This window comes from Solibacillus sp. FSL W7-1436 (assembly GCF_038007305.1).
In the GTDB taxonomy this organism is placed as follows: Bacteria; Bacillota; Bacilli; order Bacillales_A; family Planococcaceae; genus Solibacillus.
Genome location: NZ_JBBOWV010000001.1, coordinates 377,501 through 435,171, shown reverse-complemented (window position 1 = coordinate 435,171; position 57,671 = coordinate 377,501). Strand labels below are relative to the sequence as shown.

Below are 57,671 nucleotides of genomic sequence, written 5' to 3'. Positions count from 1 at the left end.
GAAGCAGAAAAATATGTAGTTTAATAATTTGATTGTAATCGGGTGCATGGCCGTGCACCCGGTTTTTCTATGAATTTTCTAATAAAACAGGAAATGTTCTAATAAGATCTTAAAAGTTCTAATATATCGGGAAACTTCTAATATAAATACACTATCTTCTAATATGTCACCGGAATTTTCAAATAAGTGAAGCCATTCTTCTAATATCAGTTCACTATGTTCTAATATCTTCACACATCTTCTAATAAAAACCATATCCATTAAATGTCCGGTCATGCGAACACATTTTTGATTTGTCCTTCTATTTCCGTTACAATATAGGGAAATCCAGGGCAAAAAGGAGTACTTACATGACAGTAAAATTCATCCAATATCCGAAATGTACAACTTGTAAAAAAGCGCAAAAATGGCTAGACGAGCAAGGTGTGGACTATGAAAATATTCATATTGTTGAGCAGACACCATCTAAAGAGGAACTTAAAGCAATTTACGAAGCAAGCGGAGTGCCTTTGAAGAAATTCTTTAATACTTCGGGCATGAAATATCGTGAATTAGGCCTGAAAGATAAACTGCCGACAATGTCCGAAGATGAGCAATTGGAGCTATTAGCATCGGATGGTATGTTAATTAAGCGACCGCTCGTTACAGATGGAAAAAAATTAACTTTAGGATTTAAGGAGTCTGACTTCTTAGAAACTTGGAAATAAACAGTTATTCACATTGTATTTCCGAACGAAATATGGCAAAATGAACTTGATTGTACTACATATATTATGGAGGTTTTCGAATGAGCACACCAAAAGAGTTACGTTATTCAAAAGAGCATGAATGGGTTAAAATTGAAGACGGTAAAGCGACAATCGGTATTACGGATTTCGCACAATCTGAACTGGGCGATATCGTATTCGTAGAATTACCTGAAGTAGGCGATGAAATTTCAAAGGATCAGCCTTTCGGTAGTGTAGAATCTGTTAAAACAGTTTCTGAACTATATGCACCACTTTCTGGTAAAGTTGTAGCAATCAACGAAGAATTATTGGACAATCCAGAATACGTAAACGAATCTCCATACGGCAATGCATGGATGGTTACTGTTGAGTTAACTAGTGAAGCTGAAGTTGAAGAATTATTAGACGCAGATGCTTACACTGCATTAATCGAACAATAATATGAAACACTAAAGCCTTCTAATTAAAGGTTTTAGTGTTTTTTTGTTATTCTATATATAAAGGTGACGGATGAAAGGAAGCGTGTATGGATGGGAAAATGCATCGTTGTTGAAGGTCGTGCCGATAAAATGAGATTACTTCCGATATTAGCTGAGGACGTGACGATCATATGTACAAATGGCACAATAAGCGAAGTCAATTTGATTGATTTATTGGAAGACTATGAGCAAGATGAAATTATCACGATGTTTGATGCAGATAAAAACGGTGAAAAGTTACGTAAACTGATGAACCGTGCATATCCCGAAGCGACACAGCTAATCATACCTCATGAATATGTGGAAGTAGAAAAAACACCTACTAAAATCTTAAGGGATATTTTACTACAGGCAAAATTTTTAGTAAAAGAAGGATGACAGTATAATGGAACAATGGACGAAACAGCAGTGGGAACAGAACGTACAACAGCATGATCAGACAGCTTTTTTCTTATATACGCCTATGTGCGGCACATGTGAAGTGTCGGAAAAAATGTTGGATGTAATTGAGAAATTACTCCCAGATTTACCACTTGGTATGGCAAATATCAATTATTTAGGGGATTTGCCATATGAGTTGAAAATTGAAAGTGTACCTTGTTTAATCGTTTCAGACAACGGGGAACTAACGGATAAAATTTATGCGTTTAAATCCGTACCGTTTTTGTATGAAATATTAAAAAAGTAATTGACGTATTCACTTTGTCGTGATAAAGTAACATTCATAATAATAAAACTTAATAACGTTACTCTTATAAAGAGAGGTGGAGGGAAGTGCCCTATGAAGCCCGGCAACCAGCGTTTACGCAAAGGTGCCAATTCACACAAAGTTTAAACTTTGAAAGATGAGAGAACGGTTTACCGTATAAATGTATGTGAAACCTTTCTACTTGTCATGGTAGAAAGGTTTTTTTCATTCAACGGAGGTTTTGGATGAAAAAGAACATGATTTTGAAATAGCAAGCAGGTTATTTCGATTTAGAAGGAGTACAACCGATGATTGATATACAAAATATTACTAAAGTGTATAACACGAAAAACGGTAAACTTACGGCAGTTGATAATGTAAGCTTATCGATTAACAAAGGAGAAATATACGGTATTATCGGCTACAGTGGTGCCGGTAAAAGTACAATGATCCGCCTGCTGAACGGTTTGGAAAAGCCAACAACAGGGTCTGTCATTGTAGGCGGCCAGGATATTGCAAAAGCTTCCGGGGCAAAATTACGAGAAGCGCGTCAAAAAATAAGTATGATTTTCCAGCATTTCAATCTGCTCTGGTCCCGTACAGTCGAAGAAAATATCGCATTCCCACTTGAAATTGCAGGTGTTTCAAAAGCTGACCGTGAAAAGCGAGTAGAAGAGCTGATTGAGCTCGTTGGTTTAAAAGGAAGAGGGAAAGCATATCCTTCACAGCTGTCCGGCGGTCAAAAGCAGCGTGTGGGCATTGCAAGAGCGTTGGCAAACAACCCGGAAGTGCTTTTATGTGATGAAGCGACTTCAGCGCTTGATCCGGAAACAACGGATTCCATTTTGGAATTACTGCTCGATATTAATAAAAACATCGGTCTTACAATTGTACTCATTACACATGAAATGCATGTTATCCGCAAAATCTGTAACAGAGTAGCGGTAATGGAAGCCGGAAAAGTTGTGGAGCAAGGTGATGTATTGCAAGTGTTCCAGCATCCTCAAGCACCAATTACGAAAAACTTCGTATCACAGGCTTCTGGTGAAACGCAGGAAACACAAGCATCACTAGAACAAATTTTTGCCAACTATCCAGGAGGCAAAATCGCCAAATTAATATTTGCCGGGGCAACGACAGAACAGCCTGTCATCTCGCAAATGATCAAGCAATTTGACGTAGTTGTAAATATTGTCCATGGTAAAATCTCGAATACAACGGGCGGTTCATTCGGTACATTGTTTATTCATATCAATGGCGAACCGAAAGCAGTCGCGGAAGCATTAAGCTTTTTAGCGAAACAGGAAATTCAAACGGAGGTGATTGAGCATGTTTAATCAATTATTTCCGAACGTCGACTGGGGTAAAATGCTCGAAGCAACATATGAAACAATTTATATGACGGCTGTTGCGACAGTCATCACATTTATACTCGGACTTCTGATTGGGATTGTCTTATTTTTAACGAGCGACAATCAATTATGGGCAAATAAAATTGTCCACTTTTTAACAGGATCATTCGTAAATATTTTCCGGTCGATTCCATTTATCGTCCTGATCATTTTATTGATTCCGTTCACAAAGTTTTTACTTGGAACAATCCGTGGCGCAAATGCAGCATTGCCTGCGCTAATAATCGGTGCAGCACCGTTTTATGCGCGCATGGTATTAATAGCATTGAGAGAAATTGATAAAGGTGTCATTGAAGCGGCCCGATCAATGGGAGCGAAAACTTCTACTATTATTTGGAAAGTGCTGATTCCGGAAAGCTTACCAGCATTAATTTCAGGTATTACGGTTACAGCTGTCGCTTTAGTAGGATATACAGCAATGGCCGGCATTATCGGTGCGGGCGGCTTAGGTAACCTGGCATTCCTTGACGGTTTCCAGCGTAACAGGACAGATGTGACATTGATGGCAACGGTTTTAATTTTAGTTGTCGTATTCATCATCCAGTATATTGGGGATTTCATTACAGCAAGAGTGGACAAACGATAGTTAGTGGCTTCTAAGGCCGTAATTATAAATATTGGTGCATCGAAACAATATGGACGCAAACTTTAAAAAAGTGCGCGTCTATAAGATGAATAATCAGAATATAAAAAAGGTTTCGATAAACTGAACAAACTAAAAAAAGGGTAGGTAAAACAAATGAAGAAATTATTATCAAGCGTTATTTTAGGAGCTTCTGTGCTTGCTTTAGCGGCATGTGGAGGAGAAGATGAAAAATTAGTAGTCGGTGCTTCAAATACACCACACGCAGTTATCCTTGAAAAAGTTAAACCAATTTTAGAGGAACAGGGCATTGAGCTGGAAATCAAAACTTATACAGATTACGTACTTCCAAACCAGGATTTAGATAACGGTGATTTGGATGCAAACTACTTCCAGCACATTCCATACTTCGAAGCACAAAAAGCTGATTTCGATTATGACTTTGCGAATGCTGGCGGTATTCACATCGAGCCAATCGGTGTTTACTCTAAAAAATATTCATCTTTAGAAGAGCTTCCTGAAGGTGCAACAATTTTACTTTCTAACTCAGTAGCAGACCATGGTCGTATGCTTTCATTACTTGAAGCACAAGGTTTAATTAAGTTAGCTGAAGGTATCGATAAAACAAAAGCGGAAACAAAAGATATTGTAGAAAATCCGAAAAACTTCGTATTCGATGCAAACACTGCAGCTGAATTATTAGTGCAAATGTATGAAAATGAAGAAGGTGATGCTGTATTAATCAACTCTAACTTCGCGATCGATAACGGCATTAACCCATTGGAAGATTCAATTGCAATCGAATCTAGCGAATCACCATATGTAAACATTATCGCAGTAAAATCAGGTGAAGAAGATTCAAAAGAAATTAAAGCATTAGTAGATGCATTACGTTCAAAAGAAGTTCAAGACTTTATCGTTGAAGAGTGGGGCGGCTCTGTAGTACCTGTTTCAGGCGAATAAAATAAACAAAAAACCATTTTCTCTCTTCGCGGAGAGGAAATGGTTTTTTTCTGGATAAATACGTAGGTTGCACTTTATCTGATGGAATCTCTACTTCTATGCAAATCTTTTATTGGAATCTTGATAATCGTGAATAAAAATTGGATATAAATTTGACGAATACTTCTTCTGATGGGGCGAGATCTCTTGTCGTTGGCGCAATGATGCCGACTGTGCGTCTTATATTAGGAATGGCGATCGGCACTTTGACCGTCATACGCGGAGTCGAATCATAGAGTGAACTTTCCGGTAAAAGTGTCACACCGATTCCTGCTGCCACAAGCCCTTTTAAAGCATCCATATCTTCTCCCTCGGAAGTAATATTCGGAATGAAGCCTACAGAGCGGCATGCATCAACAGCCACTTTGTTTAAAATATAACCTTCCGGAAAAAGTACAAACTGGTCATTACGCAAATCCACAAGGTTAATCGAGTCTTTTTTTGCCAGTGGATGTGTTGCGGGCAGCAAAGCATGAATGTTTTCGCTGAACAGCACGGTCGTATTGATTGCTTCGTCTTTTGGCGGTAATGGTCCGAGCAAAGCTAAATTAAGCTCGCGGTTTTTAACAGCATCGATCAAAAATTTATAGGATCCCTGGCGCAACTGGAAGGAAATTTCCGGGTATTCTTTTTTAAAAGCCGAAATGACGGTCGGCAATACATAGCTTGCCAAACTGGTAGGAAAACCAATTTTAATTGTCCCTTTTGCCGGGTCCAAATATTCTTCTACCTGCTTTGCAGCAAAATCAATTCCCTTGAGTGCGGTAATACAATGTTCCAAAAAAATCTTCCCGACCGGCGTCAACTTTACGTTACGCCCAATTCGCTCAAAAAGCGGTGTGCCGAGCTCTTCTTCCAAGTTGGCGATTTGCCTGCTGATTGCAGACTGGGCAACGTGTAAATGCTCAGCTGCTTCAGAAATATGCTCCCGTTCTGCCACCTCTACAAAGTAACGTAACTGTCTTAATTCCACAATTTCCACCCCATTCATCTAAAAAGTAGATTGTTTATATCCAAACTATATATTGTTTATATTATTTCGAAAACTTTAAAATGTAAATACAGGATTGAAAGAATGAGGGGGAATGAATATGAGTTTTCATCAGTTACCAGAAGCACAAGGGTTATATAATCCTGAATTTGAACATGACGCATGCGGTATCGGCATGTATGCAAATATAAAAGGAATACCTTCACATCAGATTGTAAAAAAAGGATTGGAAATGTTATGTCGCTTAGAACACCGTGCAGGACGTGGCGGGGACGGCAAGACAGGTGATGGGGCGGGGCTGCTAGTTCAAATCCCACATGCTTTCTTTCAACAAAACTGTACGGAACTTAATTTACCTGAAATGGGTGAATATGGTGTTGGACAAATTTTTTTCACAGAAAATGAAGGAGAACGCCTGAAAATTGAACAAAAGATGAACGAATTAATTGAACAGGAAAATCAGCAACTGATCGGTTGGAGAACTGCACCGACTAATAAGGAAAATTTAAGTGAGATTGCTAAATCGACTGCACCGGTTGTTCGCCAAGTATTTATTCGTTCAAACGAAAACGACAATAAGGTTTTCGAACGAAAACTGTATGTGATCCGCAAGCAGCTTGAACATTGGGCAGCGGAGCAGCAATTTGAATTGTATATTCCCAGTCTCTCAAGTCAGACGATTGTTTTTAAAGGTTTGCTTTCACCGGAAGAAGTAAGTGAATTTTATGTGGACCTGCAGGACGAAAGCTTTGTGTCCGCATTGGCACTTGTGCATTCACGTTACTCGACGAACACATTCCCATCTTGGAAACGGGCCCATCCGAACCGCTACATCATCCATAATGGGGAGATTAATACATTACGGGGCAATATTAACTGGATGCGTGCACGTGAGCAGCAGTTCGTATCTGAGGCGTTTGGAGATGACCTTGAAAAACTGTTACCGATTATTGATACAACGGGTTCGGATTCTTCGATGCTTGATAACGCATTTGAATTTTTTGTATTGGCTGGACGTTCACCTGCTGAGACAGCGATGATGATGATTCCGGAGCCATGGACAGAAAATCCGCGCATTGATGAAGACCGCAAAGCGTTTTATCAATATCATGCCAGCTTAATGGAGCCATGGGATGGACCGACTGCTATTTGCTTCACGGACGGCAAACAGATCGGGGCAATTTTAGACCGTAACGGTTTGCGCCCGGGAAGATTGTATGTGACAAAAGACGATCATGTTATTTTCTCATCCGAAACAGGGGTTGTCGATTACGCTGAAGAAGACATTCTTTACAAAGACCGGTTAAGCCCAAGTCGCATGCTATTAATCGATTTGGAAAAAGGGAAGATCATTTCGGATGACGAGCTGAAATCCGAAGCTGCAGCAAAAAAACCTTATGCAGCATGGCTGGAAGAAAATATGATCAAACTTGAAGAAAAGGATGAGCAGTTACCGGAAATAAATGATCTGACATTACGCCAGAAAATTCATGGTTACACATTTGAGGACGTACAAAAATATATTGTACCTCTAGCAAATGAAGGAAAAGATCCTCTTGGTTCGATGGGGAATGATACACCATTAGCTGTTCTGTCAGATAGACCGCAATCATTATTTAATTACTTTAAGCAGCTGTTTGCACAAGTGACAAACCCGCCGATTGATTCCATTCGTGAACATGTCGTGACTTCGACAATGACATTGCTTGGAGCGGAAGGAGATTTATTACAGCCGAATGCGGAAAATGCACGTCGTCTCCTGCTGAAAACGCCGGTATTGACGACTGCAGAATATGAGCAGGTCGTAAATAATAGTGAAGAACATTTTGAAGTAGCGGAAATCTCGCTGAAATTCACGGAAAATTTGGAAAGTGAACTTAACCGAATTAAAACAGAAGCAGAAGCGGCTATCTTCGGCGGCAAGACAATCATTGTACTTTCTGACTATATGGATGACGCTAAGCAGCTTACGATGCCTGTTTTACTGGCAGCGAGTACAATCCATCAATATTTAGTACGAATCGGTTTACGTACGAAGGCAAGCATTATCGTCAATAGTGCGGAAGTTCGGGAGGTTCATCATTTTGTTGCATTAATCGGTTTCGGTGTTGATGCGATTCATCCGTACTTAGCATATGCAACGATTGATGAAGCAATTGAAAAAGGTCATTTATCTGTACCATTTGAAAAAGCGGTTCAAAAATTCCGGAAAGGTGCAGCAGACGGCGTTGTAAAAGTAATGTCGAAGATGGGGATTTCAACAGTCCAGTCATATCGCGGTGCCCAAGTGTTCGAGGCAGTAGGGATTTCAAAAGAAGTGATCGACGAATACTTCACAGGTACGGCTTCACAAATTGACGGGATAGATTTACAAACAATCGGTGAAGAAGCAAGACGCCGCCATGAGGAAGCAATGCAATCGATGTCAGCGCAATTGCAATCAGGTTCAGATTTCCAATGGCGTGCAGACGGAGAGCATCATGCCTTCAATCCGAAAACAATTCATACGCTACAGTGGGCTACACGTAAAAATGATTTTGGTTTATACCGGATGTATGCAGAAATGGCGAATGAGGAGCGAATCGGATTTTTACGTAATTTATTCGACTTTAAAAAGAATGAACGCCGAATCCCGATGGAAGAAATCGAGTCAGTGGATTCCATCGTGAAACGTTTCAAATCAGGGGCTATGTCATTTGGTTCGTTATCGAAAGAAGCGCACGAAACTTTAGCGGTAGCGATGAACCGTCTAGGCGCACGTTCAAACTCTGGTGAGGGCGGGGAAGATCCGGCCCGTTTTACAATCGAACCGAATGGCGACAACAAGCGCAGTGCCATTAAACAAATTGCATCAGGACGTTTTGGGGTAAAATCGCATTATTTAGTAAATGCCGAAGAGCTTCAAATTAAAATGGCACAAGGAGCGAAACCTGGGGAAGGTGGTCAGCTGCCGGGCAATAAAGTATATCCGTGGGTAGCGGATGTACGGGGTTCTACACCTGGTGTAGGGTTGATTTCACCGCCGCCGCATCACGATATTTATTCAATCGAGGATATGGCACAGTTAATTCACGATTTAAAAAATGCAAACCGACATGCAAGAATTTCTGTAAAGCTCGTAGCTAAAGCGGGTGTTGGTACAATTGCTGCTGGTGTTGCTAAAGGGGCAGCAGATGTCATCGTCATTTCGGGCTATGATGGCGGTACAGGTGCATCGCCGAAAACATCGATTAAGCATACAGGCTTACCGTGGGAGCTTGGGTTAGCTGAAGCGCACCAAACATTGATGCTCAACGGGCTGCGTGACCGGGTGACACTGGAAACGGACGGCAAGCTCATGACGGGGAAAGATGTCGTAATGGCAGCACTTTTAGGAGCAGAAGAATTTGGTTTTGCAACTGCACCGTTAATCGTTTTAGGGTGTGTCATGATGCGTGCCTGTCATTTAGATACTTGTCCTGTAGGTGTAGCAACACAAAATCCTGAACTTCGTGCTAAATTTATGGGCTCGGCTGATCATGTTGTCAATTATATGCGTTTTGTGGCGGAAGAAATGCGTGAATATATGAGTATTTTAGGATTCCGTACTGTGGAAGAGATGGTCGGTCGTACAGATGTACTGCAAATTTCAGATCGTACGGCAAAACATTGGAAAGCAAGCCAGCTTGATTTAACGGCGCTGCTTCATCAAATCCAAGGCACACGCACGAAGCAGCATCAGCAAAACCATAATATAGAGGGAAGCTTTGATTTACGCGAGCTATTGCCGCAAGTTTCAAAGGCAATAGAAGGAAATGAACGCATCGATTTGAATTATTCGATTAAAAATACAGACCGTGTAATGGGAACAATTGTCGGCAGTGAAATTTCCCGCAAATACGGGGAAGCAGGCTTACCTGACAACACAATCAATTTAACGTTTACAGGCCATGCCGGTCAAAGCTTCGGCGCATTTATTCCAAGAGGGATGTCGATGCGCGTAGTCGGGGATGTTAATGATTACTTCGGTAAAGGTTTGTCAGGAGGAAAAGTGACAGCCATTGCACCGATCAAAGGTGATCAGGAGAAAAACGTCATCGCCGGAAATGTTTGTTTATACGGGGCAACAAGCGGTAAAGCCTTTATTAACGGGCGTGCAGGGCATCGATTCGGTGTTCGTAATTCAGGCGCTGAAATCGTTGTTGAAGGAATTGGAGATCACGGCTGTGAGTATATGACTGGCGGGAAAATCGTTATCTTAGGTGATGTCGGCCAAAACTTTGGTGCCGGAATGTCCGGAGGAATCGGCTATATTCTGCCGAGTGACGAGGAAAAGTTCAAGGCGCAGTGCAATATGGAAATGATCCACTTTGAAAAACTGACAGATAAAGCGGAGATCGAATCTGTTCGCCAATTAATCATTCAGCATTTGGAGGAAACGGATAGTTCCTACGCATTGGATGTATTGGCGAAGTGGGAGCAGTTTGTTCCGAAGTTCGTAAAAGTTGTGCCGACGGATTATAAAATAATGGTAGATAAAATTAACCACTACACTGCAACGGGTTCTGCAAAGGACGATGCAGCAATGCAGGCATTTACGGAAGTGACGACTAGTCAGAAGAAGCTTGTGAGCACAAAATAAGAGGAGGTTTCTAGCATGGGAAAAGCAACGGGTTTTATGGAATTTAAACGAGAGAAAGTACAGGAGCAACGACCACTAGAGCGTCTTTTAAATTGGGGTGAATATACAAGCAGACTATCTGATGAAAAATTACAGACACAAGGTGCGCGCTGCATGGATTGTGGAACACCATTTTGCCATATGGGAATTGAAATTCGCGGTACTGCAGCAGGATGTCCGATTCAAAATGTCATCCCTGAATGGAATGACTTAGTATATAAAGGGAAATGGCAGGAAGCGCTGGAACGTTTGCATATGACGAATAATTTCCCTGAATTTACCGGCCGTGTCTGCCCAGCTCCATGTGAAGGGTCTTGTACACTTGCCATTACGGATCCGGCTGTCGCAATTAAATCGATCGAACGTACAATCATTGATAAAGGGTTTGAAAATGGCTGGATCACTCCGCGTATTCCGGCATCGCGAACTGGCTATAAAGTGGCGATTGTCGGTTCAGGTCCTGCAGGCTTAGCAGCAGCAGATCAACTGAACCAGCTTGGCCATTCCGTAACAGTGTTCGAACGTTCTGACCGATTTGGCGGATTATTAATGTACGGAATTCCGAATATGAAGCTAGAAAAAGATGTGATTGAACGTCGTATCCATTTATTATCATTGGAAGGCATCGATTTTGTTGCAAATACAGAAATCGGTAAAGATATCACGAAAGAGCAATTGCAAGCGGATTTCGATGCTGTAATTTTATGTACAGGAGCTCAAAAACAAAGGGTCCTTCATTTGGAAGGAAGCGATGCAGGCAATATTCATTTAGCGATGGATTATTTAACGGATGTTACGAAAAGCCTGCTGGATTCTGATTTCACGGATAATCAGGCATTAAATGTTGAAGGGAAAGATGTTATTGTAATTGGCGGCGGTGATACAGGAGCCGACTGTGTAGCAACAGCACTCCGTCAAAAATGCCGATCAGTATACCAATTTGGTAAACACCCGCAACAAGCTACAACTCGTACAGATGAAACGATGTGGCCAAAAGATCCGAACATTTACACAATGGACTACGCTTATGCCGAAGCTGATGCGAAATTTGGCCGTGATCCGCGCGAGTATTGCATTCAAACAACAAGAATAGAAAAAGACAGCAATGGGAATGTAAAAGCACTTCACACAATTCAAATGGAAAAGATTCTGGGCGAGGATGGCTTCCACTACTTTAAAGAATTGCCTGGTACTGAGAAAGTATGGCCGGCACAGCATGTATTTGTCGCAATCGGCTTTGAAGGCGCAGAAAAAGAAACACCGGAACATTTCGGACTAGAATTAACGAATAACCGCATCCGTGCATCTGTTAAAGACTACGAAACAAATATTCCGGGCGTTTTTGCCGCAGGAGATGCACGCCGAGGCCAAAGCCTTGTCGTTTGGGCAATCAAAGAAGGACGCGGAGTTGCTGCAAGTGTTCATTATTATTTAAACGAAATGCTAGTGAAAAGCTAATAGGATAGTAAGAGTTGGCCCCACGCCGTGCCCGCGGGAAGCGTCCCGGAATGGAAATCAATTTTTACACACCGCTAAAAACGTCATTTTTCTCCCGGAGAAAAATGACGTTTTTAATTTATGCCCCAATTTTAAATAATGATAGAGAAAATATAGAATCAACCAATTGAATAAGTGAAATTGATTCTCAATTAAAGGATTGCTATTGAAAAAATGGAAAGCGAAATTATTACTATTAAAATAGTAGAAATAAACTGCAGTAAAGCGTTTTCCAAGAATGATAGATGTTTTTTATTTAAAATCATTCTAAACTATTTGCAACCAACATTCATTTCGGGTAAGATTGGTAATGAACTTAATTTGGCGTACAGAAAGTATGCAAATGAATATTTGGAGGTAATTTAATGTCAACATTAGAAATTAAAGATCTTCACGTTGAAATCGACGGAAAAGAGATTTTAAAAGGTGTAAATCTTACTATCAATACAAACGAAGTACATGCGATTATGGGTCCTAACGGTACTGGTAAATCGACATTAGCTTCTGCAATTATGGGTCACCCAAAATATGAGGTAACATCAGGCGAAATCTACCTTGATGGTGAAAATGTATTAGAAATGGAAGTAGATGAGCGTGCACAAGCAGGTTTATTCCTTGCTATGCAATACCCATCAGAAATTCCTGGTGTAACAAACGCGGACTTCCTACGTTCAGCAATTAACGCTCGTCGTGAAGAAGGACAAGAAATCTCATTAATGAAATTCATCCGTGAATTAGATAAAACAATGGAATTCCTGGAAATGCCTGAAGAAATGTCTCAACGTTACTTAAACGAAGGTTTCTCTGGCGGTGAGAAAAAACGTAACGAAATTCTACAAATGATGATGATCAAACCAACATTCGGTATCTTAGATGAAATCGACTCTGGTTTAGATATCGATGCATTAAAAGTAGTTTCAAAAGGTATTAACGAAATGCGCGGCGAAGGTTTCGGCTGCCTAATGATCACTCACTACCAACGTTTATTAAACTACATCACACCTGACCATGTTCACGTAATGATGCAAGGTAAAGTTGTAAAATCAGGTGGTGCTGAATTAGCACAACGCTTGGAAGCAGAAGGTTATGAGTGGATTAAAGCTGAATTAGGCATTGAAGATACTGAAGAAGTAACAGAAGCATAATTAAGGAGGACGACGAAGATGACGGTTGAAACAAAATTAGCGTTATCAGCAGAAGAAGTACGCTCGTTCTCGCAAAAACATGCTGAACCAGCAACATTTGCTGATTTCCGTGTGAGCGCAATGGAAAAAGCTGCTGCGCTTGACTTACCAAAACCAGACAGAACGAACATTAAAAAGTGGAACTTCATTGATTTCCCGAACCATACAGTAGAAAGTGCTCGATTCAATTCATTGGAAGAGCTGCCTGTAGAGGTGAAATCAGTAGTTGATATTGAAACACAAGAAAACCTGTATATCCAACGCAACAATACACCGGCGTTCATCAAAGTTTCAGAAGAACTGAAAAACAAAGGTGTAATTTTCACGGATATTCAAACAGCGGTTCGCGACCATAAAGATTTAGTAGAAAAATACTTTATGACGACAGCTGTAAAAGTGGACGAGCATAAATTAACTGCTTACCATGCAGCTCTAGTAAACGGCGGTATTTTCGTATACGTGCCACGCAACGTTGTAATCGAAGCACCTCTACAAGTTGTATTTTTAAATGACGATGCAGAAGCTTCATTATTTAACCACGTGTTAGTAGTAGCAGAAGAATCTTCGGCTGTTACTTATGTTGAAACTTATATTTCTACATTCGATGAAGCACATGGTCAAGTGAACGTTGTAACAGAAGTAATCGCAAAAGATAATGCACAAGTAACATTCGGTGCAGTAGACAACTTGGCACATGGCTATACTGCTTATGTAAACCGCCGTGGCCATGCTGAGCGCGATGCAAAAATTGACTGGGCATTAGGTTTAATGACAAACTCAGATACAATTTATGAAAATACTACTAACTTAATTGGTGATAACTCTACTTCAGATTTCAAAATGGTAACTGTAGGTAGCGGAGATCAAAAACTTAACTTCACAACATTAATCCGTCAATGGGGTAAAAATTCTGACGGTCAAATTTTAAAACACGGTGTAATGAAAGATTCTTCACAGTCAATCTTTAACGGGATCGGTCATATTATGCATGGTGGTACAAAAGCAAATGCAGAACAGGAGTCACGCGTACTGATGCTTTCAGAAGGTGCACGCGGTGACGCTAACCCGATTCTGTTAATTGATGAAGACGATGTAACAGCAGGACACGCGGCATCTGTTGGACGTGTTGACCCAACTCAACTGTACTACTTAATGAGTCGTGGTATTTCTAAAGCAGAAGCAGAGCGCCTTGTAATTCACGGATTCCTTGCGCCAGTTGTTGCTAAATTGCCAATCGAAGGCGTTAAAAAGCAGCTGACGGAGGTTATCGAAAGGAAAGTTCGATAATGATACCTAACGATATTAAAAGTTATTTTCCAATTCTAAATCAGGAAGTCAATGGACATCCTTTAGTTTATTTGGATAGTGCGGCTACATCACAAAAGCCAATTCAAGTTATTGAAGCAATCTCAAATTACTATAATTTAGATAACTCAAACGTTCACCGCGGTGTTCATACACTTGGTAACCGTGCAACGGATTCCTATGAAGGTGCACGTGAAAAAGTTCGTAAATTCATTAATGCCAGTTCAACACAAGAAGTAATTTTTACTCGTGGTACAACAACAGCACTTAATACGGTTGCTTCAGGCTATGGTCGTCAAAATGTTCAAGAAGGTGATGAAATTGTCATTACGTACATGGAACACCATTCAAACATTATCCCATGGCAACAGCTTGCAAAAGAAAAAGGGGCGGTATTGAAATATATCGACCTTGAAGCAGACGGTACAATTTCATTGGAAAAAGTACGTGAAACAATTACGCCACAAACGAAAATTGTTTCTATGATGTATGTTTCCAACGTATTAGGTACGATCAACCCGATAAAAGAAGTTGCACAAATTGCCCATGAAAATGGCGCTGTAGTTGTTGCGGATTTAGCTCAGGCGGCACCGCATATGAAGATAGACGTTCAAGATTTGGATGTTGACTTCGCAGCATTTTCAGGACATAAAATGTGTGCACCAACTGGAATTGGGGTACTATATGGTAAAAAGGCGCTTCTTGAAGAAATGGAACCAGTTGAGTTTGGCGGCGAAATGATTGATTTCGTAGGTTTAACTGAATCAACATGGAAAGAGTTACCGTGGAAATTCGAAGGTGGTACACCGATCATTGCAAGTGCAATTGGTTTAGGTGCGGCAATCGACTTTTTAGAAGAAATCGGCTTGGACAATATTGCAGCCCACGAACATAAGTTGGTAGGTTATGCAATGGATCAGTTGGAAACGATTGATGGTCTTCAGATTTTCGGTCCACGTGACCCGATGAAACGATGCGGACTCGTGACATTCAATCTAGATGACGTACATCCACATGATGTGGCGACAGTATTGGATATGAGTGGAATCGCTGTTCGTGCGGGACATCACTGCGCTCAACCTTTAATGAAATGGCTTCAAGTAACAGCAACAGCACGAGCAAGCTTCTACATGTACAATGATGAAGAAGATGTGGATCGCTTAGTTGCAGGATTGCGCTCAGCGAAGGAGTATTTTGGCGATGTCTTTTAATAATTTAGATCAACTTTATCGTTCCGTAATTATGGATCACTATAAAAACCCTCGTAACAAAGGGTCTCTTGAAGAAAACAGTGTAACAATCGATATGAATAACCCTACTTGCGGTGACCGTATCCATTTAACACTGAAGCTGAACGATGATGTCGTGGAAGATGCAAAGTTCGATGGGGAAGGCTGTTCAATCTCCATGTCTTCAGCATCTATGATGACTCAAATCGTTAAAGGCAAAAAATTGGACGAAGCTTTGGAACTGGCTGATATTTTCTCGAAAATGATGCTGGGCGAAGATTTTGACGATGAAAAGTACGACCTTGGGGATGTCGAAGCACTGCAAGGTGTGGCAAAATTCCCGGCACGTATTAAATGCGCTACATTAGCTTGGAAAGCGATGGAAAAAGGCGTAAACAACGAAAAGAAATAAAAAGTAGTAAGGCTAAAGTATGTTTTATGCACATTTTAGCACTTCTCATTAGATGAACGGAGGAGACAACATGGCTAAAAAAATGCCTGAAATCGGCGATTACAAGTATGGTTTCCATGATAAGGACGTATCAATTTTCCGTTCTGAACGTGGACTTACAGAAGATATCGTTCGTGAAATCTCAAGTATGAAGGAAGAGCCACAGTGGATGCTTGACTACCGCTTAAAAGCTCTTGAAAAATTCTATGAAATGCCAATGCCTCAATGGGGTGGTGACCTAGCGTCATTAAACTTCGATGAAATTACGTATTACGTAAAACCATCTGAAGCAACAGAACGTTCTTGGGATGAAGTACCTGAAGAAATTAAAGCAACATTCGATAAATTAGGTATCCCGGAAGCTGAACAAAAATATCTTGCAGGTGTATCTGCTCAGTATGAATCTGAAGTAGTTTACCACAACATGAAACAAGACCTTACAGATTTAGGTATTGTCTTCAAAGATACTGACTCAGCATTAAAAGAAAACGAAGAAATCTTCAAAAAACACTGGGGTACAGTAATCCCTTATACAGATAACAAATTCGCAGCATTAAACTCTGCAGTTTGGTCTGGTGGTTCATTTATTTATATGCCTAAAGGCGTTAAATTAGACACTCCATTACAAGCATACTTCCGTATTAACTCTGAAAACATGGGTCAATTCGAACGTACGCTAATCATCGTAGACGAAGATGCATCTGTACACTACGTAGAAGGTTGTACAGCGCCTGTTTACACAACAAACTCTCTACACTCAGCTGTAGTAGAAATCATCGTTAAAAAGAACGCTTACTGCCGTTATACAACAATTCAAAACTGGGCGAACAACGTATATAACCTTGTTACAAAACGTACAGTTGTTGAAGAAAACGGTACAATGGAATGGATCGACGGAAACATCGGTTCAAAATTAACAATGAAATACCCTGCCTGTATCCTTAAAGGTGAAGGCGCACGTGGTATGACATTATCAATTGCAATTGCAGGTAAAGGTCAACACCAACACGCTGGTGCGAAAATGATTCACTTAGCACCAAACACATCTTCAACAATCGTTTCAAAATCGATTGCTAAGCAAGGTGGTAAAGTTACGTATCTTGGTCAAGTAAAATTCGGTAAAAATGCTAAAGGTGCACGTTCGAACATCGAGTGTGACACATTAATCATGGATAACGAATCTACTTCTGATACAATTCCATACAACGAAATCTTAAATGATAACGTATCTTTAGAGCATGAAGCAAAAGTTTCAAAAGTATCTGAAGAGCAATTGTTCTACTTAATGAGCCGTGGTGTTTCTGAAGAAGAAGCGACAGAAATGATCGTAATGGGCTTCATCGAGCCATTCACAAAAGAATTACCAATGGAATACGCAGTAGAAATGAACCGTCTAATCAAGTTCGAGATGGAAGGTTCTATCGGATAATTTTTATCCAGGCACTTGTCTCCAATTTATTGGAGACAGGTGCTTTTTTATGTAATTGTGTTGAATTCGTGAAGAAATAAACAACTTTAATAGAAAGATTCCAGAAAGCGCGGAGTATTCGTTTACATTAATTGTATTAGATGGAATAATGGATTTAGAGAATGTATATAAAGGGGCGACAAAAATGGAAAACTTATTTTGGCCAGTAGCTTTAGGGGTTCCTGGTGCTGTAGTTGTAGTTGCGGTAGCACTCACTTTTTGGGCGTTAGGGGAAAAGAAGAACGGTAAGATTATGAAAAATGAAGAGCATGAAGGTATTATTAAATAATATTAAAATGGCTTCAAACGACTACTTATGCGTTTGAAGCTTTTTTCTATTTTAAGTTGGAAATGAAGTTTTCGATTTCCTGTTGTGTTTTACGGTCTTTACTTACGAAACGTCCAAGCTCAGTACCGTTTTCATAAGCTAAAAAGCTAGGAATACCGATAATTCCTAAATCAATACATAAATCCAAAAACTTATCGCGGTCCACTTTAACGAATTTATATTCGGGAAATTTTTCAACAACTTCCGGCATAAACGGATCAATGAAACGACAATCTCCGCACCAGTCCGCTGTAAATTCGAAAATAACTGCGAATCCGTTTTTAAGTTCGTTAAACTGTTCGATTGCTTGTAATGTTTGCATGGAAAAGCCTCCTGATTAAGAAATAAATATTTAGCGCATCGCATTTTAGAAAGCGAGGAGCTACCTACGTTTATTATGATGGACAGGTAAACGGTTTGCAAATGTTTGATTGAAGAAAAAAAACTAAAGTAACTGCTACTAATATCATAAATACAGAAAAATCTAATAATTGTATTGACAAAATAGGTATTATAAAATAATATAATACCTATTAGAATACTTTGAATTAAGTAGCTCACTAGAAAACTGGAGGCTGCTCGACTTAACGAAGAATTTACTTTGTTGAGACGGGCAGCCTTTCTTTTGTTTAGAAGGACTCATAACACTCATCATTAAAAATTTTAAAAAACTGCACGTTCATATTTTATGTAGGGGGCATCGCTTATGAAAAAAATAAAAACGGTAAGGCGTATAGCTTTGACTGTTGCGGCTTTATCCATTTTAACCGCTTGTGGAAATGCATCCGGAAACGGAAATTCTATTAAGTTGTTAAATGCTTCCTATGATCCGACAAGAGAGCTATATGAAGAATTTAATGAACAATTTGCAGAATACTGGGAACAGGAAAAAGGGCAGGAAGTAGTCCTTTACCAATCTCATGGAGGTTCCGGCAGTCAAGCGCGCTCTGTTATAGACGGCTTGGATGCGGATGTAGTAACACTTGCATTAGCTTATGACATTGATGCAATCGAAGAAAAGAACCTGATAGAAGAGGGATGGATAAATCGTCTGGAACATAACTCGGCACCTTACACGTCCACAATATTATTTTTAGTGCGAAAAGGAAATCCAAAGAGGATTAAAGACTGGGATGACTTGATTAAAGGAGACATATCTGTCATTACACCAAACCCGAAAACTTCAGGAGGGGCACGTTGGAACTATTTAGCTGCTTATGGATTTGCACTGGGAAAATATAACAATGATAAAGCGAAGGCTCAACAATTCGTCAGCAATCTTTATAAGCGGGTAGAAGTACTGGATTCCGGTGCACGTGCTTCAACAACAACATTTGTTGAAAAGAATATCGGTGATGTACTCATTACTTGGGAAAATGAAGCGTTTCTGGCATTGGATGAATTAGGGCAAGACAAATTTGAAATTGTCGCGCCTTCCATAAGTATTCTTGCCGAACCGTCTGTAGCAATAGTCGATCGAATTGTGGACCAAAAAGGTACAAGAGAAGTTGCCGAAGCGTACATCGATTATTTATATACGGATGCCGGTCAGGAAATCGCAACGAAAAACTATTATAGACCGCGCTCTAAAACGATCGCTGCGAAGTACAAAGATCAGTTTCCCGAAATCGAGCTATTTACGATTGATGAGAAGTTCGGGAGCTGGAAAGAGGCACATGAAAAGCACTTTGCAGATGGCGGCATTTTTGATGCGATCTATGAATAACGGAGGATATTTAGTTAGGTGGTGACGAAATGAAAAAAAATAAGAAAAAAAACGTACTGCCGGGTTTCGGCCTTTCGATGGGAATTACGACATTCTATATTAGTTTAGTTATTCTAGTTCCACTGTCTATGATTTTTATCGAATCCTCCAAATTAGGGTGGACTGAATTTTGGCAAATAGTAACAAGTAAAAGAATGCTTCATGCCTATAAAATATCGTTTTTGACAGCATTGGGCGCTGCAGTCCTAAATGCTATATTTGGCTTTATTATTGCCTGGGTACTTGTACGTTACACGTTTCCTGGAAAACGAATCATTGATGGTCTGATTGATTTGCCGTTTGCATTACCGACAGCTGTTGCAGGAATTGCGCTGACAACCTTGTATGCACAGGACGGATGGTTTGGACAATTTTTTGCAAGCTTCGGTATTAAAATAGCATTTACTCCTCTGGGAATTATGATTGCATTAGTGTTTATCGGTTTGCCTTTTGTTGTCAGGATGGTCCAGCCTGTATTGGAGAATATGGAGCATGAAGTAGAGGAAGCGGCAAATAGTTTAGGTGCCACAAAACGCCAAACATTCATAAAAGTCATTTTCCCGGAAGTTTTACCAGCAGTACTTGCCGGATTTTCATTAGCATTTGCCCGCGGGTTAGGGGAATATGGCTCGGTCGTTTTTATAGCGGGGAATTTGCCCATGAAAACGGAAATTGTTCCACTAATGATCATGACGAAGCTCGAGCAGTTTGATTATGCAGGCGCGACAGCCATTGCAGTCGTCATGCTAATGATCTCATTTATATGTTTGATAATTATTAATTTGCTTCAAAAATGGAGCAGGAAGCATGAATTGCACAATGAATAGGAGGTGGCATCAATGGTCACAAACGTAAGGGAATCCGAAAAGAATCATGGACATATTGCAAGCAAAAAGAAGGGACGGGGGAACTGGATAAAACGTACACTAATTTCATTAATGTTTTTATATTTGATTTTATTTCTGTTAGTACCCCTAATTTTTATTTTTGTTAGGGCATTTGAACAAGGTGCAGCGGTATACTTTGCGGCAGCTACAGACCGTGATGCCCTTTCAGCAATTAAACTAACGCTGCTTGTCACAGTCATTACAGTCCCGTTGAACACGGTTTTTGGGATTGCGGCAGCATGGTGTATTACAAAGTTTCAGTTTAAAGGAAAACAGGTGCTTTTATCGATTATTGAGTTACCATTTGCTGTTTCACCGGTAATCGCAGGGTTAGTATTTATTCTATTATTAAGTCCGAGCGGTGTGCTTGGTACTTTCATAACGGACTGGGGAATTCGACTTCTCTTTTCTGTACCGGGTATTATCATTGCCACGTTGTTTATTACGTTGCCATTTGTTGCCCGGGAACTTATTCCTGTCATGCAGGCACAGGGAACTGCTGAAGAGGAAGCCGCTGTTTCCCTTGGCGCGAATGGTTGGCAAATGTTTCGGCATGTGACACTCCCGGCAATTAAATGGGGGCTGCTATACGGCATGATTTTGTGTAGTGCTAGATCAATTGGTGAGTTTGGTGCCGTATCTGTTGTTTCAGGTCGTATACGAGGAATGACCAATACGATGCCATTACATGTTGAAATTCTGTACAACGAATATCAATTTACAGCAGCATTTGCTGTAGCCTCACTCATGTCATTATTAGCGCTCGTAACATTGATTATAAAATCATGGGTTGAGTGGAGAACGGAAAAAGAACAAAAGTATAAGGAGAGGTGAATGACGATGTCGATTGAAATAAGGAATGTAACGAAACATTTTGGTTCGTTTGAAGCATTATCCAATATCAGTTTAACGATTCCGAAAGGTGAACTCGTTGCATTACTAGGTCCGTCTGGTTCTGGGAAAACGACACTCCTTCGCATGATCGCTGGTCTGGAGTCAATTGACACAGGAGAAATTCTGTTTGACGGGCAGGATTTAAGTGAACTGCATGTCAATCAGCGAAATGTAGGGTTCGTTTTTCAACATTACGCATTATTTAAACATATGACGGTTTTTGAAAATATAGCATTTGGTTTAAAAGTGAGAAAAAGAAGCTTACGACCACCGAAGAAAATGATCGAGAAAAAGGTAAATGAATTGTTGGAATTAGTCAAATTGAGCGGTTTTGCAAACCGTTATCCTTCCCAGTTGTCAGGAGGCCAAAGACAGCGTGTCGCGTTAGCGAGGGCATTGGCAGTAGAGCCTAAAATATTGCTGTTAGATGAGCCATTCGGAGCACTCGATGCAAAAGTTCGAAAAGAGTTACGACGCTGGTTACGCAAATTACACAACGAAATTCAAGTAACAAGTGTATTTGTTACACATGACCAGGAAGAGGCATTAGATGTAGCAGACAGCATTGTCATTATGAACAAAGGGAAAATCGAGCAGCTAGGTTCCCCGTCGGAAGTATATGACAAACCCGCATCACCGTTTGTTTATGACTTTTTAGGAAGTGTGAATTTGTTTCATGGGCGCCTGAATCAAGGGAAATTACAGTTTGGTTCTACGCAGCTGGATGCGCCTGATTATTTACACGCAACCGATATTCAAGCAGTCGGTTATGTCCGTCCATACCACTTGAAAATTGAACGTCAAAATTATAGCGATGAAGCAATTCCAGCAACGATTATCTTTATGCATTCGATCGGTCCTACTTGGTATATAGAGATGAAAAGGGAAGACAGCGACAATTATGTAGAAGTAGAGCTGAGCAGAGAAGAGTATGAGCTTTTGCAATTGCAGCTCGGGGAACTCGTTTATGTCAGCCCGAAGGAAATGAAAGTATTCATTCCTGAAGATTTTGTGATTTAGGAGGGGAACCATTTTGTTAACATATGACAACTGGAGAGAAGAGAGCGTAACTTTTGATCATGAGGATGATTTTAAAGGAGCTCTTCAAGTATTGGAATGGAGCTATAAAACATACGGGGAAGAGATTGTTTATGCATGCAGCTTTGGCATTGAAGGCATTGTTCTAATTGATTTAATTGCAAAGGTAAAACCGGATGCCCAAATTGTCTTTCTAGATACAGATGTTCATTTTAAAGAAACGTATGAAACAATTGAACGTGTTAAGGCAAAATATCCGACTCTAAACATTATTTTGAAAAAGCCTGCACTGACACTACAGGAACAAGAGAAGGCATATGGGGATAAACTTTGGGAAACCGCACCAAATCAGTGCTGTAAAATACGTAAACTTGATCCGTTGAATGAGGTGCTTACTGGAGCGAAGGCATGGATTTCAGGGCTACGTCATGAACAGTCCGAAACAAGAAAGCATGTTCAGTTTATTAACAAGGACGATCGCTTTCAGTCTGTAAAAATCTGTCCGTTGATTCATTGGACTTGGAAAGATGTATGGCGTTATGTATCCAAGCATGAATTAACATATAACGTCCTCCATGACAATGGTTATCCGAGTATAGGATGCGAACATTGCACAAAGCCGGCATTTACAATGGAAGATCTACGCTCAGGTAGATGGCAGGGCCAAGGAAAGACCGAATGTGGATTACATGGATAACAACATATGATGAATAACTTTTACTGCGATATAAAAGAGTAGCTAGGAGGATTTTGTAAATGAAAGAACTTTCACATCTTGAACAACTAGAAGCAGAAGCAATATATATTATTCGAGAAGTAGCAGCAGAATGCGAAAACCCTGTAATGCTTTATTCAATCGGAAAAGACAGTTCGGTAATGTTGCATTTAGCATTAAAAGCATTCTATCCGGAAAAACCGCCGTTTCCATTTATGCATATTGATACAACATGGAAATTTAAAGAGATGATCGAGTTTCGTGATCGCCGTGCAAAAGAACTCGGTATTGAAATGATCGTTCATAAAAATGAAGAGGGTATTGCTCAAAATATTAACCCTCAAGATCATGGTGCAGCCTATACCGATATTATGAAAACACAAAGTCTTAAGCAAGGTCTGGATAAATACGGGTTTACCGCTGCATTTGGCGGCGGTCGCCGTGATGAAGAAAAATCTCGGGCAAAGGAACGTATTTTTTCTTTCCGTAACAAAAACCATGCATGGGATCCGAAGAATCAGCGTCCGGAAATGTTTAAGCTATTTAATACGAAAATTAACAAAGGGGAAAGCATTCGTGTCTTTCCCATTTCAAACTGGACAGAGAAAGATATTTGGCAATATATTCGTCAGGAAAATATCGATATTGTGCCATTATACTTTGCGAAAGAGCGCCCAGTTGTTTATCGGGAAGGTAATTATGTGATGGTTGATGATGATCGTTTACGTATTGAACCACATGAAAAAGTTGAAATGAAAAAAGTACGTTTCCGTACGTTGGGCTGCTACCCGTTAACAGGTGGCGTAGAATCCGATGCGGGTACTTTAGATGAAATCATAGAAGAAACATTAGGTGCTGTGACATCCGAACGTACTACTCGCGTAATTGATCAGGAAGCTGTAGGCAGCATGGAACGACGTAAGCGAGAGGGGTATTTCTAAGATGAAAAGTTTATTGAAATTCATTACATGCGGTAGTGTAGATGACGGCAAATCCACGTTAATCGGGCATATGCTGTATGATGCAAAGCTATTATTTGCCGATCAGGAAAAGGCATTGGAGCTGGAAAGTAAAGTAGGAAGCCGTGGCGGTGAACTCGACTATTCATTGCTTCTTGATGGATTAATCGCCGAGCGTGAGCAAGGGATTACCATTGATGTTGCCTATCGTTATTTTACTACGAATAAGCGTTCATTTATCGTAGCGGATACACCAGGCCATGAAGAATATACACGCAATATGGCGGTCGGCGCATCATTCGCTGACTTGGCTGTTATATTAGTGGATGCGACAAAAGGAATTATCACACAAACAAAACGTCACACGCGGATTTGTGCGTTAATGGGTGTAAAACATATCGTACTAGCGGTCAATAAAATGGACTTAGTTGATTTTGATCAACAGCGATTTAATGAAATCAAACAAGAATTCCTACAATTATCAGAGGCTTTCGATTTTGAAAGTATCCAGGCGATTCCAGTGTCTGCTACAAACGGAGATAATGTGACGCAGAATTTGGGAAATACAAAATGGTATAAGGAACTGGCTTTACTGCCATATTTGGAATCTGTAGCGGTTACAAAAAAATCGCAGCAACATTTCAAAATGGCCGTACAGCGTGTTAGTAGACCGGATCATACATTCAGGGGATTCCAAGGGCAAATGTCGGGTAGTATTGCGATAGGTGATGAAATCCGAACACTGCCAAGTAACGAAAGAGTGAAAGTCAAAAGTATTCTCGTAACGAATAAAGAAGTTGCTTCAGCAAATGACGGCAGTCCCGTAACGATCCAGTTAGACCGTGAAGTGGATGTGTCGCGAGGTTGCGTTTTAACGACAGCAGATACGATCAGCATTGCAGATTCGTTTTCAGCTCAAATTTTATGGATGGATAATGCGGCTTTAGTTCCGGGAAAAAACTATTCCGTAAAAATTGGAACAAAGACGATTCCGGGAACAGTTGTATCCATTGAGCATAAAATTGATATCAATACAGGCGAGGATATTTTAGCGGAACGAATCGAAAAGAATGAGTTAGCTACTTGTCATATTTTATTGGCTGAAAAGGTCGCATTTGATTTATTCAGTGAAAATGAAGAACTTGGCAGCTTCATCTTAATTGATCGAGTAACAAATATGACGTCTGCATGTGGTGTCATAAAAGAAGAGCTGAAGAATAATGATCATGTCATCTATCAGCATACAGATATTACGCGTGAGGTAAGGTCTGAACAAAAACATCAGAAACCATTTACATTCTGGTTTACGGGACTATCGGGTTCTGGTAAATCAACACTTGCGAATGAGGTGGAGAAGCGACTTGTCGTTTTAGGGTACCATACGATGCTTTTAGACGGGGATAATGTACGTCTTGGGTTAAATAAAGATTTAAGCTTTGACAATGCAGGACGTGCGGAAAATATACGCCGTGTTGCGGAAGTTTCAAAACTAATGAATGATGCCGGTTTAATTACGATTACTTCCTTTATTTCGCCTTTTGAACAAGAGCGTCAAAATGCGAAGCAAATTATCGGTGATAACTATATTGAAATCTATGTGAGTACACCATTGGATGTGTGTGAACAGCGTGATGTAAAAGGTCTGTATGAAAAAGCACGCGCAGATGAAATCCGAAACTTCACAGGTATTTCCAGTCCATATGAAATCCCGCAGAATCCGGATATTGTCATTGATACAAGTAATGGTTCGATCGAAGAGGCAACAGATTACTTAGTGAAAGAAATTATCGCGCTGATTCAAAAAAAATTATTATAGTAATAAAGGGAGTTGTCCTGGAAGGTGTAAATACCAATGGACTAACTCCCTTTTTTATTTTAGTATTTCTATACTGCTTTATTTAGGGTATAAGAAATAAGGGGTAGGCAATCGGTTTATTTAAATTTTAATAGACAACTTTTATTATGTAAAACCGAAGAAGAATAATTTGATGTAAAATAAACGGGAGGAGAAAACAATGATTTCAATCGGCTTAACGGGTTGGGGAGATCACCCGGAAGTATATAGTGAAGTTACTGCAGCAAAAGATAAATTATTTGATTATAGCGGGCATTTCCCTGTCGTAGAATTAGATACGTCCTTTTATGCGATTCCTTCACCGGTAAATGTGGAGAAATGGTGCAAGGATACACCGGATAGCTTCCAATTTGTTGTGAAGGCATATCAGGGCATGACAGGTCATTTACGGGAAGAACTGCCCTTTGAGACGAAAAATGATATGTTCAACGCATTCCGGAATTGTGCCGATACATTTCAAAAGTACGGTAAGCTTGCGATGGTACTTGTACAATTTCCTCCTTGGTTTGACTGCCAAGGTAAAAATGTTCAATATATCCGATATATCAAGCAACAATTACAAGGGTATTCTATTGCTATTGAGTTTCGCAATCAAACTTGGTACAGCCCTCAAATGAGAGAGAAGACAGTGCAATTTTTAAGAGACCATCAATTGATTCATACAGTCTGTGATGAACCGCAAGCAGGAAGCGGCTCGGTCCCTTTTGTTCCAATTGCTACTGATGAGAAAGTGCTCATACGTATCCATGGGCGCAATGTACATGGCTGGCGAAATATAGGCCATGGAGAGAACTGGCGAAAAGTACGTTTTTTATATGATTATAATGAAGAAGAACTGCAAAAACTTGCAGAAGAAATAAAATTTTTGGCTCGCCAATCAAAACATGTCTTCGTATTATTTAATAATAATTCCGGAGGGCATGCCGCAAAAAACGCAAAACGAATGCAGCAAATTCTTGATCTTGAATTTGATGGTTTAGCACCAAAGCAATTAGGTCTTTTTGAAGAATAACGAAGAGTGAGGTGGCAATGCAAAAGTGCGAGAAATAATTCATATATTCCATACGAATGATTTGCATAGTCATTTTACGTACTGGAAGCGCAGTCAGTCGTTTATTCAAATACAACGTCAAATACTGGCCGAAAAAGGCGAAACGAGCTTTCTGGTCGATTTAGGGGATCATTTGGATCGTTCGAATTTATATACAGAGGCAACACTAGGTAAAGGTAATATCAAAATGTTAAACGATGCTGATTATGATGTTGTGACAATTGGAAACAATGAAGGCATAACGCTTTCCTATAATTTGCTCTATCAATTATATGATGACGCACAGTTCGAAGTAGTTGTCGCAAATCTATATTCCCAGTCAGAAGAAAATCCAAGTTGGATGAAGCCATACACAATATTGACTACCCAGTACGGCACGAAAATAGCCGTAATAGCTGCGACAGCCCCGTTTGATCTTTTCTATAAGGAACTTGGGTGGAACGTAACAAACCCGCGTACAGAGCTTGTAAAGCTGGCCTTTGAATTAAAAAAACAGGCGGATATAATCGTTTGTTTATCACATTTAGGGATAACTGAAGATGAATTGCTGGCACAGGAATGTCCGATTATCGATGTGATCTTCGGTTCGCACACACATCATGTGTTTGAAAAAGGTCAAGTGGAAAATAACGTCCTTTTAACAGGAGGCGGGAAATTTGGCCAGTATACTGGTCAGTTAACGGTGGAATTTGACCACGCGTCCCGGAAGGTAGTAGAAAAATCGGATCGCCTATTTGAAAACGCTCTTTTACCAACAGTTGAAGAAGAAGAACAGTGGTTGTCCAATCTTCAAAAAGAAGCAAAGGCTATTTTGGAAAAACCTATTTTTACATTAACGAAACCCTACAATAAAGAATGGTTCCATCGTTCCCAATTATCGGATTTATTTGCAGAGTGTATGTATGATTATACAGAAGCGGATTGTGTCATGTTCAATGCTGGAATTTTTGTCGAACCACTACGCAAAGGGCTAATTTCTACATATGATATTCATAAAATTTTTCCCCATCCGATAAATATATGTGTTGTGCAAATAACAGGTAATGAATTAAAAGAAATTTTTACTCAATCCGAAAACGAAGATTGGCCACGTCTTGAATTAAAAGGTCTTGGCTTTAGAGGCGTTATTTTCGGGAAAATATTGAATTATGGTATTGAGATAACGAAGCAGCGCGAATTATATATTAACGGGAAACTTATGGAACCGGATCGGATCTACCGTTTAGCAACACTGGATCTCTTTACATTCGGGTATTTTTTCCCAAGCTTTAAATATGCCAAAAAACAATATCTTCTACCGGAATTTATCCGGGATGTTTTTAAAAATTATTGTATGAAAAAGTTTCAGTAATCTTCCAAAACCCCTCTTTCCAATTATATAATGAACGTAATAGTAGAATGGAGAAATAAATATAGATGCGATTAATATCGATAAATGTTTTGAAAGAAGGTATGGCAGTCGGCAGGACTATCTGGAATGAAGCCGGCCATCCACTGCTTCACAAAAACGTCGTTGTAACAAGCCGAATTATTGAAAGGCTGCGAGAGCTGAATATTCATTATTTATACATTGATGATAAACTATCAGCAGGAATTGAAATAGAAGAAACGATCGCTCCGTTAAAAAGAATGGAAGCCGTAAAAAATATGACTAAATCATTCGAAAATGTAAAAAAAGCTAAACGGGATCAGGCATCCTATGTACTGGATCAACAGTCCAAAGTGATTGGCTTAATTGTCGATGATATTATGAATGCCATCGTAAATAGCGAGGAAGTATTAATGGTGCTGACAGATGCGTATTTATATGATAAATATATTTATCAGCATTCATTCCAAGTAGCACTGTATTCAATCGCAATTGCTAAAGAAATGGGCTATTCTTACGAAGATATACGATTAATTGGAATTGGGGCAATTTTACATGATGTGGGGAAGCTACTTATTTCACCTGATATTTTACTAAAGCCGGGCAACTTAACGGATGAAGAATATGAAGAGATGAAGAATCATGCACGCTACGGATTTGATTTATTACGCAACTTACATTCAGTATCATTGCTCGTAGCACATTGCGCTTTCCAACACCATGAACGAATCGATGGAAGCGGTTATCCACGGGGGATTATTAACAATGAAATTCATCCGTTTGCAAAAATCATCGCTGTTGCAGATGTATTTGATGCATTGACATCGAATCGCATTTACCGAAAGAAAATGTTGCCTTCAGAAGCGATTGCAATCATTGACAAAGGTGATGGGAAGCTTTTTGATGCAAAGGTAATGGAGGCATTCAGACGGAGCGTAGTCCACTATGCAAATGGTACAATTGTGTTGCTCACAGATGGCCGACGTGGAATTGTATCGAAGCAAAACCTTGTTGATGTGACACGACCTTGGATCCGTATTTTCCAAGAAAACGGCAAAATGCTCGGCGCTACATATGAACTATGTTTAAGTGATTACCCGACAGTTGATATTAAAAAAGTTGATGTGGATTTTGAGGGAAATATTGAATAAAAAATCTTTCTTCTCATATTTTATGGGAAGGAGGATTTTTTTTGCGTTTTCGTAAAAGAAAGTGGAATTCCTATGGCAGGAAAAAAGGCAAAATGCATAATGTCGTAACGATCGTCATCGTCAGTATTATCGGCATGGTTTGTCTTAGTATATATGTCATGAACGGCAGATTAATGCCAACCTATTTGCAGTACGCGGAAGTTCAAACTCATAAAGTAGCTTCGTATGTCGTGAGTAAAGCAATTAATTCCAGAACATCGAGTGTACTTGATGTAAATGATGTCATCGTTGATTTACCTACACAGTCAGACGATATGATTACGACAAAATTTAATACGGAAATAATTAACCAAGTGCGTGCAGAAACGACAACATTAGTAAAAGAGTATTTAGAACAGGCCGAAAATGGAGATTTATCACATTTGCCAAATTTGGAAAATGTGGAATATGACGTAGGTAAAATGGAAGCAGGAGACGGAATCGTATTTTTCGTACCGTTAGGGCAGGCATTAAACCTTCCGATTATCGGAAATTTAGGACCTAAAATACCGATTCGCTTTCACATTATTGGTAATGTAAATAGTAATGTTGAGTCAACAGTAAGTGAATTTGGCATAAATAATGCAATTGTAGAAGTAAATTTACTGATTGGTGTTAATGTCCAGATTATTGTACCATTTGCCAGTAAGTCTGCATCGGTTGAACAGAAAATCCCAATTGCAATCGGTTTAGTAAGAGGGACAGTGCCGCATATTTACAGTGCAGGTGAAGGAGCACAGCCGTCTATTGAAGTACCAATCCCTTACGAATAGTAACTTAATTATGATAAATTAAAATTATAAGAATACTCTGTTGTTGGAAAGTAGTTAATATGATAATCTGACATCAGAAACATCGTAGCATTTGAGTGAGGGGAGTAAATGACATGACATCTTGTAAACCAACTAATCCGAGGGAAGAGCACTTACGCAAACCAGAGTGGCTAAAAATTAAGCTAAATACCAATGACGAATACAAAGCATTAAAAAAATTAATGCGAGACAATAATTTGCATACGGTATGTGAAGAAGCTCGCTGCCCGAATATTCACGAATGCTGGGGCGAGCGTCGTACAGCAACAATGATGATTTTAGGTTCTGTATGTACGCGGGCATGTCGTTTCTGTGCAGTTAAAACAGGATTGCCTAATGAATTGGATTTGGCGGAACCTGAACGCGTTGCAGATTCCGTTGCGTTAATGAACTTAAAACATGTTGTTATTACAATGGTAGCACGTGATGATCTGAAAGACGGTGGCGCGGAAGTATTGGCGGAAACGGTGCGTGCAATTCGCCGTAAAAGTCCGTTAACTTCTGTTGAAGTACTACCATCCGACTTAAGCGGCCGTGAAGAAAGTTTACGCATTCTGATGGATGCAAAGCCGGATATTTTAAACCATAATATCGAAACAGTACGCAGTTTGACACCACGTGTTCGGGCAAAAGCGACATATGACCGTTCACTGGAATTTTTACGCAGAGCAAAAGAAATGCAGCCAACTATTCCGACAAAATCTTCTTTAATGATTGGCTTAGGAGAAACGTTAGAGGAAATTTATGAAGTAATGGATGACTTGCGTGCAAACAATGTTGATATTATGACAATCGGTCAATATTTACAGCCTACGAAAAAACATTTGCCAGTAAAAAAATATTACTCTCCGATCGAGTTTGGCAAGCTGCGTAAAATCGCTATGGAAAAAGGCTTCAGTCATTGTGAGGCAGGTCCATTAGTACGCAGTAGTTACCATGCGGATGAACAAGTGAATGCAGCAAAACAATCAAGTGTTACATTGTAGAAAATAGACGTTCAACTTATTTTGGCGAGTATAATAATACTTGCTGAAAGACGGACTATAGCTGATTTCACCATATTTACCTACAAAATTTGTTGTGAATATTGCTTTCATCTTAAATATTCATTAACATGGAAATAGATAGGTGGTGTCTAGTTTGATTATTGCAGATGGGTATGCTTATGAAGTGATCGAAAATGTGCGGGAAGGCTTTCAAGAAGATGCATTTATCGCACGATACTCAGATATATTGACGAAATATGATTATATTGTAGGGGACTGGGGTTACGGTCAGCTACGTTTAAAAGGATTTTTTGATGACAAAAATCAAAAATCCACGTTTGATACAAAAATTAGCACGATTCAAGACTATTTGTATGAATATTGTAATTTTGGATGCGCCTATTTTATAGTTCATAAAACAGGCCGTGCACCAGAGCAAAAGAAGGAACCAATAATCGCACAACAAACTGAGGCAGAAGAGCCAGTAGAAACAGTTGAATAACGAACAAAAGAGGAGGCGTTGTATAGCGCCCCCTCTTTTTTAGCTTAATAGTTCACGCAAGTATTCTCGTAAGTCTTCCGTCTCTTCTTCTGTACGGTTATATACATGCTCTAAATAACCTGGCTCTTCCACATCATCTGCTCCAATGATGGCAAAACGCCCAAACTGAATATCAAGGACGAGCACTTTTCCGAAAAAGCGACTACTTTGTAATATGGCTAAATCATAACGCTGTGTTTTTCCGGCAAAGCTGACGAAGCGCGTTTTTGTATCTTCTACATCATCATATAAGAAAAATCTTTCCATTTTGTTTTGTACCCCTTCCATCTCTAAAGAATATGGTACTATATAAAGGAAAACACTATCAACTTTTATTGATTGAATGGAGGCTTTATCTATGTACTTCGTAGATAGAAATAAAATTACAAACAACTTAGCACACTTGGACGAATTATTGTCGATCTTTGAATCGACAGAAAACTGGTTAGCAGATGATATTCATAAGCTGGCATTACAGCGTATCGCCCATAATGTAATGGAAGCGATGATGGATGTAGGAAACCTGGTGATTGACGGTTTTATTATGCGTGACCCTGGAAGTTACGAAGACATTATCGATATTTTCGTTGATGAAAAAGTGATTACAGAAGAGATGGATGCACCATTAAAAACGGTTGTCGGCTTACGCAAAATGATCGTTCGTGAATTTATCGCTGTAGATAGTGAAGAAATTTTAAATGTATTAACAGCAAACTTAAATATACTAAAGCAATTTTCCCCAAAAGTTCACGATTACTTAACGAATGAATTAGGACCAGTTTCAGCATTCTTACCAGAGGATCAGGCATAATGTTCCCATATAAAGCGTATTGCTTTGATTTGGATGGGACAATCTATCGTGGGAAAGAAGCGATCGATTCTGCCGTAAAATTTGTTCATTTACTGCAGAACGAAGGAATTGAGCCGTATTATTTAACGAACAATTCATCGAAAACCCGTGAAAGACTGCAGCAAGTTTTACAAGATATAGGCGTGGATGCACCCCTTGATCATATTTATTCAAGTTCACTTGCAACGGCAGCCTATGTTGCAAAAATGAGTAGTAATAAAAAAGTAAATGTAGTCGGTGAATTGGGCATTCGTACTGCTTTAATCGAGCAAGGATTAGAAATTACCGATGAACAAAGCGATGTTCTTGTAATGGGCATTGACCGTCAAATCTCGTATGAGAAACTTGTAAAAGCATGTGACTATGTACAGAATGGTGCAAAGCTTATTGGAACAAATGGCGATATTAAATTTCCGAACGAAAGCGGTTTTACTCCCGGGAATGGATCATTTGTTCAATTAGTTGCAAATGTATCCGGAGTTACACCGACCTTTGTTGGGAAACCATCACCGGTAATGCTGCAAATCATTGCTGAAGAGCATCACTTTGAAAAGAGTGAAATGGTCATGGTCGGGGACAACTATGATACCGATATTTTGTGTGGAATAAACTTCGGTTGTAATACAATTCATGTCAATACGGGTGTTACGCCTACTGAGATTGTAAAAAAACAAGCAAAGTTGCCTAATTATTGTGTAGAAAATTTGTTGGAACTTATTAAATAAACAAAAAGAAATCCGGTGTGGGTCGTTTACCACAACGGATTTTCTTCTATATATTCATAAATGCGCTTCGTCAGCTCTTCTGGAGTATCCGCCTCAACTATATCCCCGTTCACAACAGCATAAAAGTTTTCGGCGCATTTTGTGCAGTAGCTTAAGCAGCCATATTCCAATACATCAATATCAGGATCTTGCTCCAGTTGTTCATATGTTTGTTGCGCACCATTTGCTAAATTACTAATGCAAAATTCGACTAATGGATTTAACATGTTGTCACCTCACTATTAGCAATCCTACTTTTTTTTGCTGAAAACGTCAATTTCTCTGATTTAATAACTTTCGGCTGATGTTTGAAAATCCTTGCGATCCTTTATAATGAAATGGCATCATTAACTTATGTGAATTTATTCACAAAATATCATTTAATATATTGTGAAACTTATCACAAACAGTTATAATACTTATGGAAACTTTGTGAACACAATTATGATGCCTAGCAGCTTCGTAATTGATTACTTACAGATATGAGGGAATATGCTATGCAAAAGTTAGTATTATTAGGTGGCGGATACGGAAATATGCGAATTCTACTTCGTCTATTGCCAAGCTTACCAGCGGATGTAGAAATTACATTGGTTGATCGTACACCATTCCATAGTTTGAAAACAGAATTCTATGCACTTGCTGCAGGTACATCAACAGATAAGGAAATCCGAGTTGCGTTTCCGGAACATGAGCGCTTAAAATGCGTTTACGGAGAAGTAGTACGTATCGACCGTGAAGATAAAAAAATTTATTTAGGTGACGGCGAGGAGCTTTCCTATGACCAGCTTGTAATTGGTTTAGGTTGTATTGATAAATACCATGGAGTGCCGGGTGCCGATGAATTCACATATAGTATTCAAACAATCGCCAAATCACGTAAAACTTTCGAAAAAGTATGCGGATTGGCTCCAGGTTCGACGGTTGCCATTATTGGTGCAGGTCTTTCAGGAATCGAGCTTGCGAGTGAACTACGTGAAAGCCGTTCTGATTTAAAAATTAAATTATTTGACCGTTCTCACCGTATTTTACGTGATTTCCCGGAAAAGCTAAGTGAGTATATTAAGTCCTGGTTTATTAAACATAACGTCGATGTAATCGCAGAATCGAATATTACGCGCGTTGAAGAAGGACGTTTATACAACCATGATGAAGTAATTGAAGCTGACGTAATCGTATGGACAGCTGGTGTACAGCCTGTGAAAATCGTTCGTGAACTGGATGTTGAAAAAGATAAATTCAATCGTCCGATTATTACGGATCATTATCATGTAGTTGGGGATGAAAATGTATTTGTAGTTGGAGATTGTGCTTCTTCACATTTACCTCCAACAGCGCAATTGGCAGAAGAACAAGGCGAACGTATCGTTAAAGTTTTAAAAATGCGCTGGAAAGGCGAGCCGCTTCCAGAAAAGCTTTCAGAAATCAAAATGAAAGGCTTTATGGGCTCCCTTGGGAAAAAGCAAGGCTTCGTTCATCTGGCGGATACAACTGTAACAGGACGCATTGCACGCCTTATGAAGTCGGGTCTGCTTTGGTACTACAAAAAGCAAAACGAAAACTAAAAATTGATCATCCCTGTAAAGGAATTCAATTTGACTTTAAAACAAAAAATTCAATTTCCTCGAGGAGAAAATTGAATTTTTTGTTATGTTAATATTTTTACTCTTCAGTTGGTACAAAACCTGCCGTTTCTAACGCTGTAAATACAGGCTTAATCTGCACATAGCCTTCACCAACTACTTCATCATTTACTAAAACTAAAGGGTAGAAAAATTCATCTTCTTGAATACGGTTTGCATAATCTTGATCACGTTCATTATCAATTACACCTTCAATATCGATATAGCGGATAGTAAACGGCTGTTCCGGATATTTTCGTGAAATTGCAGCTTGGAGCCATTCATATGTATCTTTGGAAGATGGTGCATTTACACAGCTGGCACAGATGATGTCAGCGCCGAATACTTCTATAACTGGATGAGATTGTGACATAGGAATTCCAACCTTTCGTGATTCAATAATGGATTTTTTTGCTCCTTCACATTATAATGATTTTAATGAAGGGAGTCGAGCAAAATGACAGAAACAGAACAATATGCACAAGTACAAGAAGTTTTAGATAAATTACGTCCGTTCTTATTACGTGACGGCGGAGACTGTGAATTGGTAGATATTGAAGAAGGTATCGTAAAATTGCGTTTATTAGGCGCATGCGGTAGCTGCCCAAGTTCTACAATCACATTAAAAGCAGGTATCGAACGTGCTCTTTTAGAAGAAGTGCCGGGTATCGTCGAAGTAGAACAAGTTTTCTAATTCAAGACTACAGAGCTGCCAAGAAAGTTTTTACTTACTTGGCAGCTCTTTTTTATTGGGCTATTTTACCGCGCTCTTGACGAACTAATTCCCATTGCTCTTTTGCCATATTAACGAGTTTAGCTTCTCCGCCTACACGTTGACTTTCAATTACACGTGAAAAGAAGCGTGTTGCATTTTCATAATCGCCAAGGCGACGGGACAACTCGGCGATCATATACACTATCCGTACACTGGACATTGTTGTGCCAGCATAATCTTCCGTCGAATAGCTTTCCATATAATGATCGCGTGCCAGTTTTAAAAAGCGCTGTTCCTGTGTATTATTTTTTAATGATCGATATAACCACGCCAACCGCAATGCCAAGCCTGATGTAATAACAAATTTTTCTTTTTTTATTGTTGCGCAAAACAATGCCAGTTTGTATGTTTGAATGGCCTCAAAAATAGAACGCTCATTACTGAAACTGTGCGGTACCCAATGACTGCAAATTTTTTCATTGATTTGTTCTTTCACACCTGGAGCAAAATATTTACTGAAGTCTTCCGTAAACGAAAACCCACAATGCTGACAAACAAATACATTATAATATAATGCATTCACGTAATTGTCTGTATAGACTGGTTGAAAGTCGGATGCTGTATGCTCTATTTTTATGGACTTGGTACGAACTTTTAGTGTAGAAAAATTTTTCTTGCAATGAATACAGTTCACTGTCTTATCGTAAAATGGGGAAATTTCCATAAAGGTTCATACCTTTCGTTTAATTATGTTCCTTTATTATAGCAAGGAAAATTAAAAAAATGTGATTAATATACCGAATTGATGTGAAATTTTTAGGTATTTTCTCCTTATAAGTTTTTACTCAATGCAGGAATATAATCAGGTAGAGCAGTTTTGTTGTCAGATAGGTTTTACAATTGATATGATAAATAAAAGAAAGTAGGTGACTGGAATGGCAAGTGAAAAACAAGTAATCATTTTAACAGAAGCGGCCTCATTTCAAGTCAAAGAAATGATGGTTCAAAACGAAGAAGAAAATGCGAGCCTGCGTGTAGCCGTAAAAGGCGGAGGCTGTAGTGGTCTTTCATACGGAATGGCATTCGAGCAAACAATTAATGATGACGACTTCGTTGACAGCCAACACGGCATTCAAATTATCGTATCAAAAGAAGATGCGGGTATTTTACAAGACACGAAAATCGATTTTAAACAATCATTAATGGGTGGCGGTTTCACAATCGACAACCCGAACGCACTTGCTTCATGCGGCTGCGGCACAAGCTTTAAAGCGGCAGCACGTCCGGCAGTAGAGCAACCATGTGAATAAAATGTAACCAATCTCGAAACCTTTAGCAGTGAACTTCCGCTAAAGGTTTTTTTCATGGGCATTTTGTTTCCGATTAGCAGAATAAATTATCATAATTTTAAAACTTATATTTCCTATAAAATAACTATGTTTTATTGGATGGTTTTGTATTATTATAAAGTTTGAATTATTATAGATTTATCACCATACTGCTAGGGGGCTTTTTTAAATGAGTGTTTTAGAATTACTGGATAAGTTAGATCAAATCGAAATTTTATATGAGCCAATCTATAGTGCAGATGGACATCGCATTGTGGCATATGAAGCAATAGGCCAAGTGGAAAGTGAAAATGAAAAAGAGCCGATCAACATCGAGCAATTTACATATGAAAAAGACGTACCGGCAGAAATCAGAGCAGAAATCGAGCAAATTTTTGTTCGCAGATCGTTGCAAAATGTTGCCCATTTAATTGATGATGTCGGTTTGTATATTCCGTGCAACCCTGAATTGCTTCTGCTGGATTTTGGGGAAAGTTATTTTACGATGCTGAAAGAAACAGTCGCTGAATCGAACCTCCGAAATATTACCCTTGTTATGACGGAACATCTTTACGAAGGGGAAATGAGTCAGCTGCAGCATTTAATTCGCTATATTAAAACATATGGCATCAAAATTGCATTGGCGGATGTCGGCTCACAAACACAGCTTGAAAATATTTTACTGCTTGAACCAGCTATTCTTAAAATCAATGTCGGCCAGTTGAACTATAATTTATGGGGTGCACAAAACCATGCGTTTTCAACAATCCGGACACTCGCTGTGAAGATGGGGACCCAATTATTAGTCGAAAATATTGAAACGGTCTATCAGTTACAGCACGGCTGGAAAAACGGTACCCGTTATTTCAAAGGGCCATATTTGCAACTGCCGCATAAAGAGCTGCAAGTACGCGATTCTTTAAAAGAACGTTTCCGCAAAGATTGTGAACAGTTTATTGCGACTGAAAAGAAACTGCTTCTGCAAAAATATGAAGAAATGAAACGTCTTGAACGGATGATTTGTTCAACAGTCGATCAAATCAATCCATCCACTTCACAGATTGATAAACTGATGCAGCTGGCAAACTCTCTGGAAAACTGCGCGTTTCGTATTTATATTTGTGACAGCAATGGTTTCCAAACATCCCCGAATATCCGATGGAATGATGGTAAATGGGAAAAGCAAGAAAAAATCATCGGTAAAAACTGGAGCTGGCGACCATACTTTTTGCTGAACATTATTAAAATGACAAAAGACAATAAAGGCGAGTTGTCTTCCGTTTACAGCGATATCGAAACAGGCGAGTTGACACGAACGTATTCAATGGCTATTTCAAATGAAGAGTTTTTGTTTATTGATATAAAATACGATTACTTATATGAACATAATATTGTCAATTGACGGCATGAATAATATCCATATGTTTGAAATCATTCAGTAAAAACGCTACTATTATTATAGTATTTCAGTAAAAAACCGTTTACTGGCGTTCTATAAAATTAGCAAACAGATTTATAGTGCCGGTTCATTAAAATGAAGGGGTTTGATTGAATGAAGAGACCGACAATTTTAGTATTGGGCGCAGGGTACGGAGGATTAACAACGATTGTAAATCTTCAAAAATTAATCAATACAAATGAAGCAGAAATTATTTTAGTGAACAAGAACGACTATCATTATGAAACAACTTGGCTGCATGAAGTAGGAGCAGGTACGATTTCTCCGGATAAAGCACGTTATCCGATTTCAAAAGTTATTAATCACAATGTAAAATTCGTCATTGCCAATGTAGAAAACATTGATGTCCATACAAAGAAAGTAGAAACATCAGCCGGTGAGTTTTCGTACGACTACTTAGTAATCGGCTTAGGCTTCGAAGGGGAAACATTCGGTATTCCTGGTTTGAAAGAACATGCATTATCATTGACGAATATTAATACCGCACGCCAAGTTCGTGAGCATATCGAGTATCAGTTTGCATCCTGGACATTGGATGAAGTGAAAGACGACAGTAAACTTACGATTGTCGTAGGTGGAGCGGGCTTTACAGGCATAGAATTTTTAGGGGAGCTCGGTAACCGGATTCCTGAGCTTTGCAGAGAATTTGATATTCCTCAGGATAAAGTACGTCTTCTTTGTGTGGAAGCAGCACCGACTGTATTACCTGGATTCGATCCGGAATTAGTTGATTATGCACAGGAACAATTGCGTAAAAAAGGTGTGGAATTTTCTATCGGCACACCGATTGTGGAAGCAACAGCAGAAGGTGTGAACATTAAAAAAGATGAAGAAAACACGGAATTCATTAAAGCCGGTACAGTTGTATGGGCTGCAGGAGTACGCGGAAATGCTTTAATCGAGTCTTCCGGTATTGAATCGAACCGTGCACGAATTGCAGTTCGGGAAGATATGCGCGCACCAGGCTTTGATGATGTCTTTGTAGTGGGAGACTGTGCATTTTTACTGAATGAGGAAACAGGCAGACCTTACCCGCCGACAGCTCAAATTGCGATGCAGCAAGGAGACATCATTGCCAAAAATATCAAACATCTAATGAATGATGAGCCGACAGAAGTATTTGCTTACGATGATAAGGGAGCTGTTTGCTCATTAGGTCAGGAAGATGCCATTGGAACAGCATTTGGCCGTAAATTTACAGGGAAGCCTGCATCAGCATTAAAGAAAGTCGTTGATGACCGCGCATTATATTTAGTCGGCGGTGTCGGCTTAACGTTGAAAAAAGGGAAATTCAAATTTATATAAACGAACTTCAAACTTGCAAACGAGAGTGTAACGCTTCCTTTGCAAGTTTTTTTATCAGTAGAGCAAAGGGGAATGTTAGTTATGAAAAAGGATCGAGGAAAAGTTTGGCTTGGAGTTGCAGCAATTGTTGAAAATTCAGCAGGAGAATGGCTGCTCGTGAAAAAAACATACGGGGGACTAAAAGGGGCCTGGTCTTTACCGGCAGGATTTGTACAGCCAGCCGAAACAGTGACGACGGCTGCGATGCGTGAAGTGTTGGAAGAGACGGGGATTCATTGCGAAGTAAAGGGACTTGTCGGCTTCCGTTCAGGTGTGATTCTGAATGATATTAGTGATAATATGGCGATATTTTATTGTAAGCCGGTCGATAATGACCAGCCTTTTACTTTGCAGGAAAGAGAAATCGGTGAAGCATGCTGGATGGCACCAAGTGAAATTATCCATCATGAACTGTCATCGGTTATGCTTAGAGAAATGGCAAACCAGCATGCGGCACAGCATATCCATCCGATTATTGAAGGTGTGAATCCCGGGGACGTTTTCGGTTATAGCGAATATCATCTGTTTTTCAAAAAATAACCGTTTTACATTATGAAGGGATTCTGACAATATTAGTATTCTATACGTTATTTTGGATGTTGAATTGAAAGGACCCGTTATATCATGTAAAATTATGATAGATTAATGGGGGTATACATAACATGAATGATGTTTCGCTAGTACAAGTAATCATTTCCGTCGTATTATTTTTTGTCATGTTTTTCGGTATCGGTTTTTTATTGAATATGTTATTGCGGATGACATGGTTGATGGCTATTGTCTATCCGGTTGTCGTAATTTTCATCATTGATGAAGTAAGCTTTTTGGATTATTTCTTTAAGGCAGGGACAGCCTTTCCAGCTTTAATCGATAAAGTTCAAGCATTAAAGATTGTTGATATTGTTATTTTATCTGGTGGTTTCGGCGGGGCGATCGTATCGGGCTTTGTTATGATTGCGCTGCGAAAAGCAGGATACCGCATGTTTTAGTCTGCTTCAGCGGAGTCCCGCAAAAAAATAAAGGGGTATGTTAAAAGCCGGTTTAGCCTTTAACATGCCCCTTTTTTTATAACACTTGAATGGTGTACCATAAAGCCGCAAAAACAATCCCTGCCAATCCCCCGATGAATACTTCGCTTTTTTTGTGACCTAATAATGTTTTTAAATCCTCTATTTTTTCCTGCTCATTCATTTCCGGCCAACGTTTAATTTCATCAAAAAACAAACGGAGATCGTGGCGCAGTTCGTTTAAAACGGCCGCGTGTTGTCCAGCCTGAAAGCGGACATGGCTCGCATCATACATGACGATTCCGGCCAGCATCGCTGCAACAGCGAAAGTCGGTGAATCAAATCCGGTCTCAATACCGACCGCCGTTGCAACACTTGTTACAGCTGCTGAATGGGAACTTGGCATTCCGCCGGTAGATGTCAGCAAGCTCCAATCCACTTTTTTTGTTACGATAAAATGAATCGGTACTTTTAAAATTTGCGCAAAAACAATCGCAAAAACCCCAAGCCAAAGCGGCGTATTTTGTAGAAGTTCGATAATTACACCTACTTTCTCCTCATTGCTATAATTATATCATTTTCCCTATAATCGTTTGAATTTAAACTTGCAGAAAAATAAAAATTATTGGATGTTTCGTTACCCGAATTAAAAAATATTGTATATAATGAGACTATACATTAGGAGGTTTTTAATTATGAATATTGAATCAGCAGCAAAAACGTTTGAAACACAAACTTCTGAAACATTGATTATCGGAGTACAAAAACACCGTGAACAAATGAAAAACTGGCCGGCGTTCAGTGATTTTTATGGAGATATCATTGACACATGGCTGCATGCAGGCGAAATTTCATCGGATGCAAAAAAAATTACGAAATTGCCGTATTCAGGCAGTCACTCTTCACTAAAGCGTATTTACTTTGTCGGTCTTGGCGAACGCAAAAATATAACAGCAAACGAATTACGTGAAGTATTCGCAGCAGTCGGGAAAGAACTGAAGGCATCTAAAGTAAGCGATGCGGCAGTTTGGGTAGAATCGTTTACAACAGATCAGCTGGAAGAGGCGGAAGTTGCATATTTAGCTGGTGAAGGTTTGAATTTAGGCTATTATTCAGTACAAAATTACAAAACATCTTCAAATGAGCCGAAAACATATTTCGATCAAATTCAATTTGTTACAGAAGCGAATATGGAAGATGTGATCGGTAATTTCGAAGTAGGGAAAATTTATGCGGATGCGGTAAATGAAGCGCGTACCTTAATCAACTTGCCTCCTAATTTACTGACAGCAAGTGATTTGGCGGATTATGCAACAGAGCTTGCCAATATTTACGGTTTAGAGGTTGAGATTTTAAACAAAGCACAAATGGAAGAACTGGGTATGGGCGGTATTTTATCTGTCAATAAAGGTTCTGTAGAAGAGCCGCGCTTAATCACATTGAAATATAAAGGGAAACCGGAATGGGAAGATGTGATCGGATTTGTCGGAAAAGGAGTAACATACGATACGGGCGGTTACTCATTAAAACCGCGTGAAGGCATGGTCGGCATGAAAGGTGATATGGGCGGTGCAGCTGCTGTTCTCGGTGCAATGCGCATTATCGGTGAAACACGCCCGAAACAAAATGTCGTTGCCGTAATCGGTTCTACAGACAATATGGTTTCAGGTGAAGCATTTAAACCGGATGATGTTATTACGATGTACAACGGCAAAACGGTTGAAGTACTAAATACAGATGCGGAAGGCCGTTTAGTATTGGCAGATGCTATGACATATGCAAAACAGCAAGGTGCCAACTATTTAATCGATGTGGCGACATTAACGGGCGGAGTAATCGTTGCGCTGGGCAAAGATAAAACAGGTGCTTTAACAAATAACGAGGAATTCTTCGAAGAGTTTATGGGTGCGGCACTTGAAACAGGCGAGTTCGTATGGCGCTTACCATTAACAGAAAGCGATAAAAAGCGTATCCGTAAATCAGAAGTGGCAGATTTAAACAACTCGCCCGGTCGTGACGGCCATATGATTTTCGGCGGCGGCTTCGTTGGAGAGTTTGCAGAAGGAACACCTTGGGTTCACCTTGATATTGCAGGGACTTCCGATGCGGATGCACCGCATGCATTAGGACCAAAAGGTGGCACGGGTGCGATGGTGCGTACTTTGGCAACACTGGTAGAACTGCGCGATAACTAATCAATTTGACAGGATGCTTTGCAATGAAAAACTTGCAAGGCATCTTTTTCATTTTTAGGCGGGTGACTAGCGGCTCCCATAATTATGAATACACTATTCATAAGGGAGGAGGACATGAACATGGTTAATCGCAATCGTCACTATAATCCAGGTTTTGGATTCGGCTATCCATTCGGGGTTCCGTTTTTAGGGAGTTTTTTAGGAGGTTTTTTAGGAGGTTCATTGAATAACCGTTACGGGCCATATCCGCCGTATTATCCACCGTATCCGCCTAATTACTACTATCCGCCGTATTATCCGCGCTATCCTAGACGCTACTGGTAAGAATGCTGCGCGTGAATAAGGAGAGGCTTGCCCGTCCCCTCATAGTTAGCTATGATGAGAAAAAGAAATATTACGAGTTTTGAGGGACCAAAATTATGAAAAATCCTTATTTATATGGCTACTTACCATTCATTACAATAATATTATTCAGTTTTTCATTCAGTATGCTAGCCATATCAGAATCGTTACAGCTGCTTCGTGCAATCGGTGTCTATAATGGAATGCGTGAATTTTTATCGGATCTGGAGCTGCGTTTCGTATTACTGATTGTATTTGTACTACTATTTTTCATGATTTTTTCTGCATTGAAGCTGATCGGGGAGACGATTCATGAGCTTGGGATGCTGTTCTTCTCAAAAGATAAAGAAGGGCAAACCATCCATGCAGCACGCGGTGGATATGTCATCTTTTTTTTGGGAGCATTTGTTTCGGTAATCGGGAGTCAATCCTTACCGATTTTAGTCGGCATCTTTATGTTCACGATTTTTTGTTATTTTATTTACAACGTTTATAAGAAGAGTCAGTATATGTCCATTCCAGGTGTGATCGGGTTAATCTTTTATGAAGTACTGACCTGGTTTCTATTATTGGCTCTCGTCATCTATGCCGTTATTAAGCTGTATAACGGAATTCTTGCGAGCTTGCCGTTCGCATAGTATAAAAAAAGCTTGTTAGGATTTTAGCGGGGGAGGTGCGCTATTTAAAACTAACAAGCTTTTTTTATTCTGTTATTGCATTGAATATAGAAAAGTGAATTTTTGCACGTTCGATTGCTTCCATTGAACGGGGCTGATCATAGCCGATCCAAACGGCAGCCGTATAGTCATTCGTCAATCCGGCAACCCAATAATCTTTAAATTCGTTCGTCGTTCCGGTTTTGGCCCCGATATAGCCGGATGAGCTATAAAGACCTCTTCCTGTTCCGGTAGCCACTGTTTCATTTAAAAGACTGCGCATCGTTTTCGTTGTGGATGCAGACCATATTTCCTCACGTTTATGCGGCCAGCTAAAAATCGTTTCTCCTTTTAAATCCGTTACTTTACGTATGCTGTGAACAGGCACATAATAACCGTCGATAAAGCTGGAATATGCATCGGCCATTTCCAGTGAAGTAACCCCATATGTTAATCCCCCTAATGCTGCAGCAAATGTGCGGTCTTTTTCTATGATTGATTCAAAACTGAACCGGTTAATATAACGAAATGCTGTCTCAACCCCTACGGAATTAAACAATCGTAAAGCACTTGTATTAACACTGTTTTTGAAAGCTGTTTCCACAGTGATATTGTTGTACCATATTCGTCCATAGTTGTCCGGACAGAAATTCCCGACACAGTACGGACCGCCATTTACGACCGAGTATTGTGTTGCGGAAGTTTCTTCAAAGTAAGGGGCAAACACACTGATCGGCTTAAATGCAGAACCCGGCTGTCTTGGAGATTGGAATGCCCGGTGCAAATCATGCTTTTTATAGTCCTTCCCGCCAAAAATACTGATCACTTCACGTGTATCATTATCGATAATCGCTGCACTTGCCTGTAGATCGGTCTTCGGTAAAATCCGGTTGATGGCCGCTTCATCCTGTCGCTGTTTCTCAGGTTGCAGTGCAGTATATACATGAACACCTTGACGTAAAATTGCGTCCGTTTTTTTCTTCAGCTCTAACTGCAGAAATTCCTTTTCCATTTTATCGGGTGTATTGTCAATCTTTTCGCGGTAACCCGTCTGATCGGCAATAAGCCATTTCAGCTCCTGCAAAACGAATGTACTGTAGCTCGGATACTGCTGTGCTTTTTGTTTTATATTTAATTGAATCGGTTCTTTTTTATACGTTTTTGCTTCATCAGCTGTAATAACCCCATGCTCAGTCAGTTTATCGATTAACCGTTCCTGTCTGCTTTTTGTATTTTCGAAATGCACGACCGGATCATATAATGTGGGATTGTTCGGAATAGCCGATATAAAAGCGATTTCGGGAATGGAAAGTTTTGATAACGGCCGATTGAAATAATAAGTGGACGCAGCTCCGATTCCATATACTTGATTGCTGAAATACATTTCATTTAAATACATCTCAAAAATTTCGTCTTTGGAAAATGATTTCTCGATTTCGTAGGCGTAAAAAAGTTCCATCAATTTCCGCTCATATGTTTTGTCCGTCGTTAAATAACGCATACGGACAAGCTGCTGTGTAATGGTGGAACCACCCTGCTGGATGGACTGCTCCGAATTATTTGCGATGAGGGCACGGGCAATTGCACTTACATCAAAACCGATATGTTCATAAAAACTTTCATCTTCACTGTATATAAATAATTGTTTTGCAATTTCAGGGACTTCATCCAGCACAAGCGGCTGTGACCATTCGGTATATTCTTCACTGAAAATTTTGCTGTTTGCATCGTATAAAGTAATGGGCGATGTGGAAGTTACTTCAGGGAGCTCAACCGATTTCTTGATTAATTGTTCATACTGCTCCGCTTTGGCCAATTCTTTCCAAGCCGCATTTCCGATCAGAAGAAGTAAAGGGACGCTACATAAAATGACAATGTAGCCAAAAAGTTGTTTCATGGATTATTGGCCCCCAAATAGGATATTCATTAAAATTATCCAAACAAAAAACAACAAAATGAAAACGTATTAAGCGTAATCATCTGTTGTTTTTTAAAGAATACCATATATACATTGAACATTTAAGCATGTTTTTTCAACATCTCGTCCATATATTGCGTCGGAAGCTTTTTCAAAAAGGACATTATGACAAAGCCGATTAAAAATAATAGGCCGGTCGTATAAAATACGGAATGAATTCCGCCAAAGCTTGCAACAACCCCGCCTAGTACCGGTCCGATAATATTGCCGAAGAAACGGAAACTCTGGTTGTAGCCCATAATTTCGCCCTGTACTTCAATCGGTGCTTCACGGCGAATAAGCGCGGACGTAATCGGAATAAGACCGCCGGATATAATACCGAATAAGAACCGGAGTATGATAAGCTGCCATAACTCTGTAACGAATGCCTGTGGAATGATGAAAACGACGGCAAGGATTAACAAGTAAGATAAAATTCGTTCATATCCGTAATGGTCGGCCAATTTCCCCCAAAATCTCGCAAAACATATATTACCAAGCCCTGCAGCACTAAAGGTAATACCGGCGAGCATGGCCACTTCCTGAGAAGGGGTAAGTTCGGATACGTAAAGGGACAGCAATGGCTGAATACTAAAGTTCCCGATCTGAATGAGTGAAGTGACGAACATTACATTTAATATAAGGCGATGATGGAAAATTGCCCAAATGACATTTCTGCGTGAATAAATTTCATTTTTAACTTTGCGGATAATGGTCGGTTCATGAATGCCGAAAATAATAATGATTGCCGCAATCGTAATCGTGACCGCTGTAATGAGGAAGGTGTACTTGAATCCGAAAGTATCTGCCATCAAGCCTCCTAATACAGGGCCGAATAATGTTCCGCCAACACTGCCCATCTGCAATGTCCCGAGCGTTTTCCCGGCCACTTCTTTCGGAGTATGCTTACTGATGAACGCAATGGAAGTAGGGATAAAGCCGGTTACAACACCCATCGCAAGCCTCAGTAAAAAGAACTGCTCGACATTTTGAACATAACCCATTAAAAAGATACTTAACCCAACGCCGAAGCAGTTGATGATCATGATCGGCTTGTACCCGTATTTGTCAGCAATCCGCCCCCAAATCGGAGACATCAAAAATGCAGTAATAAAGGTTGCGGCAAAGATAATTCCTGCCCATGTCTGGACATAGTCATCCGAAAAATCACCGAGTGTATCGATATATAAAGACAAGAACGGCATAATCATCGTAACAGAGGCCGCAACAATGAAGTTTGATATTAAAATGATAATGAAATTATGTCTCATATTTTTCTTCAAAATATCACTTTCTTCCTTTTTATTTAATATTTAGTATAACTTATTTCGTATTACGAAGGAAGTTCTCCGCAAGTTATTGGCTTAAAATATTAGAGTTATGGTAAACTTGGACTTGGTATTAAAGGGGAAGTTTGGTTTCTATACCTATACCCATCCATTCCACAATTTATTTAAAGGAGAGACAAAAATGTTTCCACAATTATCGAAAGAATTAAATCCAGGCGAAGTAATGGTAGAAATGAACACAACTATGGGTTCAATCAAAATTAAATTATTCCCGGAGCACGCACCAAAAACAGTTGAAAACTTTTTAGGTCATGCAAAATCAGGTTACTATAACGGTATTATCTTCCACCGTGTAATTCCGAACTTCATGGTTCAAGGTGGCGATCCTACTGGTACTGGTATGGGCGGCGAATCTATTTGGGGCGGTACATTCGAAGATGAGTGTGTACCTGAACTAATGAACATCCGCGGTGCATTATCAATGGCCAATGCAGGACCTGGTACGAACGGTTCTCAATTCTTCATCGTTCAAGCACCTCAAGTCGAAGTATCTATGCTAAAACAGATGGAAGTGCGCGGCTGGTCAAAAGAAGAAGTAGAGTTTTACAAACAAAACGGCGGTACGCCATGGTTAGACGGCAAGCATACAGTATTTGGCCAAGTTGTTGAAGGTATGGATGTTGTTGACAATATTGTTAAAGTTGACCGAAATATGCACGATAAGCCTAAAGAAGATGTTAAGATTGAGTCAATCACAGTAATTGACTAATTTTTAAAGGACGTGTGGGCAAGTGAACCAATTTTTAATGAATTTCTCTGGTGGCTTTTTATATTTCCCGGAAGACAAGTCATTGTATCTTCCCGCTGCAATTGAATTCGCAATACTACTGATTATTGTTTTTGTTACATTCCGGTTCGTCCGCCGCATCGCTGCTCGCCAGGCTGCACAGGCTAAAATTTTAGAAGAACGCGCATTAAAAGAACGTGATGCGCGTATCACTAAAGAAAACGCTAAGGAAGAATTATAAAAACAATAATCAAAATGATGCAATAGAAGAAGGGGCAGTCCGGAAATTATTAATTCCGGGCTGCCCCTTTTACATGCTTATTCGAATGTAGCCATCGTTCGTTTAATGCGTTCAACCCCGTCCTGCAACAGTTCAAATGGACAAGCAACATTTATACGTAAGAAGCCTCTTCCTGCTTCCCCGTATTTTGTCCCTGGATCTAACGCAACTTGTCCTACCGATAGAAGACGTGCCATTAGTTCCTTTTCTTCGATTCCTGTCTTGCGGTAGTCAATCCACATTAAATATGTTGCATCTGGAATCTCCACTTTAAGTCCTTCAATAGCGTTTAATTCCTTCACAACATATTCCATATTGTTTTTTAAATAAATAAGAAGATCGTCCAACCAGGCTGCCCCTTCTGTGTAGACAGCTTTTACAGCAGTCGAAGCAAATGTATTTAAACCTAAATTCCCGTGAGCCTGTGTATTTTTTTCGATTGCCGTAAATAGTTTTCGGTCTGGCGCTACAATCATAGCGGCATGAATACCTGCAATATTAAACGTTTTAGTTGGGGCAATACATGTGATGATTTTTGCCTCGGTTGCATTCGCTAATGTTAGGACAGGTGTATACGATTTTTGAATTGAAATATCGGCATGGATTTCATCGGATAATAGATACACATCATATTGAATACATAGCGCAACTAACTGTTCCAGCTCTTCCAGGCTCCATACAATACCGATAGGATTATGCGGATTACATAAAACAAACAGTTTAATACCGGAGCGGAATATTTCTTCAAGCTCCTCAAAATTCATCGTATAATGACCGTCTTGTTCGGTTAATTCACATGTCACGACTTCGCGTTTCTGAGCAGCCGGTACATTTGTGAATGGAGGATACGCTGGAGTGGACATTCCGATTTTATCGCCAGCCTCTGTAAAGGTTTCGATAACGGTCGCGATTGCCGGGACAACACCCGGCTGGAAAATAATCGTGTTTGAATCAATCGTCCATTGATGGCGAGTATTATACCAGTGAACAATCGAATTTTTTACATCATCATCGGCAAAAGTATAGCCGAAGATAGGATGCTCTAATCGAGTTTTTAACGCTTCTGTTAAAGCAGCAGGCGGAGGGAAGTCCATATCTGCTACCCACATCGGCAGTAATTCTGTTGTATCTTTCAAATTGTAAACGACATTCATCATATCCCATTTTACAGATGCGGAACTGCGACGCTCATGAACTTTATTAAAAATAGACATTTGAACCCTCTTTTCTTATGCTTTCTTTCAGATTATGGTATCATACTAACTATTATAAGAGGTAGTAAGGTGAATCAAATGGATAATATTGAAATGAATCAAAAGTGTGTACATTTATTGGAGCAGTGGGATCCTTTTAGCTACGGTTCCGAAAGTTATGCTACTGAAACGGCAGATGTTGTCGCTGCGCTTCAAAATATTGACGATCCAACAACATTGGCGAAAGTCATTCAAAGAGTTTATGAATACTCTTTTGAACAATGGATTCCTTTTGAGCAATGTGTTGCCATCGCATATAAATTAATTGCCGTAAAATTCGAAGCGAAGTGTATTATATAAAAATGCAGGCGACCTGTAGTTGAGGTCGCCCGCATTTTAATGTAATCCGTCGATTAAGTTAGAAACCGGTACTTCCAAAACAGTCGATAAAATCAAAATGGTTTGGGTTGAAGGAATTCGCTCACCGTTTTCGTAGGCTGTCAGTTTTTCAATACTTACTTGTGTTCGTAATGAAAGCTCTTCAATTGATAAATTCTTTTCCGAACGTAAAGTTTTCAACTGTTCCTGAAACTGCAATTTCATTTCCCATCTCCTCCCCGTATGTTTACTATCATATGAACAACAACTTATAAAGTCCTCTTAATTGTAAAAATAAAAAAACTTGTCCGAATTTAATCGAACAAGTTTTTCAAGTTTAACTAAAGAACACCTTATTAATAAAGATAGCCGCAATTGAAAGTGGGGCTACATAGCGTACAATGAACAGCCAGCAATTATAAACAGCTGGTGATGCCATCATTTCTTCTCGAGAAATTTTCTTTGAATAATAATATCCGGCAAAAATAGAAGTTAAAAATGCACCGATCGGCATTAAAATCGCGCTCGTTACATAATCGACAAAGTCAAAAATGGAACGTTCAAAAATGGTGATATCCGATAAAATTCCGAATGATAAAGCACTCGGGATACCGATGACAAAAATAATTGATGCTAATAACCAAGATGCTTTTTTACGCTGGGCAGTTTTTTCCCGAATACCTATTGAAACGACAACTTCCAGCAAGGCAATCGCTGATGTGACTGTCGCAAACAGAAGTAAGATGAAAAATACGAGCAATAAAAATCCGCCAAATGGCAATTGCTCAAAAACAGCTGGAATCATAATAAATACTAAGCCCGGTCCTTCTGTAGGAGAGAAGCCTAATGCGAATACAGCAGGGAATATTACAAGGCCCGCCAATAAAGAAATCGCGATATTCATACTTGCTACATTAACTGCAGAAGTAACAATTTTTTCTTTCTTAGATAAATAAGATGCGTATGTTATCATTGCCGCAACTCCAATACTAAGAGAGAAGAATGCCTGCCCTAACGCTAACATTAACGTATCGCCATTCAAGTATGACCAGTCTGGAATGAACATGAACTTAACGCCTTCCATCGCACCATCCAATGTAATGGAACGGATAAACAGCAAAATGAAAAATAAAAATAAAATCGGCATCATCCATTTACTTGCTGTTTCAATCCCGTTTTTAATCCCGGCTTGTACAATAAATAATGTCAGAAGCATAAAAGCAGCTTGTGCGATTAACACTTCCCATGGATTGGAAATAATATCTGAAAACAAAGTGCTGAAATTAACCCCTTGGCCTGTAAGTGAAAAACTAACAGCCCGAAGTATATAGCTTAAGATCCATCCACCTACAACACTATAGAAGGATAATATTAACCCGCACGCTACAAGACCGATCCAACCGATCATAAACCATGGTTTATTTGGAGCCTGCTCTTTAAAGGATGTAATCGGATCTTTTTGACCGCGTCGTCCGATCATAAATTCCGCAATCAATATCGGCAAACCAATTAAAACTGTACATATAACAAACAAAATAATAAATACACTGCCGCCATTCGTTCCCGCCATATAGGGGAACTTCCAAATCGCGCCAAGACCGATTGCACTTCCTGCCGCCGCAAGTATGAATCCTATCTTAGATGTAAATTGATCTCTAGATGACAAAACAAAACCTCCTCATATATATGCAATTACTCATTTTACAGTACGATTCACGTATTTAGCAAAAACTTTTGTGAATATATTTAATGCAAATATAGAAAAGGAAAAAATTTTCACATTTTTTTAAAAGGACTCCTATTTAATGACTTAAAAACGCTAGATTAAGGCGATTCTTTGTTACAACCCATCTCATATGTTATAATTTAACATGACATTTACGTATATACGAAAAGAAGGTAGGAACAAAGTATGGCAAAAAAAATTGAAGTGGGTGACGTGCTAACGGGTAAAGTGACAGGAATTCAACCATACGGAGCTTTTGTTGCTTTAGATGAATATACGCAGGGACTTGTGCATATTTCTGAAATCACATACGGTTTTGTGAAGGATGTAAGTGATTTTTTATCCGTGGGGGATGAAATACAAGTTAAAGTTCTGGATGTGGATACGGATCAAAAAAAAATAAGCTTATCGATACGCGAATTGCAGGAAGTACCGTTTCATCGAAAAAGGGATATGCCGCCACGGCGTACTTTGCAAGATCGGGTAGATGAAGTGGATGCGGACGGTTTTCAAATTTTAAAGGAAAAATTGAAAGATTGGATCGAACAATCTGGACATTAAGAAGGACATGTTCAATTTATTATTAAATAAGTTGAGCATGTTTTTTTATGGATAAATTAGGTCGTTTTTGAGCAAATTTAGTGAAAAAAGCGCTTTCTTCATTAATTATCAACGGAAATATTAAAAGTGTATAAAATGTGGCCAAATATTTAACAAACTCCGAATAAAGTATGTTACAATGTTGGCGGAAAGACCCAAATACATCAAAATTTAAAGAGGCGAATTATAAAATGGCTGAAAATTTGAACTTATTTACATCAACTCAAGAAGTAATTCATGAGGCATTAAATAAACTAGGCTATGATGAAGCAATGTATGAATTATTGAAAGAACCGGTTCGTATGTTGACTGTGCGTATTCCTGTAAAAATGGATGACGGTACGACAAAAGTATTTACTGGTTACCGTGCACAGCATAATGATGCAGTAGGTCCAACAAAAGGTGGCGTACGATTCCACCCGATGGTATCGGAAGAAGAAGTGAAAGCGCTTTCGATGTGGATGACATTAAAATGCGGCATTGTTGATCTTCCGTATGGTGGAGGTAAAGGCGGCGTTATTTGTGACCCACGCGAAATGTCAATGGGCGAAATTGAACGATTAAGTCGCGGCTATGTTCGTGCGATTAGTCAAGTAGTTGGTCCGACGAAAGATATTCCCGCACCAGACGTATTTACAAATGCTCAAATTATGGCTTGGATGATGGATGAGTACAGCCGTATGGATGAATTTAACTCGCCAGGATTCATTACAGGTAAACCAATCGTTCTTGGCGGTTCACAAGGTCGTGACCGTGCAACTGCAGAAGGTGTTACTATTGTTATCGAAGAAGCTGCGAAAAAACGCAACATCGATATTAAAGGTGCACGAGTGGTTATTCAAGGCTTCGGTAACGCAGGCAGTTTCTTAGCGAAGTTTATGAGTGATCTAGGTGCAAAAGTTATTGGTATTTCAGATGCACACGGAGCGATGCATGATCCGAACGGTTTGGATATCGATTACTTATTAGATCGCCGTGATTCATTTGGAACGGTTACGACATTGTTTGAAAATACAATTTCAAACAAAGAGCTTCTGGAACTGGATTGCGATATTTTAGTGCCTGCTGCCATTGAAAATCAAATTACAGCAGACAACGCACATCAAATTAAAGCGAACATCGTTGTAGAAGCAGCGAATGGTCCAACAACAGCTGAAGCGACAAAGATTTTAACAGAGCGCGGTATTCTTCTTGTGCCGGACGTTTTGGCATCTGCTGGTGGTGTAACAGTGTCTTACTTTGAATGGGTTCAAAACAATATGGGTTATTATTGGACGGAAGAAGAAGTACGTGAAAAATTATATTCAAAAATGACTGCTGCGTTTGAAAATGTCTATACAACAGCACAAAACCGCAATATTAATATGCGTTTAGCTGCTTATATGGTAGGTGTACGCCGCACTGCCGAGGCTTCTCGCTTCCGTGGATGGGTATAATCATTATATTATTAAGTCTCACTCCTATTTTATGGGAGTGGGACTTTTTTGAAAAATAGGGGGAACCATTGATGAACGAATTTTCATTCTACAATCCGGTAAAGATTCATTTTGGTAAAGGGAGTATCGAACATTTACGAAAAGAACTTCCTCAGTACGGCCAGAACATTTTAATTGTATATGGTGGAGGCAGTATTAAATCGAATGGTGTATACGATGATATTATGACCATTTTAAATGACTTGAATATGAACGTATTCGAATTATCAGGAGTCGAGCCAAACCCTCGTGTAGAAACAGCGCGTAAAGGTATTGAAATTTGTAAAGAAAATCAGATTGATATTGTATTAGCGGTAGGAGGCGGTTCGGTAATTGACTGCTCTAAATTAATCGTTGCAGGTGCAAAGGTGGAAGCGGACGCTTGGGATATCGTCACAAGAAAAGTGATGGCCACTGAAGCATTACCATTGGCGACTGTGTTAACACTGGCTGCAACAGCTTCTGAAATGAACTCAGGTTCGGTTATTACGAATTTAGAAACAAAAGAGAAGTATGGCTGGGGCAGTCCGGCAACTTTCCCGAAATTCTCGATTTTAGATCCGTCTTATACTTATTCAGTGCCGGCGAATCAAACGGTAAATGGTGTTGTTGATACGATGTCGCATATTTTTGAACAGTACTTCAACAATGCGACAAACACGCCGATTACAGATGAAATGAGCGAGGGGATTTTACGTACGCTGATTGATGTTGCGCCAAAAGCATTGAAAGATCCGTCCAACTACGAGCATCGTGAAACATTAATGCTTGCAGGAACAATCGGGTTAAACGGATTCCTTGCATTAGGTTCACGCGGGGACTGGGCAACACATAATATTGAGCATGCAGTTTCAGCGTATTATGATATTGCCCATGCAGGCGGCCTGGCTATCTTATTCCCGAACTGGATGAAACATAATTTACATGTGAACCCGGCCCGCTTTGCAAAGTTAGCCGTAAATGTATTCAATGTTGATCCGGCTAACAAAACAGAGGAACAGGTAGCATTGGAAGGTATTGATGCATTATCAGCATTCTGGACATCCCTTGGTGCTCCGAATCGCCTGGCTGACTACGAAATTGATGCGACATACTTCGAACAAATGGTAGAACATTGTCTGGTATATGGTCCATTCGGTAACTTCAACAAACTCGAAGCAGAGGATGTACGTAAAATTTTGGAAATGTCTTTATAAGAACGAGAAGAAAGGAAGCGGTCGGATAGTGGGACCAGCTTCCTTTTTACTTGATTCAATTAAATCATGCCTTTTTCTGATTCAGGTTTTGTAGCGATATGTGTCCAGCTGCGTTCGCCATTATCTTCATCAAACGCCATCGTAACTTTTGTTACACCTTTTTGGTTTAACAGCAATGTTGTTAAATGGTCACGTACATCATCTAAATAGGCGAGTGATAAATTCGGATCTGTCTCCGCAATAAGTTCAACATGTAAAAATTCGCCTTCTTTAATTACTTCTAGTCGTGCGATATCCGTTACATGCGGATCTTCCATAACGAGATTTCCGATATGCACAAGCATTTCCTCATCCGTTTCACCGATTGCACCACGCGCATTATCTAAAAAGACACGACCTACTACATAAAACATCATTAAACCGATGACCATTGAAATAAATCCTTCCAATCGGTAAAAGTCTGTAAAATACGCAATAACAATTGCTAAAAACGCCAGGACATTACCTGAAGTTGCCACTAAGTCTTCCATCCAAACAAGCTTTGTCGCCGGTTTTGCGCGCTTTAAATATTTTGCGGACTGGAGAATTGTAATCCCTTTAGGTTCTACACCAACTTCATGAAGCACTTCTTTTGCGGCTTTATTTAAAACAAATGCTTCCAAGATGATACCGATTGCCAATACACCAAGGGCAATCCAAATTCCGGATGATTCCGATGCAGGATGGATAAAATGATGCCATCCTTCTTTAATTGTTTCATATGAAAGAATTGCTACAATCAAAACGGCGCCCAGACAGACTAAGTTAACAATACGTCCGTATCCATTCGGGAATTTTGGAGTAGGAGCTTTTTTTGCTAGGGCAGAGCCTATGAATACGAAAAACTGGTTTGCGGCATCTCCGAAAGAGTGCATCATTTCGGCAAACATCGCAACATTTCCTGTAAAGAAGAATGCAATGCCTTTAATTGTTCCTAAAAATGTATTGACGAATGCTGCGAGTAAGGAAGGTTTATTACCATCCTTTAGTAATCTGAAAAATTCTCCCATTGCGTTTCCTCCATTAATCTAAATATTCGATTTTAATATTTACTACATAATCCAATTTCCGAAGCCGGTTATAAAGTTCGATAGTATGGTTCGTTTCGACGGTTGATAATCGTATATCTATTTCATGTAATAGTTTTTCGGTTAATGGTACATCTCGAATTGAGATATTATCGATATACATATCATGCTCCCTCAAATAATCGACGACATTTTTTATATTGTCTGCCTGGTCGGTATTAATAATTAAAGAAACTTCGCGCATTCTTAGGCGTTTTGGACCGAACCTCAATAGGAAGGGAGCAAGAAGTTCAATTCCCAATACGACAATAAGGACTGTAATAAATGCTTCAATATAAAACCCTGCCCCTACAGCAATTCCGATAGCAGCGGCGCCCCAAATCATGGCGGCTGTCGTTAGTCCGGTAATGCTGTCATTCCCCTTGCGCAAAATAACACCGGCACCCAAAAAACCAATACCGCTTACAATCTGCGCGGCTAAACGCAATGGATCCATTGTAATGTTAATATCGTCCCGTGCAGGAGTTGAATAGGCAGTCTCAATTGAGATGATCGTAAGTAAACAACTGAAGGTCGCGATCACTAAACTTGTCTTTAAACCGACTGGCTTCTTTTTCAATTCCCTTTCGATACCAATAATTAAACTTAGTGTAGCCGCAATTAGTAATTTTAATAAAATTTCCATCGTAAATTTATCATTCGCTAACCATTCCATATCCAAACCTCTCCTTCATGTAAAATGGAATTCAAATCTTCTCGAAAAAAAATCATTAATAAGGTATAGTTTGATAATGTGAATATGAGGTATCGCAAAATATTTCGTATTGGATGATATATATAGAAAGAAGGGGTTTAAGTGGAAAAACCACCAATCCACCCGTATATCCCTATTATTATTGGCGTAATCTCTGTTTCCCTTTCTGCGATTTTTGTAAAACTTTCAAGTGCAGATGCTGGAGTTATTGCATTTTACCGTATGCTGTTTTCGATATTGATAATGCTTCCGTGGTTTTTAAAGAAATACAGCAATGAAATAAAAGTGCTGTCAAAACGTGATTGGTTATTTTCATCGATTGCAGGCGTGTTTTTATCATTTCATTTTATATTATGGTTTGAATCATTAAATTACACTTCTGTAGCAAGTTCTACTGTATTGGTAACAATGCAGCCGCTATTTGCATTTATCGGAACGTATTTATTTTTCAAAGAAAAAATAACGCTTCAGACATTTATTGCAGGTGGAATTGCGATTTTAGGCAGCGTCCTGATTAGTTGGGGAGATTTTCAGATCAGCGGTACGGCACTTTATGGAGATATACTAGCATTGATTGCCTGCGCCTTAATAACGGGTTATTTACTGTTCGGGCAAGATGT

General features: G+C 39.5%; 61 protein-coding genes, 1 pseudogene and 1 riboswitch (2 of these 63 running past the window's edge). Of the genes and pseudogenes, 48 read left to right on the top strand and 14 right to left on the bottom strand.

Going from position 1 to position 57,671, the window contains the following annotated elements; translation table 11 throughout:
* From MKX73_RS02250 to MKX73_RS02215, 8 genes are all read left to right on the top strand, one after another.
* On the top strand, positions 1-24 hold the end of the coding sequence (locus MKX73_RS02250; protein ID WP_340716097.1) for an acyl-CoA dehydrogenase family protein. The gene continues 1,761 nt to the left of window position 1, outside the view; the window shows 24 of its 1,785 coding nt (coding positions 1,762-1,785); its start codon lies beyond the left edge, outside the window; the stop codon is at positions 22-24.
* A 326-nt stretch (positions 25-350) separates the two neighbouring features.
* The gene (locus tag MKX73_RS02245; protein WP_340716096.1) at positions 351-707 is read left to right on the top strand and encodes an arsenate reductase family protein; all 357 of its coding nucleotides are present in this window, start codon (positions 351-353) and stop codon (positions 705-707) included.
* Positions 708-787: 80 nt separating this feature from the next.
* Positions 788-1,168 carry a glycine cleavage system protein GcvH gene (gene gcvH / locus MKX73_RS02240; protein WP_008408686.1) on the top strand — a complete coding sequence of 127 codons (381 nt, stop codon included), beginning with the start codon at positions 788-790 and terminating at the stop codon, positions 1,166-1,168.
* A gap of 90 nt (positions 1,169-1,258) precedes the next feature.
* Positions 1,259-1,585, top strand: coding sequence for a toprim domain-containing protein (locus MKX73_RS02235; protein WP_340716095.1), 327 nt, complete (start codon positions 1,259-1,261; stop codon positions 1,583-1,585).
* A 7-nt stretch (positions 1,586-1,592) separates the two neighbouring features.
* Positions 1,593-1,895 (top strand): thioredoxin family protein, encoded by a 303-nt coding sequence (locus MKX73_RS02230; RefSeq protein ID WP_340716094.1) that lies wholly within the window; start codon positions 1,593-1,595, stop codon positions 1,893-1,895.
* 61 nt (positions 1,896-1,956) lie between these two features.
* Positions 1,957-2,059, top strand: a riboswitch (SAM riboswitch).
* 144 nt (positions 2,060-2,203) lie between these two features.
* Complete coding sequence (locus MKX73_RS02225) at positions 2,204-3,232, top strand: methionine ABC transporter ATP-binding protein (RefSeq protein ID WP_340716093.1); 1,029 nt, start codon at positions 2,204-2,206, stop codon at positions 3,230-3,232.
* Positions 3,225-3,893: a methionine ABC transporter permease gene (locus tag MKX73_RS02220; protein WP_008408680.1), complete on the top strand. Its 669-nt coding sequence runs from the start codon at positions 3,225-3,227 to the stop codon at positions 3,891-3,893. The genes MKX73_RS02225 and MKX73_RS02220 overlap by 8 nt, the downstream gene beginning before the upstream one ends.
* Before the next feature lie 153 nt (positions 3,894-4,046).
* A complete protein-coding gene (locus MKX73_RS02215) occupies positions 4,047-4,853 on the top strand; it encodes a MetQ/NlpA family ABC transporter substrate-binding protein (protein WP_340716092.1) in 807 nt (268 codons plus the stop codon).
* 109 nt (positions 4,854-4,962) lie between these two features.
* Here the strand turns inward: MKX73_RS02215 and MKX73_RS02210 are convergent, their stop codons facing one another.
* On the bottom strand, positions 4,963-5,865 hold the full coding sequence (locus MKX73_RS02210; protein WP_340716091.1) for a LysR family transcriptional regulator: 903 nt from the start codon (positions 5,863-5,865) through the stop codon (positions 4,963-4,965).
* Positions 5,866-5,983: 118 nt separating this feature from the next.
* Between MKX73_RS02210 and gltB the strand changes: the two genes are divergently transcribed.
* The 8 genes from gltB (at position 5,984) to MKX73_RS02170 (ending at position 17,966) form a co-directional block, all read left to right on the top strand.
* Positions 5,984-10,504 carry a glutamate synthase large subunit gene (gene gltB, locus MKX73_RS02205; RefSeq protein ID WP_340716090.1) on the top strand — a complete coding sequence of 1,507 codons (4,521 nt, stop codon included), beginning with the start codon at positions 5,984-5,986 and terminating at the stop codon, positions 10,502-10,504.
* Positions 10,505-10,519: 15 nt separating this feature from the next.
* Positions 10,520-12,001: a glutamate synthase subunit beta gene (locus MKX73_RS02200; protein ID WP_340716089.1), complete on the top strand. Its 1,482-nt coding sequence runs from the start codon at positions 10,520-10,522 to the stop codon at positions 11,999-12,001.
* A gap of 404 nt (positions 12,002-12,405) precedes the next feature.
* Entirely contained in the window at positions 12,406-13,185 is a 780-nt protein-coding gene (sufC, locus tag MKX73_RS02195; RefSeq protein ID WP_008408673.1) for a Fe-S cluster assembly ATPase SufC, read from the top strand.
* Positions 13,186-13,203: 18 nt separating this feature from the next.
* On the top strand, positions 13,204-14,511 hold the full coding sequence (sufD, locus tag MKX73_RS02190; protein ID WP_340716088.1) for a Fe-S cluster assembly protein SufD: 1,308 nt from the start codon (positions 13,204-13,206) through the stop codon (positions 14,509-14,511).
* On the top strand, positions 14,511-15,740 hold the full coding sequence (locus MKX73_RS02185) for a cysteine desulfurase (RefSeq protein ID WP_340716087.1): 1,230 nt from the start codon (positions 14,511-14,513) through the stop codon (positions 15,738-15,740). Before sufD ends, MKX73_RS02185 begins: the two co-directional genes overlap by 1 nt.
* A complete protein-coding gene (sufU, locus tag MKX73_RS02180; protein WP_340716086.1) occupies positions 15,730-16,170 on the top strand; it encodes a Fe-S cluster assembly sulfur transfer protein SufU in 441 nt (146 codons plus the stop codon). The genes MKX73_RS02185 and sufU overlap by 11 nt, the downstream gene beginning before the upstream one ends.
* Positions 16,171-16,240: 70 nt before the next feature.
* Positions 16,241-17,638: a Fe-S cluster assembly protein SufB gene (sufB, locus tag MKX73_RS02175; RefSeq protein ID WP_340716085.1), complete on the top strand. Its 1,398-nt coding sequence runs from the start codon at positions 16,241-16,243 to the stop codon at positions 17,636-17,638.
* A 184-nt stretch (positions 17,639-17,822) separates the two neighbouring features.
* A complete protein-coding gene (locus MKX73_RS02170; RefSeq protein WP_340716084.1) occupies positions 17,823-17,966 on the top strand; it encodes a hypothetical protein in 144 nt (47 codons plus the stop codon).
* 46 nt (positions 17,967-18,012) lie between these two features.
* Here MKX73_RS02170 and MKX73_RS02165 read toward each other — a convergent pair whose 3' ends face one another.
* A complete protein-coding gene (locus MKX73_RS02165; protein ID WP_340716083.1) occupies positions 18,013-18,327 on the bottom strand; it encodes a thioredoxin family protein in 315 nt (104 codons plus the stop codon).
* Between the two features lie 384 nt (positions 18,328-18,711).
* Here MKX73_RS02165 and MKX73_RS02160 point away from each other — a divergent pair, with 384 nt between their 5' ends.
* The 13 genes from MKX73_RS02160 to MKX73_RS02100 all read left to right on the top strand — a co-directional run bounded on the left by MKX73_RS02160 (position 18,712) and on the right by MKX73_RS02100 (position 32,028).
* Positions 18,712-19,731, top strand: a complete 1,020-nt coding sequence (locus MKX73_RS02160; protein WP_340716082.1) for a sulfate ABC transporter substrate-binding protein — start codon at positions 18,712-18,714, stop codon at positions 19,729-19,731.
* 29 nt (positions 19,732-19,760) lie between these two features.
* Positions 19,761-20,597, top strand: coding sequence for a sulfate ABC transporter permease subunit CysT (cysT, locus tag MKX73_RS02155; RefSeq protein ID WP_340716081.1), 837 nt, complete (start codon positions 19,761-19,763; stop codon positions 20,595-20,597).
* Positions 20,598-20,609: 12 nt separating this feature from the next.
* A complete protein-coding gene (gene cysW / locus MKX73_RS02150; protein WP_340716080.1) occupies positions 20,610-21,491 on the top strand; it encodes a sulfate ABC transporter permease subunit CysW in 882 nt (293 codons plus the stop codon).
* 6 nt (positions 21,492-21,497) lie between these two features.
* A complete protein-coding gene (locus MKX73_RS02145; protein WP_340718829.1) occupies positions 21,498-22,571 on the top strand; it encodes a sulfate/molybdate ABC transporter ATP-binding protein in 1,074 nt (357 codons plus the stop codon).
* Positions 22,572-22,584: 13 nt separating this feature from the next.
* Complete coding sequence (locus MKX73_RS02140) at positions 22,585-23,286, top strand: phosphoadenylyl-sulfate reductase (protein ID WP_340716079.1); 702 nt, start codon at positions 22,585-22,587, stop codon at positions 23,284-23,286.
* A gap of 59 nt (positions 23,287-23,345) precedes the next feature.
* Complete coding sequence (cysD, locus tag MKX73_RS02135) at positions 23,346-24,245, top strand: sulfate adenylyltransferase subunit CysD (protein ID WP_340716078.1); 900 nt, start codon at positions 23,346-23,348, stop codon at positions 24,243-24,245.
* A 1-nt stretch (position 24,246) separates the two neighbouring features.
* Complete coding sequence (gene cysC, locus MKX73_RS02130; protein ID WP_340716077.1) at positions 24,247-26,079, top strand: adenylyl-sulfate kinase; 1,833 nt, start codon at positions 24,247-24,249, stop codon at positions 26,077-26,079.
* Positions 26,080-26,278: 199 nt separating this feature from the next.
* Entirely contained in the window at positions 26,279-27,130 is an 852-nt protein-coding gene (locus tag MKX73_RS02125; protein ID WP_340716076.1) for a DUF72 domain-containing protein, read from the top strand.
* Positions 27,131-27,155: 25 nt separating this feature from the next.
* Positions 27,156-28,520, top strand: coding sequence for a bifunctional metallophosphatase/5'-nucleotidase (locus tag MKX73_RS02120; RefSeq protein ID WP_340716075.1), 1,365 nt, complete (start codon positions 27,156-27,158; stop codon positions 28,518-28,520).
* A 65-nt stretch (positions 28,521-28,585) separates the two neighbouring features.
* Positions 28,586-29,689 carry an HD-GYP domain-containing protein gene (locus MKX73_RS02115; RefSeq protein ID WP_065216300.1) on the top strand — a complete coding sequence of 368 codons (1,104 nt, stop codon included), beginning with the start codon at positions 28,586-28,588 and terminating at the stop codon, positions 29,687-29,689.
* Between the two features lie 41 nt (positions 29,690-29,730).
* Positions 29,731-30,501, top strand: coding sequence for a sporulation protein YunB (yunB, locus tag MKX73_RS02110; RefSeq protein ID WP_008408660.1), 771 nt, complete (start codon positions 29,731-29,733; stop codon positions 30,499-30,501).
* Positions 30,502-30,614: 113 nt separating this feature from the next.
* A complete protein-coding gene (gene lipA, locus MKX73_RS02105; RefSeq protein ID WP_008408659.1) occupies positions 30,615-31,526 on the top strand; it encodes a lipoyl synthase in 912 nt (303 codons plus the stop codon).
* Between the two features lie 154 nt (positions 31,527-31,680).
* A complete protein-coding gene (locus tag MKX73_RS02100) occupies positions 31,681-32,028 on the top strand; it encodes a YutD family protein (protein ID WP_008408658.1) in 348 nt (115 codons plus the stop codon).
* A 39-nt stretch (positions 32,029-32,067) separates the two neighbouring features.
* Here the strand turns inward: MKX73_RS02100 and MKX73_RS02095 are convergent, their stop codons facing one another.
* Positions 32,068-32,334, bottom strand: coding sequence for a DUF3055 domain-containing protein (locus MKX73_RS02095; RefSeq protein ID WP_008408657.1), 267 nt, complete (start codon positions 32,332-32,334; stop codon positions 32,068-32,070).
* Positions 32,335-32,425: 91 nt separating this feature from the next.
* Between MKX73_RS02095 and MKX73_RS02090 the strand changes: the two genes are divergently transcribed.
* Together MKX73_RS02090 and MKX73_RS02085 are read left to right on the top strand one after the other, a co-directional pair.
* Complete coding sequence (locus tag MKX73_RS02090; protein WP_340716074.1) at positions 32,426-32,878, top strand: DUF86 domain-containing protein; 453 nt, start codon at positions 32,426-32,428, stop codon at positions 32,876-32,878.
* Entirely contained in the window at positions 32,878-33,642 is a 765-nt protein-coding gene (locus MKX73_RS02085) for a TIGR01457 family HAD-type hydrolase (protein WP_340716073.1), read from the top strand. The genes MKX73_RS02090 and MKX73_RS02085 overlap by 1 nt, the downstream gene beginning before the upstream one ends.
* Before the next feature lie 26 nt (positions 33,643-33,668).
* On the opposite strand, the gene MKX73_RS02080 is transcribed toward MKX73_RS02085, so the two are convergent.
* Positions 33,669-33,908: a YuzB family protein gene (locus MKX73_RS02080; protein ID WP_340716072.1), complete on the bottom strand. Its 240-nt coding sequence runs from the start codon at positions 33,906-33,908 to the stop codon at positions 33,669-33,671.
* 270 nt (positions 33,909-34,178) lie between these two features.
* Here MKX73_RS02080 and MKX73_RS02075 point away from each other — a divergent pair, with 270 nt between their 5' ends.
* On the top strand, positions 34,179-35,246 hold the full coding sequence (locus MKX73_RS02075; protein WP_065216297.1) for an NAD(P)/FAD-dependent oxidoreductase: 1,068 nt from the start codon (positions 34,179-34,181) through the stop codon (positions 35,244-35,246).
* Positions 35,247-35,343: 97 nt separating this feature from the next.
* Here MKX73_RS02075 and MKX73_RS02070 read toward each other — a convergent pair whose 3' ends face one another.
* Positions 35,344-35,676 (bottom strand): YuzD family protein, encoded by a 333-nt coding sequence (locus tag MKX73_RS02070; RefSeq protein ID WP_065216296.1) that lies wholly within the window; start codon positions 35,674-35,676, stop codon positions 35,344-35,346.
* A 28-nt stretch (positions 35,677-35,704) separates the two neighbouring features.
* Here MKX73_RS02070 and MKX73_RS02065 point away from each other — a divergent pair.
* A pseudogene (locus tag MKX73_RS02065) lies at positions 35,705-35,997 on the top strand (NifU family protein).
* Between the two features lie 52 nt (positions 35,998-36,049).
* Here MKX73_RS02065 and MKX73_RS02060 read toward each other — a convergent pair.
* Positions 36,050-36,742, bottom strand: coding sequence for a DUF2225 domain-containing protein (locus tag MKX73_RS02060; protein WP_340716071.1), 693 nt, complete (start codon positions 36,740-36,742; stop codon positions 36,050-36,052).
* Positions 36,743-36,953: 211 nt separating this feature from the next.
* Between MKX73_RS02060 and MKX73_RS02055 the strand changes: the two genes are divergently transcribed.
* The 5 genes from MKX73_RS02055 (at position 36,954) to MKX73_RS02035 (ending at position 41,138) form a co-directional block, all read left to right on the top strand.
* On the top strand, positions 36,954-37,328 hold the full coding sequence (locus MKX73_RS02055; RefSeq protein WP_008409036.1) for a HesB/IscA family protein: 375 nt from the start codon (positions 36,954-36,956) through the stop codon (positions 37,326-37,328).
* 208 nt (positions 37,329-37,536) lie between these two features.
* Positions 37,537-38,748, top strand: a complete 1,212-nt coding sequence (locus MKX73_RS02050) for an EAL-associated domain-containing protein (protein ID WP_340716070.1) — start codon at positions 37,537-37,539, stop codon at positions 38,746-38,748.
* Between the two features lie 150 nt (positions 38,749-38,898).
* Positions 38,899-40,110 carry an NAD(P)/FAD-dependent oxidoreductase gene (locus MKX73_RS02045; protein ID WP_340716069.1) on the top strand — a complete coding sequence of 404 codons (1,212 nt, stop codon included), beginning with the start codon at positions 38,899-38,901 and terminating at the stop codon, positions 40,108-40,110.
* An 81-nt stretch (positions 40,111-40,191) separates the two neighbouring features.
* The gene (locus MKX73_RS02040) at positions 40,192-40,689 is read left to right on the top strand and encodes an NUDIX hydrolase (protein ID WP_340716068.1); all 498 of its coding nucleotides are present in this window, start codon (positions 40,192-40,194) and stop codon (positions 40,687-40,689) included.
* A gap of 122 nt (positions 40,690-40,811) precedes the next feature.
* Positions 40,812-41,138 carry a YuiB family protein gene (locus tag MKX73_RS02035; protein WP_340716067.1) on the top strand — a complete coding sequence of 109 codons (327 nt, stop codon included), beginning with the start codon at positions 40,812-40,814 and terminating at the stop codon, positions 41,136-41,138.
* A 76-nt stretch (positions 41,139-41,214) separates the two neighbouring features.
* Here the strand turns inward: MKX73_RS02035 and MKX73_RS02030 are convergent, their stop codons facing one another.
* On the bottom strand, positions 41,215-41,694 hold the full coding sequence (locus MKX73_RS02030) for a divergent PAP2 family protein (RefSeq protein WP_079524169.1): 480 nt from the start codon (positions 41,692-41,694) through the stop codon (positions 41,215-41,217).
* 157 nt (positions 41,695-41,851) lie between these two features.
* On the opposite strand from MKX73_RS02030, the gene MKX73_RS02025 reads away from it, so the two are divergent.
* From MKX73_RS02025 to MKX73_RS02015, 3 genes are all read left to right on the top strand, one after another.
* Positions 41,852-43,351, top strand: coding sequence for a leucyl aminopeptidase (locus MKX73_RS02025; RefSeq protein WP_340716066.1), 1,500 nt, complete (start codon positions 41,852-41,854; stop codon positions 43,349-43,351).
* Positions 43,352-43,471: 120 nt separating this feature from the next.
* Positions 43,472-43,675, top strand: coding sequence for a hypothetical protein (locus MKX73_RS02020; RefSeq protein WP_340716065.1), 204 nt, complete (start codon positions 43,472-43,474; stop codon positions 43,673-43,675).
* Positions 43,676-43,770: 95 nt separating this feature from the next.
* A complete protein-coding gene (locus tag MKX73_RS02015; RefSeq protein WP_340716064.1) occupies positions 43,771-44,331 on the top strand; it encodes a YufK family protein in 561 nt (186 codons plus the stop codon).
* 64 nt (positions 44,332-44,395) lie between these two features.
* Here the strand turns inward: MKX73_RS02015 and MKX73_RS02010 are convergent, their stop codons facing one another.
* Positions 44,396-46,246 (bottom strand): transglycosylase domain-containing protein, encoded by a 1,851-nt coding sequence (locus MKX73_RS02010; protein ID WP_340716063.1) that lies wholly within the window; start codon positions 46,244-46,246, stop codon positions 44,396-44,398.
* Between the two features lie 122 nt (positions 46,247-46,368).
* Positions 46,369-47,577, bottom strand: a complete 1,209-nt coding sequence (locus tag MKX73_RS02005; RefSeq protein WP_340718828.1) for an MFS transporter — start codon at positions 47,575-47,577, stop codon at positions 46,369-46,371.
* 199 nt (positions 47,578-47,776) lie between these two features.
* On the opposite strand from MKX73_RS02005, the gene MKX73_RS02000 reads away from it, so the two are divergent.
* On the top strand, positions 47,777-48,364 hold the full coding sequence (locus MKX73_RS02000; RefSeq protein WP_079524164.1) for a peptidylprolyl isomerase: 588 nt from the start codon (positions 47,777-47,779) through the stop codon (positions 48,362-48,364).
* A 22-nt stretch (positions 48,365-48,386) separates the two neighbouring features.
* A complete protein-coding gene (locus MKX73_RS01995) occupies positions 48,387-48,623 on the top strand; it encodes a hypothetical protein (RefSeq protein WP_340716062.1) in 237 nt (78 codons plus the stop codon).
* Positions 48,624-48,700: 77 nt separating this feature from the next.
* On the opposite strand, the gene MKX73_RS01990 is transcribed toward MKX73_RS01995, so the two are convergent.
* Entirely contained in the window at positions 48,701-49,876 is a 1,176-nt protein-coding gene (locus MKX73_RS01990; protein WP_340716061.1) for a MalY/PatB family protein, read from the bottom strand.
* 78 nt (positions 49,877-49,954) lie between these two features.
* Here MKX73_RS01990 and MKX73_RS01985 point away from each other — a divergent pair, with 78 nt between their 5' ends.
* Complete coding sequence (locus MKX73_RS01985; RefSeq protein ID WP_251690447.1) at positions 49,955-50,215, top strand: DUF1871 family protein; 261 nt, start codon at positions 49,955-49,957, stop codon at positions 50,213-50,215.
* 36 nt (positions 50,216-50,251) lie between these two features.
* On the opposite strand, the gene MKX73_RS01980 is transcribed toward MKX73_RS01985, so the two are convergent.
* Complete coding sequence (locus MKX73_RS01980; protein ID WP_079524160.1) at positions 50,252-50,458, bottom strand: helix-turn-helix domain-containing protein; 207 nt, start codon at positions 50,456-50,458, stop codon at positions 50,252-50,254.
* Positions 50,459-50,570: 112 nt separating this feature from the next.
* Positions 50,571-51,899 carry a sodium-dependent transporter gene (locus tag MKX73_RS01975; protein WP_340716060.1) on the bottom strand — a complete coding sequence of 443 codons (1,329 nt, stop codon included), beginning with the start codon at positions 51,897-51,899 and terminating at the stop codon, positions 50,571-50,573.
* A 246-nt stretch (positions 51,900-52,145) separates the two neighbouring features.
* Between MKX73_RS01975 and yugI the strand changes: the two genes are divergently transcribed.
* The 3 genes from yugI to MKX73_RS01960 all read left to right on the top strand — a co-directional run bounded on the left by yugI (position 52,146) and on the right by MKX73_RS01960 (position 55,230).
* Positions 52,146-52,520 (top strand): S1 domain-containing post-transcriptional regulator GSP13, encoded by a 375-nt coding sequence (yugI, locus tag MKX73_RS01970; RefSeq protein WP_339172779.1) that lies wholly within the window; start codon positions 52,146-52,148, stop codon positions 52,518-52,520.
* A gap of 230 nt (positions 52,521-52,750) precedes the next feature.
* The gene (locus MKX73_RS01965) at positions 52,751-53,995 is read left to right on the top strand and encodes a Glu/Leu/Phe/Val family dehydrogenase (protein WP_340716059.1); all 1,245 of its coding nucleotides are present in this window, start codon (positions 52,751-52,753) and stop codon (positions 53,993-53,995) included.
* Between the two features lie 71 nt (positions 53,996-54,066).
* Entirely contained in the window at positions 54,067-55,230 is a 1,164-nt protein-coding gene (locus MKX73_RS01960; RefSeq protein ID WP_340716058.1) for an iron-containing alcohol dehydrogenase, read from the top strand.
* Between the two features lie 59 nt (positions 55,231-55,289).
* On the opposite strand, the gene MKX73_RS01955 is transcribed toward MKX73_RS01960, so the two are convergent.
* The gene (locus MKX73_RS01955) at positions 55,290-56,279 is read right to left on the bottom strand and encodes a cation diffusion facilitator family transporter (protein ID WP_340716057.1); all 990 of its coding nucleotides are present in this window, start codon (positions 56,277-56,279) and stop codon (positions 55,290-55,292) included.
* Between the two features lie 13 nt (positions 56,280-56,292).
* Positions 56,293-57,012: an MgtC/SapB family protein gene (locus tag MKX73_RS01950; protein ID WP_340716056.1), complete on the bottom strand. Its 720-nt coding sequence runs from the start codon at positions 57,010-57,012 to the stop codon at positions 56,293-56,295.
* Positions 57,013-57,153: 141 nt separating this feature from the next.
* On the opposite strand from MKX73_RS01950, the gene MKX73_RS01945 reads away from it, so the two are divergent.
* On the top strand, positions 57,154-57,671 hold the 5' portion of the coding sequence (locus MKX73_RS01945) for a DMT family transporter (RefSeq protein WP_340716055.1). 373 nt of this gene lie beyond the right edge of the window; the window shows 518 of its 891 coding nt (coding positions 1-518); the start codon lies at positions 57,154-57,156; the stop codon falls past the right edge of the window.

What these genes read in the sequence shown, in the direction of transcription:
- MKX73_RS02245 (WP_340716096.1), top strand. Translation starts at nt 351, where the DNA reads ATGACAGTAAAATTCATCCAATATCCGAAATGTACAACTTGTAAAAAA.
- gcvH (WP_008408686.1), top strand. Translation starts at nt 788, where the DNA reads ATGAGCACACCAAAAGAGTTACGTTATTCAAAAGAGCATGAATGGGTT.
- MKX73_RS02235 (WP_340716095.1), top strand. Translation starts at nt 1,259, where the DNA reads ATGGGAAAATGCATCGTTGTTGAAGGTCGTGCCGATAAAATGAGATTA.
- MKX73_RS02230 (WP_340716094.1), top strand. Translation starts at nt 1,593, where the DNA reads ATGGAACAATGGACGAAACAGCAGTGGGAACAGAACGTACAACAGCAT.
- MKX73_RS02225 (WP_340716093.1), top strand. Translation starts at nt 2,204, where the DNA reads ATGATTGATATACAAAATATTACTAAAGTGTATAACACGAAAAACGGT.
- MKX73_RS02220 (WP_008408680.1), top strand. Translation starts at nt 3,225, where the DNA reads ATGTTTAATCAATTATTTCCGAACGTCGACTGGGGTAAAATGCTCGAA.
- MKX73_RS02215 (WP_340716092.1), top strand. Translation starts at nt 4,047, where the DNA reads ATGAAGAAATTATTATCAAGCGTTATTTTAGGAGCTTCTGTGCTTGCT.
- gltB (WP_340716090.1), top strand. Translation starts at nt 5,984, where the DNA reads ATGAGTTTTCATCAGTTACCAGAAGCACAAGGGTTATATAATCCTGAA.
- MKX73_RS02200 (WP_340716089.1), top strand. Translation starts at nt 10,520, where the DNA reads ATGGGAAAAGCAACGGGTTTTATGGAATTTAAACGAGAGAAAGTACAG.
- sufC (WP_008408673.1), top strand. Translation starts at nt 12,406, where the DNA reads ATGTCAACATTAGAAATTAAAGATCTTCACGTTGAAATCGACGGAAAA.
- sufD (WP_340716088.1), top strand. Translation starts at nt 13,204, where the DNA reads ATGACGGTTGAAACAAAATTAGCGTTATCAGCAGAAGAAGTACGCTCG.
- MKX73_RS02185 (WP_340716087.1), top strand. Translation starts at nt 14,511, where the DNA reads ATGATACCTAACGATATTAAAAGTTATTTTCCAATTCTAAATCAGGAA.
- sufU (WP_340716086.1), top strand. Translation starts at nt 15,730, where the DNA reads ATGTCTTTTAATAATTTAGATCAACTTTATCGTTCCGTAATTATGGAT.
- sufB (WP_340716085.1), top strand. Translation starts at nt 16,241, where the DNA reads ATGGCTAAAAAAATGCCTGAAATCGGCGATTACAAGTATGGTTTCCAT.
- MKX73_RS02170 (WP_340716084.1), top strand. Translation starts at nt 17,823, where the DNA reads ATGGAAAACTTATTTTGGCCAGTAGCTTTAGGGGTTCCTGGTGCTGTA.
- MKX73_RS02165 (WP_340716083.1), bottom strand. Translation starts at nt 18,327, where the DNA reads ATGCAAACATTACAAGCAATCGAACAGTTTAACGAACTTAAAAACGGA.
- MKX73_RS02160 (WP_340716082.1), top strand. Translation starts at nt 18,712, where the DNA reads ATGAAAAAAATAAAAACGGTAAGGCGTATAGCTTTGACTGTTGCGGCT.
- cysT (WP_340716081.1), top strand. Translation starts at nt 19,761, where the DNA reads ATGAAAAAAAATAAGAAAAAAAACGTACTGCCGGGTTTCGGCCTTTCG.
- cysW (WP_340716080.1), top strand. Translation starts at nt 20,610, where the DNA reads ATGGTCACAAACGTAAGGGAATCCGAAAAGAATCATGGACATATTGCA.
- MKX73_RS02145 (WP_340718829.1), top strand. Translation starts at nt 21,498, where the DNA reads ATGTCGATTGAAATAAGGAATGTAACGAAACATTTTGGTTCGTTTGAA.
- cysD (WP_340716078.1), top strand. Translation starts at nt 23,346, where the DNA reads ATGAAAGAACTTTCACATCTTGAACAACTAGAAGCAGAAGCAATATAT.
- cysC (WP_340716077.1), top strand. Translation starts at nt 24,247, where the DNA reads ATGAAAAGTTTATTGAAATTCATTACATGCGGTAGTGTAGATGACGGC.
- MKX73_RS02125 (WP_340716076.1), top strand. Translation starts at nt 26,279, where the DNA reads ATGATTTCAATCGGCTTAACGGGTTGGGGAGATCACCCGGAAGTATAT.
- MKX73_RS02115 (WP_065216300.1), top strand. Translation starts at nt 28,586, where the DNA reads ATGCGATTAATATCGATAAATGTTTTGAAAGAAGGTATGGCAGTCGGC.
- lipA (WP_008408659.1), top strand. Translation starts at nt 30,615, where the DNA reads ATGACATCTTGTAAACCAACTAATCCGAGGGAAGAGCACTTACGCAAA.
- MKX73_RS02095 (WP_008408657.1), bottom strand. Translation starts at nt 32,334, where the DNA reads ATGGAAAGATTTTTCTTATATGATGATGTAGAAGATACAAAAACGCGC.
- MKX73_RS02090 (WP_340716074.1), top strand. Translation starts at nt 32,426, where the DNA reads ATGTACTTCGTAGATAGAAATAAAATTACAAACAACTTAGCACACTTG.
- MKX73_RS02085 (WP_340716073.1), top strand. Translation starts at nt 32,878, where the DNA reads ATGTTCCCATATAAAGCGTATTGCTTTGATTTGGATGGGACAATCTAT.
- MKX73_RS02080 (WP_340716072.1), bottom strand. Translation starts at nt 33,908, where the DNA reads ATGTTAAATCCATTAGTCGAATTTTGCATTAGTAATTTAGCAAATGGT.
- MKX73_RS02075 (WP_065216297.1), top strand. Translation starts at nt 34,179, where the DNA reads ATGCAAAAGTTAGTATTATTAGGTGGCGGATACGGAAATATGCGAATT.
- MKX73_RS02070 (WP_065216296.1), bottom strand. Translation starts at nt 35,676, where the DNA reads ATGTCACAATCTCATCCAGTTATAGAAGTATTCGGCGCTGACATCATC.
- MKX73_RS02060 (WP_340716071.1), bottom strand. Translation starts at nt 36,742, where the DNA reads ATGGAAATTTCCCCATTTTACGATAAGACAGTGAACTGTATTCATTGC.
- MKX73_RS02055 (WP_008409036.1), top strand. Translation starts at nt 36,954, where the DNA reads ATGGCAAGTGAAAAACAAGTAATCATTTTAACAGAAGCGGCCTCATTT.
- MKX73_RS02050 (WP_340716070.1), top strand. Translation starts at nt 37,537, where the DNA reads ATGAGTGTTTTAGAATTACTGGATAAGTTAGATCAAATCGAAATTTTA.
- MKX73_RS02045 (WP_340716069.1), top strand. Translation starts at nt 38,899, where the DNA reads ATGAAGAGACCGACAATTTTAGTATTGGGCGCAGGGTACGGAGGATTA.
- MKX73_RS02040 (WP_340716068.1), top strand. Translation starts at nt 40,192, where the DNA reads ATGAAAAAGGATCGAGGAAAAGTTTGGCTTGGAGTTGCAGCAATTGTT.
- MKX73_RS02035 (WP_340716067.1), top strand. Translation starts at nt 40,812, where the DNA reads ATGAATGATGTTTCGCTAGTACAAGTAATCATTTCCGTCGTATTATTT.
- MKX73_RS02025 (WP_340716066.1), top strand. Translation starts at nt 41,852, where the DNA reads ATGAATATTGAATCAGCAGCAAAAACGTTTGAAACACAAACTTCTGAA.
- MKX73_RS02020 (WP_340716065.1), top strand. Translation starts at nt 43,472, where the DNA reads ATGGTTAATCGCAATCGTCACTATAATCCAGGTTTTGGATTCGGCTAT.
- MKX73_RS02015 (WP_340716064.1), top strand. Translation starts at nt 43,771, where the DNA reads ATGAAAAATCCTTATTTATATGGCTACTTACCATTCATTACAATAATA.
- MKX73_RS02010 (WP_340716063.1), bottom strand. Translation starts at nt 46,246, where the DNA reads ATGAAACAACTTTTTGGCTACATTGTCATTTTATGTAGCGTCCCTTTA.
- MKX73_RS02005 (WP_340718828.1), bottom strand. Translation starts at nt 47,577, where the DNA reads ATGAGACATAATTTCATTATCATTTTAATATCAAACTTCATTGTTGCG.
- MKX73_RS02000 (WP_079524164.1), top strand. Translation starts at nt 47,777, where the DNA reads ATGTTTCCACAATTATCGAAAGAATTAAATCCAGGCGAAGTAATGGTA.
- MKX73_RS01990 (WP_340716061.1), bottom strand. Translation starts at nt 49,876, where the DNA reads ATGTCTATTTTTAATAAAGTTCATGAGCGTCGCAGTTCCGCATCTGTA.
- MKX73_RS01985 (WP_251690447.1), top strand. Translation starts at nt 49,955, where the DNA reads ATGGATAATATTGAAATGAATCAAAAGTGTGTACATTTATTGGAGCAG.
- MKX73_RS01980 (WP_079524160.1), bottom strand. Translation starts at nt 50,458, where the DNA reads ATGAAATTGCAGTTTCAGGAACAGTTGAAAACTTTACGTTCGGAAAAG.
- yugI (WP_339172779.1), top strand. Translation starts at nt 52,146, where the DNA reads ATGGCAAAAAAAATTGAAGTGGGTGACGTGCTAACGGGTAAAGTGACA.
- MKX73_RS01965 (WP_340716059.1), top strand. Translation starts at nt 52,751, where the DNA reads ATGGCTGAAAATTTGAACTTATTTACATCAACTCAAGAAGTAATTCAT.
- MKX73_RS01960 (WP_340716058.1), top strand. Translation starts at nt 54,067, where the DNA reads ATGAACGAATTTTCATTCTACAATCCGGTAAAGATTCATTTTGGTAAA.
- MKX73_RS01955 (WP_340716057.1), bottom strand. Translation starts at nt 56,279, where the DNA reads ATGGGAGAATTTTTCAGATTACTAAAGGATGGTAATAAACCTTCCTTA.
- MKX73_RS01950 (WP_340716056.1), bottom strand. Translation starts at nt 57,012, where the DNA reads ATGGAATGGTTAGCGAATGATAAATTTACGATGGAAATTTTATTAAAA.